This window comes from Pseudonocardia sp. Ae505_Ps2, assembly GCF_001932425.1.
Classification (GTDB): Bacteria; Actinomycetota; Actinomycetes; order Mycobacteriales; family Pseudonocardiaceae; genus Pseudonocardia.
Genome location: NZ_MCIP01000001.1, coordinates 3034834 through 3090327 on the forward strand (window position 1 = coordinate 3034834; position 55494 = coordinate 3090327).

At 75.0% G+C, this 55494-nt stretch carries 54 protein-coding genes and 2 pseudogenes (1 of these 56 only partly in view); 26 read left to right on the plus strand and 30 right to left on the minus strand.

Annotated features, from left to right (window positions below; all coding sequences use genetic code 11):
* Positions 1–273 (minus strand): annotated as a pseudogene (locus Ae505Ps2_RS32020) (IS5/IS1182 family transposase); the annotation flags it as partial.
* Positions 274–657: 384 nt separating this feature from the next.
* On the opposite strand from Ae505Ps2_RS32020, the gene Ae505Ps2_RS14555 reads away from it, so the two are divergent.
* Positions 658–1059 carry a zf-HC2 domain-containing protein gene (locus Ae505Ps2_RS14555; protein WP_075307503.1) on the plus strand — a complete coding sequence of 134 codons (402 nt, stop codon included), beginning with the start codon at positions 658–660 and terminating at the stop codon, positions 1057–1059.
* Between the two features lie 204 nt (positions 1060–1263).
* Complete coding sequence (locus Ae505Ps2_RS14560) at positions 1264–1779, plus strand: hypothetical protein (protein ID WP_075307501.1); 516 nt, start codon at positions 1264–1266, stop codon at positions 1777–1779.
* 10 nt (positions 1780–1789) lie between these two features.
* Here Ae505Ps2_RS14560 and Ae505Ps2_RS14565 read toward each other — a convergent pair whose 3' ends face one another.
* Positions 1790–3013 (minus strand): glycosyltransferase, encoded by a 1224-nt coding sequence (locus Ae505Ps2_RS14565; RefSeq protein WP_075553703.1) that lies wholly within the window; start codon positions 3011–3013, stop codon positions 1790–1792.
* A 39-nt stretch (positions 3014–3052) separates the two neighbouring features.
* Positions 3053–3495 (minus strand): annotated as a pseudogene (locus Ae505Ps2_RS14570) (Lrp/AsnC family transcriptional regulator).
* Positions 3496–3648: 153 nt separating this feature from the next.
* On the opposite strand from Ae505Ps2_RS14570, the gene Ae505Ps2_RS14575 reads away from it, so the two are divergent.
* Both Ae505Ps2_RS14575 and Ae505Ps2_RS14580 read left to right on the plus strand, forming a co-directional pair.
* Positions 3649–7107, plus strand: a complete 3459-nt coding sequence (locus tag Ae505Ps2_RS14575) for an indolepyruvate ferredoxin oxidoreductase family protein (RefSeq protein ID WP_075553704.1) — start codon at positions 3649–3651, stop codon at positions 7105–7107.
* Positions 7108–7171: 64 nt separating this feature from the next.
* Positions 7172–9358 carry a transglycosylase domain-containing protein gene (locus Ae505Ps2_RS14580; RefSeq protein ID WP_249265273.1) on the plus strand — a complete coding sequence of 729 codons (2187 nt, stop codon included), beginning with the start codon at positions 7172–7174 and terminating at the stop codon, positions 9356–9358.
* Between the two features lie 5 nt (positions 9359–9363).
* On the opposite strand, the gene Ae505Ps2_RS14585 is transcribed toward Ae505Ps2_RS14580, so the two are convergent.
* Both Ae505Ps2_RS14585 and Ae505Ps2_RS14590 read right to left on the minus strand, forming a co-directional pair.
* A complete protein-coding gene (locus Ae505Ps2_RS14585) occupies positions 9364–9885 on the minus strand; it encodes an isochorismatase family protein (protein WP_075553705.1) in 522 nt (173 codons plus the stop codon).
* A gap of 46 nt (positions 9886–9931) precedes the next feature.
* On the minus strand, positions 9932–10381 hold the full coding sequence (locus tag Ae505Ps2_RS14590; RefSeq protein ID WP_020625052.1) for a MarR family transcriptional regulator: 450 nt from the start codon (positions 10379–10381) through the stop codon (positions 9932–9934).
* 47 nt (positions 10382–10428) lie between these two features.
* Between Ae505Ps2_RS14590 and Ae505Ps2_RS14595 the strand changes: the two genes are divergently transcribed.
* A complete protein-coding gene (locus tag Ae505Ps2_RS14595; RefSeq protein ID WP_020625051.1) occupies positions 10429–10815 on the plus strand; it encodes a DUF5313 family protein in 387 nt (128 codons plus the stop codon).
* A gap of 27 nt (positions 10816–10842) precedes the next feature.
* Positions 10843–12072, plus strand: coding sequence for an aminotransferase class V-fold PLP-dependent enzyme (locus Ae505Ps2_RS14600; protein WP_233147610.1), 1230 nt, complete (start codon positions 10843–10845; stop codon positions 12070–12072).
* Positions 12073–12142: 70 nt separating this feature from the next.
* Here Ae505Ps2_RS14600 and Ae505Ps2_RS14605 read toward each other — a convergent pair whose 3' ends face one another.
* Genes Ae505Ps2_RS14605 through Ae505Ps2_RS14620 form a run of 4 tightly spaced genes read right to left on the minus strand, consistent with a single transcriptional unit; the run spans position 12143 to position 16642 of the window.
* Positions 12143–14419, minus strand: a complete 2277-nt coding sequence (locus Ae505Ps2_RS14605) for a bifunctional salicylyl-CoA 5-hydroxylase/oxidoreductase (RefSeq protein WP_084786283.1) — start codon at positions 14417–14419, stop codon at positions 12143–12145.
* Between the two features lie 29 nt (positions 14420–14448).
* Positions 14449–15339, minus strand: a complete 891-nt coding sequence (locus Ae505Ps2_RS14610; RefSeq protein ID WP_082375496.1) for an acyl-CoA thioesterase domain-containing protein — start codon at positions 15337–15339, stop codon at positions 14449–14451.
* Positions 15336–15791 (minus strand): cupin domain-containing protein, encoded by a 456-nt coding sequence (locus tag Ae505Ps2_RS14615; protein WP_075312102.1) that lies wholly within the window; start codon positions 15789–15791, stop codon positions 15336–15338. Before Ae505Ps2_RS14615 ends, Ae505Ps2_RS14610 begins: the two co-directional genes overlap by 4 nt.
* Positions 15788–16642: a fumarylacetoacetate hydrolase family protein gene (locus tag Ae505Ps2_RS14620; RefSeq protein ID WP_075307488.1), complete on the minus strand. Its 855-nt coding sequence runs from the start codon at positions 16640–16642 to the stop codon at positions 15788–15790. The genes Ae505Ps2_RS14615 and Ae505Ps2_RS14620 overlap by 4 nt, the downstream gene beginning before the upstream one ends.
* A 241-nt stretch (positions 16643–16883) precedes the next feature.
* Between Ae505Ps2_RS14620 and Ae505Ps2_RS14625 the strand changes: the two genes are divergently transcribed.
* From Ae505Ps2_RS14625 to Ae505Ps2_RS14645, 5 genes are all read left to right on the plus strand, one after another.
* Positions 16884–18212 carry an AMP-binding protein gene (locus tag Ae505Ps2_RS14625; RefSeq protein WP_083695731.1) on the plus strand — a complete coding sequence of 443 codons (1329 nt, stop codon included), beginning with the start codon at positions 16884–16886 and terminating at the stop codon, positions 18210–18212.
* Positions 18213–18250: 38 nt separating this feature from the next.
* Complete coding sequence (locus Ae505Ps2_RS14630) at positions 18251–18523, plus strand: hypothetical protein (protein WP_075333631.1); 273 nt, start codon at positions 18251–18253, stop codon at positions 18521–18523.
* 81 nt (positions 18524–18604) lie between these two features.
* Complete coding sequence (locus tag Ae505Ps2_RS14635; protein WP_212567635.1) at positions 18605–20836, plus strand: indolepyruvate ferredoxin oxidoreductase subunit alpha; 2232 nt, start codon at positions 18605–18607, stop codon at positions 20834–20836.
* A complete protein-coding gene (locus Ae505Ps2_RS14640; protein WP_198932204.1) occupies positions 20836–22527 on the plus strand; it encodes an indolepyruvate oxidoreductase subunit beta family protein in 1692 nt (563 codons plus the stop codon). The genes Ae505Ps2_RS14635 and Ae505Ps2_RS14640 overlap by 1 nt, the downstream gene beginning before the upstream one ends.
* Before the next feature lies 1 nt (position 22528).
* Entirely contained in the window at positions 22529–22942 is a 414-nt protein-coding gene (locus Ae505Ps2_RS14645) for a RidA family protein (RefSeq protein ID WP_020625041.1), read from the plus strand.
* A gap of 512 nt (positions 22943–23454) precedes the next feature.
* Here the strand turns inward: Ae505Ps2_RS14645 and Ae505Ps2_RS14650 are convergent.
* The 3 genes from Ae505Ps2_RS14650 to Ae505Ps2_RS14660 form a co-directional block, all read right to left on the minus strand.
* On the minus strand, positions 23455–24294 hold the full coding sequence (locus Ae505Ps2_RS14650) for a PaaX family transcriptional regulator C-terminal domain-containing protein (RefSeq protein WP_075553707.1): 840 nt from the start codon (positions 24292–24294) through the stop codon (positions 23455–23457).
* Positions 24295–24470: 176 nt separating this feature from the next.
* On the minus strand, positions 24471–25997 hold the full coding sequence (locus Ae505Ps2_RS14655; RefSeq protein WP_075312094.1) for an NAD(P)/FAD-dependent oxidoreductase: 1527 nt from the start codon (positions 25995–25997) through the stop codon (positions 24471–24473).
* A gap of 5 nt (positions 25998–26002) precedes the next feature.
* The gene (locus tag Ae505Ps2_RS14660; protein WP_020623151.1) at positions 26003–26794 is read right to left on the minus strand and encodes an SDR family oxidoreductase; all 792 of its coding nucleotides are present in this window, start codon (positions 26792–26794) and stop codon (positions 26003–26005) included.
* Between the two features lie 151 nt (positions 26795–26945).
* On the opposite strand from Ae505Ps2_RS14660, the gene Ae505Ps2_RS14665 reads away from it, so the two are divergent.
* From Ae505Ps2_RS14665 to Ae505Ps2_RS14675, 3 genes are all read left to right on the plus strand, one after another.
* Complete coding sequence (locus Ae505Ps2_RS14665; RefSeq protein WP_075307482.1) at positions 26946–27920, plus strand: AraC family transcriptional regulator; 975 nt, start codon at positions 26946–26948, stop codon at positions 27918–27920.
* 123 nt (positions 27921–28043) lie between these two features.
* The gene (locus Ae505Ps2_RS14670; protein ID WP_075307480.1) at positions 28044–28817 is read left to right on the plus strand and encodes a cyclase family protein; all 774 of its coding nucleotides are present in this window, start codon (positions 28044–28046) and stop codon (positions 28815–28817) included.
* Between the two features lie 3 nt (positions 28818–28820).
* Positions 28821–30428 carry an NAD(P)/FAD-dependent oxidoreductase gene (locus Ae505Ps2_RS14675; RefSeq protein ID WP_075307478.1) on the plus strand — a complete coding sequence of 536 codons (1608 nt, stop codon included), beginning with the start codon at positions 28821–28823 and terminating at the stop codon, positions 30426–30428.
* Between the two features lie 122 nt (positions 30429–30550).
* Here Ae505Ps2_RS14675 and Ae505Ps2_RS14680 read toward each other — a convergent pair whose 3' ends face one another.
* The 6 genes from Ae505Ps2_RS14680 to Ae505Ps2_RS32025 all read right to left on the minus strand — a co-directional run bounded on the left by Ae505Ps2_RS14680 (position 30551) and on the right by Ae505Ps2_RS32025 (position 34552).
* Complete coding sequence (locus Ae505Ps2_RS14680; RefSeq protein WP_075307476.1) at positions 30551–31840, minus strand: aromatic acid/H+ symport family MFS transporter; 1290 nt, start codon at positions 31838–31840, stop codon at positions 30551–30553.
* Between the two features lie 164 nt (positions 31841–32004).
* On the minus strand, positions 32005–32241 hold the full coding sequence (locus Ae505Ps2_RS14685; RefSeq protein WP_139318774.1) for a hypothetical protein: 237 nt from the start codon (positions 32239–32241) through the stop codon (positions 32005–32007).
* A 48-nt stretch (positions 32242–32289) separates the two neighbouring features.
* Positions 32290–32490, minus strand: a complete 201-nt coding sequence (locus Ae505Ps2_RS14690) for a hypothetical protein (protein WP_139318773.1) — start codon at positions 32488–32490, stop codon at positions 32290–32292.
* Positions 32491–32718: 228 nt separating this feature from the next.
* Entirely contained in the window at positions 32719–33423 is a 705-nt protein-coding gene (locus tag Ae505Ps2_RS14695) for a response regulator transcription factor (RefSeq protein ID WP_233147609.1), read from the minus strand.
* Positions 33420–34349: a histidine kinase gene (locus tag Ae505Ps2_RS14700; RefSeq protein WP_075553708.1), complete on the minus strand. Its 930-nt coding sequence runs from the start codon at positions 34347–34349 to the stop codon at positions 33420–33422. Before Ae505Ps2_RS14700 ends, Ae505Ps2_RS14695 begins: the two co-directional genes overlap by 4 nt.
* The gene (locus Ae505Ps2_RS32025) at positions 34346–34552 is read right to left on the minus strand and encodes a hypothetical protein (RefSeq protein WP_075553709.1); all 207 of its coding nucleotides are present in this window, start codon (positions 34550–34552) and stop codon (positions 34346–34348) included. The genes Ae505Ps2_RS14700 and Ae505Ps2_RS32025 overlap by 4 nt, the downstream gene beginning before the upstream one ends.
* A 104-nt stretch (positions 34553–34656) precedes the next feature.
* Here Ae505Ps2_RS32025 and Ae505Ps2_RS14710 point away from each other — a divergent pair, with 104 nt between their 5' ends.
* The 5 genes from Ae505Ps2_RS14710 to Ae505Ps2_RS14730 all read left to right on the plus strand — a co-directional run bounded on the left by Ae505Ps2_RS14710 (position 34657) and on the right by Ae505Ps2_RS14730 (position 39395).
* Positions 34657–35598 carry an ABC transporter ATP-binding protein gene (locus tag Ae505Ps2_RS14710; RefSeq protein WP_043277435.1) on the plus strand — a complete coding sequence of 314 codons (942 nt, stop codon included), beginning with the start codon at positions 34657–34659 and terminating at the stop codon, positions 35596–35598.
* Positions 35595–36368 (plus strand): ABC transporter permease, encoded by a 774-nt coding sequence (locus Ae505Ps2_RS14715; RefSeq protein WP_075307470.1) that lies wholly within the window; start codon positions 35595–35597, stop codon positions 36366–36368. The genes Ae505Ps2_RS14710 and Ae505Ps2_RS14715 overlap by 4 nt, the downstream gene beginning before the upstream one ends.
* Before the next feature lie 131 nt (positions 36369–36499).
* Positions 36500–37918, plus strand: a complete 1419-nt coding sequence (locus Ae505Ps2_RS14720; protein ID WP_075307468.1) for a fatty acid desaturase — start codon at positions 36500–36502, stop codon at positions 37916–37918.
* Positions 37918–38109 (plus strand): ferredoxin, encoded by a 192-nt coding sequence (locus tag Ae505Ps2_RS14725; protein WP_020622593.1) that lies wholly within the window; start codon positions 37918–37920, stop codon positions 38107–38109. Before Ae505Ps2_RS14720 ends, Ae505Ps2_RS14725 begins: the two co-directional genes overlap by 1 nt.
* A 71-nt stretch (positions 38110–38180) precedes the next feature.
* Positions 38181–39395, plus strand: coding sequence for a helix-turn-helix domain-containing protein (locus tag Ae505Ps2_RS14730; protein ID WP_075307466.1), 1215 nt, complete (start codon positions 38181–38183; stop codon positions 39393–39395).
* 262 nt (positions 39396–39657) lie between these two features.
* Here the strand turns inward: Ae505Ps2_RS14730 and Ae505Ps2_RS14735 are convergent, their stop codons facing one another.
* The 8 genes from Ae505Ps2_RS14735 to Ae505Ps2_RS14765 form a co-directional block, all read right to left on the minus strand.
* A complete protein-coding gene (locus tag Ae505Ps2_RS14735; RefSeq protein WP_075554241.1) occupies positions 39658–40563 on the minus strand; it encodes a hypothetical protein in 906 nt (301 codons plus the stop codon).
* 355 nt (positions 40564–40918) lie between these two features.
* Positions 40919–41101, minus strand: a complete 183-nt coding sequence (locus tag Ae505Ps2_RS31220; protein ID WP_139318772.1) for a hypothetical protein — start codon at positions 41099–41101, stop codon at positions 40919–40921.
* Positions 41102–41167: 66 nt separating this feature from the next.
* Positions 41168–42268, minus strand: coding sequence for an MSMEG_0565 family glycosyltransferase (locus tag Ae505Ps2_RS14740; protein ID WP_075307464.1), 1101 nt, complete (start codon positions 42266–42268; stop codon positions 41168–41170).
* A gap of 3 nt (positions 42269–42271) precedes the next feature.
* Positions 42272–43105 (minus strand): carbon-nitrogen hydrolase family protein, encoded by an 834-nt coding sequence (locus Ae505Ps2_RS14745; RefSeq protein WP_075312088.1) that lies wholly within the window; start codon positions 43103–43105, stop codon positions 42272–42274.
* Position 43106: 1 nt separating this feature from the next.
* A complete protein-coding gene (locus Ae505Ps2_RS14750; protein ID WP_020623658.1) occupies positions 43107–43973 on the minus strand; it encodes a carbon-nitrogen hydrolase family protein in 867 nt (288 codons plus the stop codon).
* Positions 43970–45496 (minus strand): MSMEG_0567/sll0787 family protein, encoded by a 1527-nt coding sequence (locus tag Ae505Ps2_RS14755; RefSeq protein ID WP_233147608.1) that lies wholly within the window; start codon positions 45494–45496, stop codon positions 43970–43972. Before Ae505Ps2_RS14755 ends, Ae505Ps2_RS14750 begins: the two co-directional genes overlap by 4 nt.
* A gap of 2 nt (positions 45497–45498) precedes the next feature.
* The gene (locus Ae505Ps2_RS14760; RefSeq protein ID WP_083695735.1) at positions 45499–46689 is read right to left on the minus strand and encodes an MSMEG_0568 family radical SAM protein; all 1191 of its coding nucleotides are present in this window, start codon (positions 46687–46689) and stop codon (positions 45499–45501) included.
* A 186-nt stretch (positions 46690–46875) separates the two neighbouring features.
* Positions 46876–47394 (minus strand): MSMEG_0572/Sll0783 family nitrogen starvation response protein, encoded by a 519-nt coding sequence (locus Ae505Ps2_RS14765; protein WP_020623507.1) that lies wholly within the window; start codon positions 47392–47394, stop codon positions 46876–46878.
* Between the two features lie 290 nt (positions 47395–47684).
* Between Ae505Ps2_RS14765 and Ae505Ps2_RS14770 the strand changes: the two genes are divergently transcribed.
* From Ae505Ps2_RS14770 to Ae505Ps2_RS14790, 5 genes are all read left to right on the plus strand, one after another.
* Positions 47685–49019, plus strand: a complete 1335-nt coding sequence (locus tag Ae505Ps2_RS14770; protein WP_170917041.1) for an MSMEG_0569 family flavin-dependent oxidoreductase — start codon at positions 47685–47687, stop codon at positions 49017–49019.
* On the plus strand, positions 49020–49751 hold the full coding sequence (locus tag Ae505Ps2_RS14775; protein ID WP_075307462.1) for an SH3-like domain-containing protein: 732 nt from the start codon (positions 49020–49022) through the stop codon (positions 49749–49751).
* Complete coding sequence (nthA, locus tag Ae505Ps2_RS14780) at positions 49748–50335, plus strand: nitrile hydratase subunit alpha (RefSeq protein WP_075307460.1); 588 nt, start codon at positions 49748–49750, stop codon at positions 50333–50335. The genes Ae505Ps2_RS14775 and nthA overlap by 4 nt, the downstream gene beginning before the upstream one ends.
* Complete coding sequence (locus tag Ae505Ps2_RS14785; protein ID WP_075553710.1) at positions 50332–50712, plus strand: nitrile hydratase accessory protein; 381 nt, start codon at positions 50332–50334, stop codon at positions 50710–50712. The genes nthA and Ae505Ps2_RS14785 overlap by 4 nt, the downstream gene beginning before the upstream one ends.
* A 183-nt stretch (positions 50713–50895) precedes the next feature.
* Entirely contained in the window at positions 50896–51456 is a 561-nt protein-coding gene (locus Ae505Ps2_RS14790) for a hypothetical protein (RefSeq protein WP_139318771.1), read from the plus strand.
* A gap of 97 nt (positions 51457–51553) precedes the next feature.
* Here the strand turns inward: Ae505Ps2_RS14790 and Ae505Ps2_RS14795 are convergent, their stop codons facing one another.
* Positions 51554–52078 carry a PaaI family thioesterase gene (locus Ae505Ps2_RS14795; RefSeq protein ID WP_075307454.1) on the minus strand — a complete coding sequence of 175 codons (525 nt, stop codon included), beginning with the start codon at positions 52076–52078 and terminating at the stop codon, positions 51554–51556.
* Entirely contained in the window at positions 52075–52569 is a 495-nt protein-coding gene (locus tag Ae505Ps2_RS14800) for a helix-turn-helix domain-containing protein (protein WP_075553711.1), read from the minus strand. The genes Ae505Ps2_RS14795 and Ae505Ps2_RS14800 overlap by 4 nt, the downstream gene beginning before the upstream one ends.
* 153 nt (positions 52570–52722) lie before the next feature.
* Here Ae505Ps2_RS14800 and Ae505Ps2_RS14805 point away from each other — a divergent pair, with 153 nt between their 5' ends.
* The gene (locus Ae505Ps2_RS14805) at positions 52723–53301 is read left to right on the plus strand and encodes a type 1 glutamine amidotransferase domain-containing protein (protein ID WP_020622524.1); all 579 of its coding nucleotides are present in this window, start codon (positions 52723–52725) and stop codon (positions 53299–53301) included.
* A 70-nt stretch (positions 53302–53371) separates the two neighbouring features.
* On the opposite strand, the gene Ae505Ps2_RS14810 is transcribed toward Ae505Ps2_RS14805, so the two are convergent.
* A complete protein-coding gene (locus Ae505Ps2_RS14810) occupies positions 53372–53731 on the minus strand; it encodes a TraR/DksA C4-type zinc finger protein (protein ID WP_020622523.1) in 360 nt (119 codons plus the stop codon).
* Between the two features lie 264 nt (positions 53732–53995).
* Between Ae505Ps2_RS14810 and Ae505Ps2_RS14815 the strand changes: the two genes are divergently transcribed.
* Positions 53996–54793, plus strand: a complete 798-nt coding sequence (locus Ae505Ps2_RS14815) for an SDR family oxidoreductase (RefSeq protein ID WP_075312080.1) — start codon at positions 53996–53998, stop codon at positions 54791–54793.
* 46 nt (positions 54794–54839) lie between these two features.
* Here the strand turns inward: Ae505Ps2_RS14815 and Ae505Ps2_RS14820 are convergent, their stop codons facing one another.
* Positions 54840–55494, minus strand: partial view of a sigma-70 family RNA polymerase sigma factor gene (locus Ae505Ps2_RS14820; protein WP_349289826.1) — the 3' portion only. The gene runs 263 nt beyond the window's last position; 655 of the gene's 918 nt are visible here — the last part of the coding sequence; its start codon lies off the right edge, out of view; it ends in the stop codon at positions 54840–54842.

Consider the following 55494-nt stretch of genomic DNA (forward strand, 5'->3'; position numbering starts at 1 on the left):
GTGCAGGCCGGGTGCGGCCGCGGCGAGGACGTCGATGCCTTCGTGCAGGTAACGGTAGGCCGTTGCAGTGCTGATCGCGTTGTCACCGGCCGAACATCGGACCCGGGTAGCATCACAGAACCAGCGGATCACCAGCACTGCCTGGGCGAACGGGGTCAACGCCCGCCGCCGGGTGCCACGTCGACGGCGTTGAAGGACCAGGAGCCGCGCCAGATAGGCCACGGTGCGCTCCCCGATCGGGAGGACAGCGGTGTAGGTGACAGGATCAGACATGCAGGACCTCGGTGACGGTGTCGATCTGTGCTGGACCGAACCGATCTACCGGGGTCCTGCCCCGTTCCCGCTCATCTCACCACCCTCGGCGTGTCGCCACGACCTGCCACCCCGCTACTGAGAACACCTCACTGCCTGATCGACGATGCTGCTCCACCAGACGACGCTGCTGTACCGGTGCGAGCGGCGGGAGCGGGGCGACGCACGCCGGTGGCGTCGTTCTGCTGCGCGTGGGAAGCGCAAGGGACGGGGTTCCCCGAGGGCCCGCGGAGCTGTCGGCACGAGGTCAGGTGCCGCGGTCACCGAGGAACGCGCCGTACGGACCGCGGAACACGGACGGGGGTCGGGTGGAACCGGACGGGCCTCGTGTACGACAGTGATGGTATGGACTGTCAGGGCTACCGCGAGGTGCTGTCCGCCCGGCTCGACGGCGAGGCGGCCGACGACGAGCGCGCGATGGCCGAGGACCACCTCGCCGGCTGCGCGTCCTGCCGTGCCTTCACCGACGGTGCCGACCGGCTCGGCCGGCTCGCCCGCGTCGGTCCGGCGGAACCGGTCCCCGATCTCACCGACCGGGTCCTCGCCGCGCTCGGCGTCGCCGTTCCGGCTCCGGCACCACCGCCCGCGGCCGTCCCCCGGCTGAGCTGCCTCGACGGCGGCTGCTGCGGCGGCTCGGCGGCACCGGCCCCGGTGGGCGCGGCGACCTCGGCGTGCGGATGCGCGAGTACCTGTGGCTGCGGCTGCCAGCAGGGCGCGCCCTGCCGCTGCGCCGTCCGCGCCGCCTAGGCGAGCGGTGCCGACCGCGGCGGCCGTTCCGGAACCGCCGCGACCGCCGAGCGGTGCGCACGGCGGGCTCGCCGACCGGCCCCCGGAGCCACCCCGTCGGCGGCGTCGCGACCGGTACCGGCGTGGTGCAATAGCCTTCCCGACATCCCGCTACCGCAGCGACTACATGCAGCGACGACACCGCAGTGACGACGAGGGAGCCGCATGAGTGCACCGCGCACGCCCGGCCCGGGCGCGCTGTCCCCGCAGGCGACACCCGAGCTCGCCGACGAGCTCACCCGCATCGCGTGGCGGGTCGACCGCTGGATCGACCCCGGTCCGGCGTCGGTCGTCGCGGGGGCGGGGGTCGCCGCCGTCGTCGCCGCCCTGCTCATGCCCTGGTCGACCCACGGCGCCGGGTGGGAGGTCCTCACCGGCCGGGCCGCCATGGGGCCGCTGCCGTGGCTGTTCACCGTGGTCGCCGTCGTCGCGGTGGGGGTGTCGGTGCTCGCCCTGCTGACCCGCTTCTGGCCGCTGGCCTGGACCGCGGCCACCGTCACCGGCGTCGGCGCGGTCACCGGGCTCTGGGCGGTGTGGTCGCGCCAGACCGCCGTCGCCGGCACCGACGACATCGGACCGGGGCTGGTCGTCACCGTGCTCGGGGTGCTCGTGCTGTTCGGCACCTGGGCACGCACCGTCGTCGCCTGCGGGCCCCGCGCCCCGCACGGCCCGCCCGCCTGACCCCTGCGGCTCAGGCCGCCAGCACGGCTACCCGGCGCGCGGCCAGGTCCTCCAGGACACCGACCGCGTCCTCCACCGGCGGCAGCGCCAGCATCGCGCGTTGGGCCGAGCGGATCCGCGCGCGGACGTCGTCGTCGGACAGGAGACGCGTGCAGGTCGCCGCGATCTCGGCGGCGTCGGGAGCGCAGTGCGAGCCCAGCCCGAGTTCGGCGACCCGCCCGGCGTTGTGCTCCTGGTCCCCGAACTGCGGCAGCACCGCCAGCGGGACGCCGTGCCGCACGGCCTCGCGGATGCCGTTGTAGCCGCCGTGGGTGAGGAACAGGTCCGAGACCTGGAGCAGCAGCGGCTGCGGCACCCACGAAGCAGGATGCACGTGCGGAGGCAGGTCCAGGTCGTCGACCGGCAGGCCGCCGGTGGACAGCACCACCTCGGCGTCGAGCCGGGACGCCGCCTCCGCCACGGTGCGCAGCGCCGCGTGCGGGTCGACGGGGGCGCGGCGCTGGGCACGTCCGGCCATCGCCGGCATCGCCGTCCCCAGTCCCGCGAGGACGAGCGGCCGGTTCCCGGGCAGCGCGGCGACCCAGCCGGGCACCGTCTCGCCGCGGGTGACCTGGTCGTCCTGGCGGAACGCCCGCGCCGGCGCCACCTGCGGCTCGGCCAGCGAGAACTGCTGCGGCATGCAGTCCAGCCGCCCCCACCGGTGCAGCGCAGCCGGGTCGTCCGGGACGGCGAAGCCGAGCTCCTCGCGACGCTCGGTCAGCGCGTCGGCGACGACGTGCGGGGCGAGGACGTTGCCCGCGCCCGACGGTGCCGCCACGCACGGCACCCCCAGGTGCTCGGCCACCAGGAACCCCGCGGTCTCGCCGCCGTCGCGCAGCACCAGGTCCGGGACCCCGTGGGCCCGCACGAGTGCGAGCAGCGCCCGCGCCGAGCCCGTCACCTGCGGACCCGCGAACAGGGTCGGCAGCAGCGCCGTCGTCGCCTCGGCCGGGGTCAGCGTCGCCAGCGCGGCGGGCCCGCCGAGCCGGGCGAGAACCGGGCCGAGGTGTCCGGCGGCGTCGGCCATCGTCGGGAGCACCGGCTCGACGACGACGGGCGCACCGTCGAACACCCCCGCGACGTCGGGCGGGCACGCCACCACGACCCGGTGGCCGGCATCGCCCAGCGCCCGGGCGAAGGGGAGCACGGCCCGGCCGTGCGAGGGCGAACCGGTGACACTGCAGAGAACGAGCACCCGGTCATGATCGGTCGGATCGTTGCGATAGGCAACTGATCACGTGCGGGTCCAGCGCCCCAGCACCATCAGCGTCCGGGTCCCGGTGACGGTGCCGTTGCGCCGCAGCCGGTCGATGACCTCCTGCAGGTGCGCGAGATCGCGCACCCGGACCTGGACCAGGGCGTCGAGGTCACCGGCGAGGTGTAGACCGCCTGCACCTCCGGCTGGCGCGACGCCGTGTCGACGATCTCCGAGACGCTGGCGGTGCCGGCGTAGCGGATCTCACTGAACGCCTCGACCGGCCAGCCCAGCTTGGCGTGGTCGACCTGCACGGTGAAGCCGGTGATCACCCCGGACTCACGCAGCCGGTCGACCCGGCGCTTGGTCGCGGCGGTGGACAGCCCGACCCGTGCGGCCATGTCGGCGTAGGTGCGGCGCGCGTCCTCGTGCAGCAACCGCAGGATCGCGTGGTCCAGCTCGTCGACCTCGGTCTCGGGCACAGCACCTCCGGCGCAACGGATTCACTCCTGTGTGGCCGCCACACGGTATCCGTTGCGTTCTCTCGGTCAGAGTCCCCTCGGCTGTTGCGTCGTGGCGCTCGTCACGCTGTCCTGAGCGGGCCGCGCCGCCCACCCGACGAGGAGCTGTCACCGATGACCGTGCTGGACGACAAGTACCTCGCCACCCACGGGCGGGCTCCGATGACCGGGATCCAGGCGCTGGTGCGGCTCGTGCTCGAACAGGCCCGCCTCGACACCGCGCGCGGCTTCGACACGGCCTCGTTCGTCTCGGGCTACCAGGGCTCCCCGCTCGGCACCTTCGACGCCGAGCTCGGCCGCGCCCGGACCCACCTCGACGCCGAGCGCGTGGTCTTCCGGCCCGGGCTCAACGAGGAGCTCGCCGCCACCGCCGTCGCCGGCACCCAGCTGCTCGACGCCGTCCCCGGTCGCCGCCACGACGGCGTCGTCGGCTGGTGGTACGGCAAGAACCCCGGCCTCGACCGGGCCGCCGACGCCATCCGGCACGGCAGCCTGGCCGGCACCGCCCGGCTCGGCGGCGCCGTCGCGATCATCGGCGACGACCCGTCCTGCAAGTCCTCCACCGTGCCCAGCTCCTGCGAGCCGATGGCGCAGTCCCTGACGATGCCGCTGCTCGCGCCCGGCTCGGTGGCCGAGGTGATCGAGCTGGGCCTGCACGCGGTCGCGCTGTCCCGGGCCACCGGGCTCTGGACCGGCCTGAAGATCATCGCCGACGTCGCCGACGCCTCCTGCACCGTCGACCTCGGCGCGCTGCGCCCGGAGCTGGTCGGCGTCCCGGCCCCGCCCGCCACCGACCGCGCGCAGGCCGGCCCGCTCGTCGGGCCCGCCGCCGTCGAGGCCGAGCACGACCAGCTCACCCGCAGGCTCGACCTGGCCCGCCAGTACGCCCGCGAGACCGGGCTCAACCGCGTCACCTTCACCTCCCGCGACCCGCACCTCGCCGTGCTCGCCTCCGGTACCGGGTACGCCACCGTGCTGCGGGCGTGCGAGGACCTGGGCCTGGGCGAGGCCGAGCTCGACGCACTCGGCGTGCGTCTGATCCGCCTCGCCATGCCGTTCCCGGTCGACGCCGACGCGCTCGCCGGACTCGTCGAGGGCTGCGCCGAGGTGCTCGTGGTCGAGGACAAGGTGCCGTTCCTGGAGGGCCACCTGCGCGACGCTCTCTACGGGCGCGACCACCGGCCGACGGTCACCGGCCGCCGCGACGACCGCGGCCGCCCGCTGCTGTCCGCCCGCGGCCAGCTCGGCGCCGAGGACGTGGCCCGCGCCCTGGCCGCCCGGCTCACCGCCGACGGACGGACGCTGCCCGCCGCGGCGAGCGTGCACCTGGAGCGCCTCGCCCCGCCGAAGCCGTCGCGGATCGGTCTGGACCTGCTCGGGAACCGGACGCCGTACTTCTGCTCCGGCTGCCCGCACAACACCTCCACCCGCACCGGCGACGACACGCTCGTCGGCGTCGGGATCGGCTGCCACGCGATGATCGCCCTCGACGGTGAGCACCGCGGCCGGCAGATCGGGCTGACCCAGATGGGCGGCGAGGGCGCCCAGTGGATCGGCCTGGCCCCGTTCACCGACGACCGCACCCTCGTGCAGAACCTCGGCGACGGCACCTTCCACCACTCCGGCTCGCTCGCGATCCGCGCCGCCGTCGCCGCCGGGGTCACCATGACCTACAAGCTGCTCTACAACGACGCCGTCGCCATGACCGGAGGGCAGCGCGCCGAGGGACGGATGAACGTCCCCGACATCACCCGCTCGCTCGCCCTGGAGGGCGTGCGCCGCATCGTCGTCACCACCGACGACCCGCGCGACTACCGCGGCATCGCCCTCGACCCGATCGCGAGCGTCCGCCACCGCGACGAGCTGGCCGCGGTCGAGCAGGAGCTCGTGGCCCTCGACGGCGTCACCGTCCTGATCCACGACGACCGCTGCGCCGCCGAGGAGCGCCGGCTGCGCAAGCGCGGGAAGCTGCCCGCCCCGGCGGAGAAGGTGCTGATCAACGAGCGGGTCTGCGAGGGTTGCGGCGACTGCGGTGACCAGTCGACCTGCCTGTCGGTGCTGCCGGTGGAGACCGAGTTCGGCCGCAAGACCACCATCCACCAGTCGTCCTGCAACACCGACTACTCCTGCCTCAAGGGCGACTGCCCGTCGTTCCTGACGGTGGTGCCCGGCACCCGGTCGCGCCGGGAGATCCCGCCGCTGCCGGTCACGCTCGTCGCCCCCGAGCCGCGGGTCGACCAGGACGCGACCCTGATCCGGATGCCCGGCATCGGCGGCACCGGCGTCGTCACCGCCTCGGCGATCCTGCAGATGGCCGCCCACCTCGACGGGCTGTTCGCCGCCGGGCTGGAGCAGGTCGGGCTCGCGCAGAAGGGCGGCCCGGTCGTCTCCGACGTCCGGATCGCCAAGCAGCCCCACCACGGGATCCTGCGCGCCTCCCGCGGCACCGCGGACGTGCTGATCGGGATGGACCTGGTCGGCACCGCCTCCGACGCGACGCTCGCGGTCGCCCGGCCCGGGCACACCGTCGCCGTCGTCAACACCTCGCTCGTGCCGACCGCGGCCATGGTCACCGGACGCGTCGTGCTGCCCGGCTCCACCGACGACGCAGTCGAGCGGATCGGCGCGGTCGCCCGCGACCTGCTCGCCGTCGACGCCCAGACGCTGTCCGAGGCGCTGTTCGACGACCACCTGCCCACCAACATGCTGCTGCTCGGTGCCGCCTACCAGCACGGGGTGCTCCCGGTGTCGGTCGAGGCGCTGGAGGAGGCGATCCGGGTCAACGGCGCGGCCGTGGAGACCACGCTGACCGCGTTCCGCTGGGGCCGGGCCGCCGCGATCGACGCCGCCGCCGTGCGCCGGGCGCTCCTCGCGCCGCAGCCGGCCCCGGTCGCCGTCGACGAGGTGTCCGCGGCGCTGGCCCGCTCGGTCGCCACGGGCTCCGAGCTCGCCGAGGCGCTGGCCACCCGCATCGCCGACCTCACCGGCTACCAGGACGCCGCCTACGCGCACCGCTATGCCGAGGAGGTCCGCCGGGTGGCGGCCATCGCCGCCGCCCGGGCCGGGGACGCGGCCGGCGAGCGCGTCGGCGCCGCCTACGCCCGCGGCCTGCACCGGCTCATGGCCTACAAGGACGAGTACGAGGTCGCCCGCCTGCACCTGGACCTGGTCGAGACCGCCCGCCGCGACGCCGCGTTCGGTCCCGACGCCCGGGTCTCGGTGATGCTGCACCCGCCGGTGCTGCGCGCGCTGGGGATGAACCGCAAGATCGCCCTCGACGGCCGGCTGGCCGGCCCCGCGTTCCGCGCGCTGCGCGCGGCCCGGCGGCTGCGCGGCACCCCGCTGGACGTGTTCGGCCGCGCCGGGGTCCGCCGGGTGGAGCGCGAGCTGGTGGGGGAGTACCAGACGCTGGTCCGCGCCGCGCTGGACCGGCTCACGCACGACACCGTCGACGGTGTGGTCGCCGTCGCCGAGACCGTGGACCTGGTGCGCGGCTACGAGGACGTCAAGCTCGGCAACGTCGAGCGGTTCCGGGAGCAGGCCCGGACCGCGCTCGCCGCCCTGACCGGCTGACTCTCAGCGACTCGCGCGGGCGCGCCTCAGGCATCCCTCAGCGTTGCGGCGCACAATCGCCCGCGTGGGGGAACGCCTGATCGCACAGCACTGGAACGACCGTCTCCGGGAGACCCGCACCGGGCGACGGTGGCGCCGCCCGGACCCGTCGGTGCTGCGGCGGCTCGGGATCGGGATCCTGGCCGGCGGGCTCGTCCTCGCCGGGTGCGCGGCCCCCGCCGCGGCGGGCGTCGCCGCCGTCGCCTCGGTCGTGCCGCCGGGGACGACCGGCGACCTGCCGAACGCGGCGTCGCTGCCCGCGGCGACGGTCCTCACCGACCGCGACGGCACCCCGATCGCCTACCTCGACGAGCAGTACCGGATCCCCGTCCCCTACGACCGGATCTCCCCGTCGATGGTCGCCGCGATCGTCGACGTCGAGGACCGCCGGTTCTTCGACGAGTCCGGGGTGGACCCCGTCGGCACCCTGCGCGCACTGGTCACCGACGCCGCGGGCGGCGCCGTGCAGGGCGGCTCCACCATCACCCAGCAGTACGTGAAGAACTGGCTGATCGACGTCGTCGACCGCGACGACCCCGCCGCCCAGCGGGCCGACCACGCCGACACCCCGACCCGCAAGATCCGCGAGGCGGTGCTCGCCCAGCGCCTGGCGCACAGCACGTCCAAGCAGGACGTGCTCGCCGGGTACCTCAACACCGTCGAGTTCACCGGCAACGTCTACGGCGTCGAGGCCGCCGCGCGCGCCTGGTTCGGCACCGACGCCGCGCACCTGACGGTCCCGCAGGCCGCGCTGCTCGCGGGCGCGGTCAACAACCCCACCCTGTTCGACCCGTTCCGCCACCCGCAGGCCGCGACCGACCGGCGCAACACCGTGATCGCGGCGATGCGCGACGCCGGGTCGCTCACCCCGGTCCAGGCTGCCGAGGCCACGGCCGCGCCGCTCGGGGTGCGCCCCGGCGGGCCGCAGGTCCCCGGGCACAACTGTTACGGCGCCACCGACGGCGCCGGGTTCCTCTGCGAGTACGCGGTGTCCGAGCTGGAGAAGGCGGGGTTCACCGAGCAGCAGCTCGACACCGGCGGCTACACGATCCGCACCACCCTCGACCCGGCCGTGACGGCGTCGGCGCAGCAGGCGGTCGACGCGAACGTGCCGCGCACCCAGGACGGCGTCGCCAACACCCTGGCGCTGATCCGGCCCGGCCACGGCGACGCCGCCACCGGCGACCACCAGATCCTCGCCATGGTCGCCAACCGCCGGCCCGGCACCGACGCCGCGGCCGGCGACACCACGCGCGACCTCGTCGCCGCGCCGTCGAACGTCTTCGGTGCCGGTTCCACCTTCAAGATCTTCACCACCGCCGCGGCACTGGAGGCGGGCACCGTCGGCTACGACAGCACGCTGCCCGACCCGGCCTCGGCGTGCTTCCCCGGCGCGGGGAGCAGCTGCTACCCCGTCAGCAACGACACCCCGAACTACCCGGACCCGATCCCGCTGCCCGTCGCGCTCGCGACCTCGCCGAACACCGCGTTCGTCGACCTCGAGGAACGCACCGGGATCCCCCGGGTGGTGGACATGGCGCGCCGGCTCGGGCTGCGCGACACCCTCGCGTCGAACGCGGTGGGCGGGACGCCGGACCCCTCGTCGCCGGACGCGCGGATCTCCCAGCCGCAGTCGCAGTTCTTCGCGGACCTCCCGTCGTTCACCCTCGGGGTCAGCCCGGTGTCCACGCTGGAGGAGGCGAACGTCGCGGCGACGATCCAGAGCGACGGCGTCTGGTGCGCCCCGGACGCGGTGCTGTCGGTGACCGGCCGCGACGGTGCGGCGGTGCCGGTGAACCGGCCCGCCTGCGAGCAGGCCGTCGCCCCCGGCGTCGCGCACACCCTGGCCGCCGGGCTCGGTGGCGACACCGTGACCGGCACCTCGGCGGCCGCGGCGCGGGCCGAGGGCTGGACGCGCCCCACGATCGGCAAGACCGGCACGACGAACTCCTCGGAGTCGGTCGCGTTCGTCGGGGCCACCGGCGGCATCGACGGCGTGGCGGGGTCCTCGATGGTGTTCGCCGACGGCCCGAACCCGTCGGAGATCTGCCCCGGCGACCCCGTGCACCTCGGCGACTGCGGGCACGGCGCGTTCGGCGGGACCGTCGCGGCGCCGCCGTTCTTCGCCGCTGTCGACCCGCTGGTCGCCGGGCGGGCCGACGTGCCGCTGCCCGACCCGGACCCGGCCTACCTGCAGCCCCGCAACGGGTGACGCGCCTACTTCAGCAGCTTCTGGACCTCGCGGAAGCGCGGATGCGCGGCGTCGCGCAGCCACTCGAACAGCACCATCTCCGAGGTGACGACCTCCGCCCCGGCCGAGCGCGCCCGCTCCAGCGCCAGCTGCTCGTCCTGCGGGAACCGGGACCCGACGGCGTCGGCGACGACCACCACCCGGCGGTCCTCGGCGCGCAGCTCCAGCACGGTCTGCAGCACGCAGACGTGCGCCTCCACCCCGGCGACGACGATCTCGGTGCGGCCGGGCGGGAACAGCACGCCGTCGTCGGCGGCGAAGCGGGTCTTGGGCATCACCAGGTGCGGCAGGCCGGCGAGCCGCTCGACGGTCGGGCCGAGCTTCTCCGGGACCTGCTCGGTGGCCAGCACCGGGACCTCCAGCAGGGTCGCGGCCTCGGCGAGCCGGGCGGCGCGCTCGACGACGCGATCGCCGTCGTGCATCGCGGGGACCAGGCGCTCCTGCAGGTCGACCAGGAGCAGGACGGCCTTGCCTGCGGTCGTCAGCACGGCGGAGACGGTACGGCCGGCGACCGGTCCCGCACCACCGCCCCGGTCAGCCGCGCGACGCGGCGATCACCCGGTCCAGCACCGTCCGCAGCTCCTCCAGCTCCGGCAGCGGCATCCCGAGCCGGTCCACGATCGCCGCCGGGATCGCCTCGGCCCGCGCCCGCAGCGCCCACCCGGCGTCGGTGAGCGACACCGCCATCGTCCGCTCGTCACCCGGGACCCGGCGCCGGTCGACCAGGCCCGCGGCCTCGAGCCGCTTGAGCAGCGGCGACAGCGTGCCGGGGTCGAGCGCGAGCTCCCGGGCCAGGTCGCCGAGCGAGCGCGGGGAGCGCTCCCACAGTGCGAGCAGCACCAGGTACTGCGGGTGGGTCAGCCCCATCGGCTCCAGCAGCGGCCGGTACAGCGCGATGACGTTGCGGGCCGCGACGGCGAGGGCGAAGCAGACCTGACGGTCGAGCCGGAGGAGGTCGTCGTCACCCGGGGATGCGCTCGGCATGGCACCCATCGTACATTGTTGGTGCACCAAGAATTGGGGGACCAACAATGGATCAGCGGCCGAACCCCGTCCAGTGGCTGGCCTACGCCTACGGCGCCGGGCTGCCCTCCCGGTTCCGGGGCTGGGTCCTGCACGACGTCACCACCCGGACCTGGCAGCTGCGTCACCTGGTGCGCACCACCGTGCAGCTGCTGCCGATCGGCGTGCTGCTCTACCTGCTGATCCCCGGCCCGGTGTACGTCCGGGCGCTGTCGGTGCTGGCCGGGGCGATCCTCGGCTACTTCTACTCGCTCGCCTACATGTACGAGTCCGCCGAGCACCGCGTCGCTAAGGCGGGGTACCCGGTGGGGCACGCCGCCGCGGTGCGCGAGAAGGCCGACGAGGGGACCCGCGAGGCCGCGCGGGAACGCTACGAGCGCCGCTGGCGCGGCTAGGGTCCGGAACCCGGCAGGATGGGCCCCGTGACCGTCCACCCCGGCCCGGCGTCCGTCGCCGCCCGCCTCGACGCCGAGGACCCGCTCGCCGCCCTCCGGGAGCGGTTCCTGCCCGCCGACGGCGTCGTCGCCTACCTCGACGGCAACTCCCTCGGCCGCCCGCTGCGCGCGGCTGCCGAGCGGATGGAGCGCTTCGTCCGCGCGGACTGGGGCACCCGGCTGATCCGCGGCTGGGACGAGGGCTGGATCGACCGTCCGCGCACCCTCGGCGACCGGATCGGCGCCGCCGCGCTGGGGGCGGGGCCGGGGCAGGTCGTCGTCGCCGACTCCACCACGGTGCTGCTCTACAAGCTGGCCCGCGCCGCCCTGGACGAGCGCGCGGCGCACGGCCGGGACGAGATCGTCGTCGACACCGACAACTTCCCGACCGACCGCTACGTGGTCGAGGGCATCGCCGCCGAGCGCGGCGCGTCGCTGCGCTGGATCGAGTCCGACCCGGCCGCCGGGGTGACCCCGGAGCAGGTCGCGGCGGCCGTCGGGCCGCGCACCGCGCTGGTGCTGCTGTCCCACGTCGCCTACCGGTCCGGGTTCCTCGCCGACGGCCCCGCGATCACCCGGGTCGCGCGCGACGCCGGCGCCCTGGTGCTCTGGGACCTGTCGCACTCGGTCGGCTCGGTCCCGGTCGAGCTCGACGCCTGGGGCGCCGACCTCGCGGTCGGCTGCGGCTACAAGTACCTGAACGGCGGGCCGGGCGCGCCCGCGTTCGGCTACCTCGCCGCCCGGCACACCGGCGCGCTGCGCCAGCCGATCACCGGCTGGTTCGGCCACCGCGCCCCGTTCGCGATGGGCCCCGGCCACGAGCCCGCGCCCGACGTGCGGGCGCTGTTGTCCGGCACCCCGCCGGTGCTGGCCTCGGTGCCGCTGGAGTGCGGCGTGGAGCTGCTCGCCGAGGCCGGGATCGACGCGGTCCGGGCGAAGTCGCTGCGGCTGACGGCGTTCGCACTCGACCTGGCCGACACCCTGCTCGCCCGGCACGGTGTACAGGTCGCCTCACCGCGCGACCCCGACCGCCGCGGCGGGCACGTCACATTGCGCCGGTCCGACTTCGCCGAGGTCAACGCCCGGCTGTGGGAGCGCGGCGTGATCGGCGACTTCCGCGCCCCGGACGGCATCCGGATCGGGCTCGCACCGCTGTCGACGTCGTTCGCCGAGGTCGCGGCGGGCATGACCGCGCTGGCCGAGGAGGTCGCGCGATGAGCCCGGAGCACCGACGCGCCCGGCCCGGCCCGTCGGCGTCCGCGCGGCACCCGCAGGGGCAGGACGCGGCTCACGGCTCCTGTGCGCGGCGCCGCGCCGAGAGCCCCGACCGGTACTGCTTCGGGATCGCGTGCCCGCGGAAGTCCTGGTCGAGGGCCGCGTTCAGCGTCCAGTACGGGTCCACCAGGTGCGGACGGGCGATGGCACACAGGTCCGCCCGGCCGGAGGCGATGATCGTGTTCGCATCCTCGACGCTGGACACCGCGCCGACGGTGATCGTCGGGACACCGGTCTCCTGCCGGATCCGGTCGGCGAACGGCGTCTGGTAGAGCCGCCCGTAGCGCGGCCTCGCCTCGGTGCTGGTCTGGCCGGTCGAGACGTCGACGATGTCCGCGCCGTGCGCGTGCAGCATCGGGGCCAGGGCCACCGCGTCGTCGCCGTCGAAACCGCCCTCGACCCAGTCGGTGGCGCTGATCCGGACGCTGATCGGCCGGTCGGCCGGCCACACCTCGCGCACGGCGTCGAGGATCCGCAGGCCCAGGCGGGCCCGGTTCGCCAGGCTGCCGCCGTAGGAGTCGGTCCGCCGGTTCGACACCGGGGACAGGAAGCTCGACACCAGGTACCCGTGCGCGAAGTGCAGCTCGATCATGTCGAACCCGGCGTCGGCGGCGCGGCGGGCCGCGGCGACGTGGTCGGCGACGACCCGGTCGAGGTCGGCCTCGGTCGCCTCGCGCGGGACCTGGCTGTCGGGCCGGTAGCGCACCGGCGACGGCGCCAGGATCTCCCAGTTGCCGTCGGGGAGGGGCTCGTCGATGCCCTCCCACATGACCTTCGTCGAGCCCTTGCGCCCGGCGTGGCCGATCTGGGCGGCGATCTTCGCGCCGGTGTTCTCGTGCACGAAGCGCACGACGCGTGCCCAGGCGTCCCGCTGGTCGTCGGTGTACAGGCCGGGGCAGCCGGGGGTGATCCGGCCGTCGGCGGAGGTGCAGATCATCTCCGTCATGACGAGCCCGGCGCCGCCCTGCGCCCGCCCGCCGAGGTGCACGAGGTGCCAGTCGGTCGGCACGCCGTCCACGGCGGAGTACTGTGCCATCGGCGAGACGACGATCCGGTTCGCCAGGGTCATGCCGCGCAGCCGGTAGGGGTGGAACATCGGCGGGGTCCCGGTCTCGACGTCGCAGCCCAGCTCGCGGGTGCGGTCGGCGAGCCAGGCGTCGACCCGGCCGACGTAGCCGGCGTCGCGCAGCTTGAGATTGTCGTAGGTGACCCGCTGCGAGCGGGTGAGCAGCTGGAACACGAACTGCTCGGGGGCCAGGCCACGGTAGCGGCGCACGCCCTCGAACCACTCCAGGCTGGTCTGCGCGGAGCGCTGCAGCGACTCGACGACCGGCTTGCGGTCCTCCTGGTAGGCCTTGAGCGCGGCCTCGACGGTCGGTTCCCGGTCCACCGCGCCGACCAGCCCGATCGCGTCCTCCAGCGCGAGCTTGGTGCCCGAGCCGATGGAGAAGTGCGCGGTGTGCGCGGCGTCGCCGACGAGCGCCACGTTCCCGGCGCGCCAGGACCCGCTGCGCAGCACGCCGAAGGACAGCCAGCCGGAGTTGTTGCCGATCAGGCCGTGGCCGTCGAGCAGGTCGGCGAAGACCTCCTCGCAGAAGCGCAGGGAGCGCTCGTCGTTCTCGCCGGGCCTGCGCTCGGCGGCGGCGAACTCCGCGAGCCCGGCCCGCTCCCAGGTGTCGGAGTCGGTCTCGACGATGAAGGTGGAGCGCTCGCCGTCGAACGGGTAGATGTGCGCCCAGAACAGCCCGAACCTGGTCTCGACGAACTGGAAGGTGAAGCAGTCGAACGGCCGGGTGGTGGCGAACCAGACGTACTGGGCGGTCCGCCGGTCCAGGGTGGGCCGGAACTCCTCGGCCAGCGCCTCGCGGATGCGGGAGTTCACGCCGTCGGCGGCGATGACCAGGTCGTGGTCGCGGCGCAGGGTGTCCAGGTCCGGCGCCTCGGTGGAGAAGCGCAGGTCGACCCCGAGCTCCGCGGCCCGCTCGCCGAGGATGCCGAGCAGCCGCTTGCGCTCCAGCGCGGCGAAGGCGTGCCCGTCGCTGCGCTCGCGGACCCCGAGGACGTCGACGTCGATCGCCGACCAGTGCCGGAACTCCGCGGCGATGCGGTCGAGCGACTCCGGGTCGGCGGCGCGGATGTTGTCCAGCGTCTCCTCGGAGAACACGACGCCGAAGCCGAAGGTGTCGTCGGCGCGGTTGCGCTCGTAGACCACCACCTCGCGTGACGGGTCGGACTTCTTGAGCAGGATCGCCGAGAACAGCCCACCGGGGCCGCCACCGACGGAGACGATCTTCTAGGCTGCGGCGCTCACGGGAGAGCTCACGGGAGACTCACCAGTCCTTCCTGGACGACCGAGGCCAGCAGCCGGCCGTCGGCGGAGTAGAGGCGGGCGGTGCCGAGCCCGGTGCCGCGGGTGGCGACCGGGGAGGTCTGGACCAGTGCGACCCAGGAGTCCATGCGGCCGTCGTGGTGCCACCACATGGCGTGGTCGAGGCTGGCGGTGACGACGCCGTCGTCGGCCCAGGCCGAGCCGTGGCGGCGCAGGATCGGCTCGAGCAGGGTGTAGTCGCAGACGTAGGCCAGGGCGCTGCGGTGGATCGCCGGGTCGTCGGGCAGCCGTTCCCAGGCCTTCAGCCACACGGTCTGCCGGGCGACGCGCTCGCCGCCGGCGTCGGTGTAGAGCGCCGAGGGGGAGTGCCGGATGTCGAAGCCGCGGTGGAAGCGCCAGTACTCGGCGTCGCGGGTGTCCGCGCCGACGAGCACGTCGGCGGTGCTCGGCAGCTCGCTCGGGTCACCCGCCTCGGGCGGCAGCGTGTCGGAGTGCTCGACGGCGCCCGCGGTGGGCACCGCGAACTGGGCCATCGCCCGGAAGATCTCCTTGCCGCCCTGCAGGCCGCGCACCGCGCGGTGGGAGAAGCCGCGGCCGTCGCGGACGCGCTCGACCTCCCAGCGGGTCTGCGTGTGCACGTCGCCGGCGCGCAGGAAGTAGCCGTGCAGGTTCGCGACGCGGCGGTCCTCGCCGACGGTGAGGGTCATGGCCCGCTCGGCCTGTGCGACGAGCTCGCCGCCGTAGGCGCGGCCCGACGGGATGACCTGGTGGCGGGCGAGGAACGCGTCGTCGCCGTCCTTCTGCAGGTCCAGGGCGGCGAGCAGCGGGGCGACCGACCGCTCGGTGTCCGCGGGCATGGGGGTGGTGTGCTCGGTGCTCATGCGCGGCGGTATCCCTCGAGGCTCGCGTCGTCGACCTCGGGGAGGTTGACGACGATGTTGTCCGGCGTCCGGCAGGTCAGCCACACCAGTTCCTCGGTGGTCGACATGTTGCCCTCGACGTGCGGCATGAACGGCGGGACGAACACGAAGTCGCCCTCGGTCATCTCGATCCACTGCTCGTAGTTCTCGCCGTACCAGATGCGGCCGGTGCCGGACAGCACGTAGCCGCCGGTCTCGGCCTCGCCGTGGTGGTGCGGCAGCGAGCGGTAGCCCGGCTCGTTGGAGACCCGGCCGAACCAGATCCGGGTGGCCGGGGTGTGCTGCGGCGACACGCCGGAGACACGGACGCAGCCACCGGACTGGCCGGTGCCGGTGTCCTCGGACCCGGCCCGGGTCACGACGGGGACGGCCGACCAGGCCAGCTCGGTGGCGTCCTTGCTCTGCTCACTCATGCGCACTCCCTGTGCTCGGTGCCGGTCTTCTCGATGCGGATCGGGGTGGTCAGGACGCCGACGCCGGCCAGCTCGACCTCGACGACGTCGCCGTCGGCCAGGGCGCGGGGCGGGGACATCCCGGCGCCGACCCCGGCGGGGGTGCCGGTGAGCACGACGTCGCCGGGGGACAGCCGGGTGAACGCCGAGACGTAGGCGAGCAGCGCGGGCGCGTCGAACACCAGGTCCGCGGTGTCGCCGGACTGCACGAGCTCGCCGCCGACCCGGCAGGTCAGCGCGAGGCCGGCGGCCGGGTCCAGCTCGTCGGGGGTGACGAGCACCGGGCCGAGCGGGGTGGTGGCGTCGAACGCCTTGCCCGGCAGCCACTGCCCGGTGTGGCGCTGCCAGGAGCGGACCGACAGGTCGTTCGCGGCGGTGTACCCGGCGATCGCGGCGGTCGCCTCGTCGCGGTCCGCGCGGTGCAGCGGTGCCCCGACGACGACGGCGAGCTCGGCCTCCCAGTCCAGGCCCTCGGCCCAGTCCGGCACCGTCACGGTGTCCGCGGGCCCGGTGAGGGTGTCGGCGAACTTGGTGAACAGCGTCGGGTGGGCGGGCAGCTCGCGGCCCATCTCGCGGATGTGTCCCGCGTAGTTGTGCCCGCAGCACACCACCTTCGCCGGGTGCGGGACGACCGCGGCGAGGTCCTCGCCCCCGGGGACCGCCCCCGGTGCGGCGACGGCGCGGGCCCGGCCGGGGCCGTCCGGGTCGGCCAGCAGCGCACCGACGTCGCGGTACCCCAGCGGCACCCACCGCCCGTCGGCGGCGACGGCGGCGACGGTGGTGTCCGCGCGGCGCAGGGTCGCCAGGCGCATCCCGACCTCCGGTTGTGTCGATTTCTTGACGAGAACCACTGAAACACGATGAACGGTGTCGCGGCAAGCGCGCCGCGATCATCTGCGTCAGGTGGACAGCGTCCGCGTTTCGCGGCCATGACGTGCTGATCTCGTCCCCCGGGTGCCTCGGTGACGGGGGTTGTCGGAAGTCGCCGTTCCGTGCTGTGATGACTGTCGTCACGTCAGCGACATACCGCTTGCGCCGGGAGAAGGGGACGTCGTGACCGACCAGCCGTTCTGGAACCCCAAGACCGAGCTCATGCCGCGCGCGGAGCTCGTCGAGCTGCAGCTCGCGAAGCTGCGCCGGGTGCTGGCCTGGGCGAAGGACCGCAGCCCGTACTACCGGCGCACCCTCGCCGGCGTCGACCCGGACCGGATCCGCACCCGCGACGACCTGGCGCGCATCCCGTTCCTCACCCGCGAGGAGTGGATGGCTTCCCAGGACACGCACCCGCCGTTCGGCGAGCTGCCGGTCACCGGGCCGGAGTCGGCGATCCGGCTGCACACCACGTCCGGCACCTCCGGACGCACCCCGCTGCGTGCCTTGGACTCCCGCAAGGACTGGTCGTGGTCGGCGGAGATGTGGTGCTACGCGCTGTGGGGCGCCCGGGTCCGCCCGCGCGACGTCGGCTACGTCGCGTTCGGCTACGGCTCGTTCATCGGGTTCTGGGGCCTGCACAACGGGCTGGAGAAGATCGGCGCGCTGACCATCCCCGGCGGCGCGCAGTCCACCGCCCAGCGGGTGCGCCAGATCCACGACTTCGGCGCGACCGTCGTCGCGTCCACCCCGACCTACGCGCTGCGCCTGGCCGCCGAGGCCGAGGAGCTGGGCATCGACCTGGTGAACGGCCCGGTCCGCCGGGTGATCCTCTCCGGCGAGCCCGCCGGGTCGATCCCGGAGACCACGGCGCTGATCGAGCGGAAGTGGGGCGCGCGGGCCTACGACACCGCGGGCATGACCGAGGTGTCGACGATCGTCATGTTCACCCCCGCCGAGCAGCCCGGCGGCTGCCACGTCATCGAGGACCACCTCCTGGAGGAGGTGATCGACCCCGAGACCGGGCGCGAGGTCGGCTACGGCGAGCGCGGCGAGCGCGTCTGCACCTCCTTCGGGCGCTCGACCACCCCGTTGCTGCGCTACCGCACCGCCGACCTGGTGGTGAAGGTCCCCGGCACGGCGACGACCTCCGGGCGCACCTGGGACCTGTACCAGGGCGGGATCATCGGCCGAGTCGACGACATGAAGCTCGTCCGCGGCACCAACGTCTACCCCGGCGCCGTCGAGGCGATCGTGCGCGGCTTCGACGGGATCGAGGAGTTCCAGATCCGCATCTCCCGCCCCGGCGACCGCGACGAGATCGAGCTGCTGCTCGAACCCGCGGCCACCGTCGACGGCACCGCCTGGGACCTGCTCTCCGGGCGGGTCGCGGCCGAGCTGGCCGACGCGCACGAGGGCCTGCGCTTCCACGTCCGCCGCGCCGCGACCGGGGAGCTGCCCCGCTTCGAGCTGAAGGCCAAGCGGCTCACCGACCTGCGTCCGGCCGTCTGACCGGGCCCGCCGCCGACCCGACCCGCGAGGAGCCCGCCATGAGCACGACCACCACCACGACCACCGCCACGACCACCGCGCCGTCCGCCCCGTGCGCCGCCGCCGACCGGGCGACGGACCTGCTCGGTGTCCCGCTCGACGACGCCGAGCAGGCCCTGCTCGACGTCTACGACCGGATCGTCGCCGCGCTGCGCCGCGACGACCTCTCGCCCTGCGTCGCCGCGAACCTGCGCGCCGCGCTCGCCTCGGTGGCCGTCGCCGTCACCGACCTCGGACTGCGCTTCGAGCACCTGACCGACGTGGGCGTCTGACCGCCGTACCCGCCCCCGTACCCGCCTCGCGGCGCCGATCGGACAGCGACCACGTCCACGGGATAGGCGCCACGCGATCCGGTGCCTAGCGTCGGTGCCGACGACCACACCCACCACCACGACCACCACGACGAGAGGACGGCCATGGCCGAACGGTCCTTCGCCGCCGAGGTGCAGAAGCTGCGCGCCGGTGCCGGCGAGACGCTGCACGTCGAAGGCATCCTGGCCGTGACGAAGGCGTTGCTGCAGTCCGGCGTCGCCTACGTCGGCGGCTACCAGGGCGCGCCGATCTCGCACCTCATGGACGTCCTCGGCGACGCCCGCGAGATCCTCGACGAGCTCGACGTCCGGTTCGAGAACTCCGCCTCCGAGGCGACGGCCGCGGCCATGCTGGCCGCGTCGGTGCACCACCCGCTGCGCGGCGCGATCACCTTCAAGTCCCCGGTCGGCACGAACGTCGCCTCCGACGCCCTGGCCAACCTCGCCTCGGGCGGGGTCACCGGTGGTGCGTTGGTGATCCTCGGCGAGGACTACGGCGAGGGCTCCTCGATCATGCAGGAGCGGGTGCACGCGTTCGCGATGAAGTCGCAGATGTGGCTGCTCGACCCGCGCGCCGACACGACCGCGATCGTGAACGCGGTGGAGTCCGGGTTCGCGCTGTCCGAGGCGTCGAACACCCCGGTCTTCCTGGAGCTGCGGCTGCGGTCCTGCCACCTGCACGGCGGGTTCGTCGCCAAGGACAACGTGCGGCCGCCGATGACCGTCGCCCAGGCCGCGGACGCCCCGCGGCGCAGCGTCGACCGGATCGTGCTGCCGCCCGCGTCGTTCGCCCACGAGCGGGAGAAGCTGGAGGACCGCTGGCCCCGGGCGGTCGAGTTCATCCGGGAGCACGGACTCAACGAGCTGTTCCCCGGCGACGGCACCGCCTCCGACGTGGGCATCATCGTCCAGGGTGGGCTGTACAACACCCTGAACCGGTCGATGGAGCTGCTCGGTGCCTCCGACACGCTCGGCCGCACCCGCGTCCCGACCTACGTCATGAACGTGACCTACCCGGTCGTCGACTCCGAGATCGTCGAGTTCTGCGCCGGCAAGCGCGCCGTGATCATGGTCGAGGAGGGGCAGCCCGACTACATCGAGCAGAACCTGCACGCGATCCTGCGCCGTGCCGACGTCCCGACCGTGCTGCACGGCAAGGACATGCTGGCCGCGGGCGGCGAGTACACCGCCCAGGTCATCACCCGCGGACTGGACCAGTTCCTCGGCAAGTACGCCCCCGACGTCGTCACCCACCGGCCGTCGCTGCTGCGCGACCCGGCCGACCCGGCGAGCCCGTTCGCGCCGCGGGTCGCCGCCGAGGTCGTGCGCCCGCGCCCGCCGGGCCTGTGCACCGGCTGCCCGGAGCGCCCGATCTTCTCCGGCCTCAAGCTCGCCGAGCGCGAGACCGGGCAGCACCAGATCTCCGCCGACATCGGCTGCCACCTGTTCGCCATCAACGCCCCGTTCGACCTGGGCGCGACGACGATGGGCTACGGCATGGGCGCCGCGGGCTCGTCCGCGCTGGCCGGCGGCGGCGCCGAGAAGCGGCCCGTGTCGATCATGGGCGACGGCGGCTTCTGGCACAACGGGCTCGTGTCCGGCGTCGGGAACGCGGTGTTCAACAAGTCCGACCAGGTCATGGTGGTCGTCGACAACGACTACGCCGCCGCCACCGGCGGGCAGGACGTGCTGTCCAGCCACGCCGACCTCGAGCGCCGCTCGACCAAGCACCCCATCGAGAAGGCCGCCCGGGGGCTCGGCATCACCAACGCCACCACGATCGACCACACCTACGACGTGGCCCGCGTCCGCGACACCTTCCTGAAGGCGTTCCGCCGCAGGGAGCCCGGCCCCGAGCTGCTGGTCATGCAGTCGGAGTGCCAGCTCAACCGGCAGCGCCGGGTCAAGGAGGACCGCGCGGCCAGGCTCAAGCGCGGCGAGCGCGTCGTGCGCGAACGATTCGGCGTCGACCCGGAGACCTGCACCGGCGACCACGCCTGCATCCGGATCTCCGGCTGTCCGTCGCTGACGATCACCGACAACCCGGACCCGCTGCGCACCGACCCGATCGCGACCGTGCTCGACTCCTGCGTCGGGTGCGGGGTCTGCGGCAACAACGCCCACGCGGCGGTGCTGTGCCCGTCGTTCTACCGCACCGACGTCGTCGACAACCCCACGGCCGGCGAGCGGGTCCGCGCCCGCGTCCGGTCCTGGTGGATCACCCTCGTCGGACGCGGCCTGGAGCGCCGCGCCGCCCGGATGGAGGCAGCCTGATGCCCACCGTGATGCCCGCACCGACCCGGACCGGCACCGCGTCCTGGTACGCCGGGAACCGCCCGATCACCCTCGCGATCCTCGCGATGGGCGGCGAGGGCGGCGGGGTGCTCGCCGACTGGGTCGTCGCCGTCGCCGAGGCCGCCGGCTACCACGCGCAGACCACCTCGGTCGCCGGCGTCGCCCAGCGGACCGGGGCGACCGTCTACTACGCCGAGCTGCACCCTCCGCTGCCCGAGAGCGACTCGGCCGACGGCGCGGGCCGGGCCGAGCCGGTGCTGTCGGTGTTCCCGACGCCCGGCGAGGTCGACGTCGTCGTCGCCTCGGAGCTGATGGAGTGCGGCCGCGCCGTGCAACGCGGCTTCGCCACCCCCGACCGCACCACGCTGATCACCTCGACGAACCGCGTCTACTCCATCGACGAGAAGATGCACCTCGGTGACGGCCGCGTCGACTCCGACGAGCTCGTCGCCGCGGCGGGCCGCGCCGCGCGGCACCTGGTCGCCGCGGACTTCGCCGCGATCGCCGAGGAACACCGCAGCGTGATCTCCGCGGCGCTGTTCGGGGCGCTCGCCGGGTCGGGGGCGCTGCCCTTCTCCCGGGACCGCTTCGAGCAGGCCATCCGCGACGCCGGCAAGGGCGTCGAGCCGAGCCTGGCCGCGTTCGCGGGCGGGTTCGACGCCGCCACCGCCGCGCTCGCCCCCGCCCCGCCCGCGCCCCGCGCGCCGGCGACGGTCGACATCGCGATCGGGCCCCGCCCCGTCTCCGCCGAGGAGCGCAAGGAGCGCGAGGAGGCGCGGCGCAACGACATCGCCGCCACCGACCCGGAGTCCCTGGTGGGGGAGGACCTGCGGCCGCTCGCCCGCACCGTCGCCGACCTGCCGGCCGCGGCGCGGTCCACGGTCCTGCACGGGCTCGTGCGGACCGGGGTCTACCAGGACCTCGACTACGCCGCCCGATACCTCGAACGGGTCCGCGCGTTCGCCGCCGTCGACCCCGACCGGGCCGGCGCCGCCCGCCTCACCACCGAGGCGGCCCGGCACCTGGCGCTGTGGATGTGTTACCAGGACACGATCCACGTCGCGCTGCAGAAGACCCGCAAGCGCCGTCTCGAACGGGTGCGTGAGGAGGCCCGGGTGACCTCGGCGCAGCTGTCCCAGGTGCGCGAGTACCTGCACCCGCAGGCCGAGGAGATCACCGACACGCTGCCGTACCGGCTCGGGAAGGTGCTGCGCCGGTCGCGGGCGTTCACCCGCACCGTCGACCGGGTCACCCGTGAGGGCATGGTCCTCGACACCACCTCGGTGACCGGCTACGCGATGCTCGCGACGATGGCGCGGATGCGTCCGCTGCGGCCGCGGTCGCTGCGGTTCGTCGAGGAGCAGAAGGCGATCGAGGCGTGGACGGCGCTCGCGCTCGGGATCGCCGCCGAGGACACCGATCTCGCCACCGAGGTCGTCGTCTGCCAGAAGGTCCTCAAGGGCTACGGAGCCACCTACGCCCACGGCAACGACAGCTTCGCCCTGCTCTGCCGGGCCGCCGGCGAGCTGCGCGGCCGTGCCGACGCCGCGGCGGTGCTCGCCCGGCTGCGGTCCGCCGCCCTGGCCGACGAGGACGGCGCCGCCCTGCGGGAGCAGCTGTCCGGGGCCGGGCTGCCCACCACCGTCCCGTCGAAGAAGGGGAAGCACTGACATGACCACCGGCACCGCATCCGACGTCGAGCTCATCAACCCGGACACCCTCGCGAGGCCGTCCGGTTTCACCCACGCCGTCCGCCACGGCGACACCGTCCACCTCTCCGGCCAGACCGCGATGGACGCGACCGGCACGATCGTCGACGGCGACATCGTCGACCAGTTCCGGCAGGCCCTGACCAACGTGATCACCGCCCTGCGCGCGGCGGGCTCCGAGCCCGCGGACCTGCTGTCGGTCCGGATCTACCTGCTCGACGTGCCGGGCTACCAGGCCCGCGGCAGGGAGATCGGCGCGATCTGGAAGGAGCTGTGCGGGCGGACCTACCCGGCCATGACCGGTGTCGGGGTCACCGCGCTGTGGCAGCCCGAGGCGCTGATCGAGATCGAGGCCGTCGCGGCGCGCCGGGTCTGAGCGCGGCCACCCGCCCGCGCGCGCCGGGTCCGGACCACCGGGCCCGGCGCTCCGGCGTGGGCTTCGGCGTGGACGGAGGTGTCCCGTGGCCGGGTGGAGCGTGCCGGACCAGGGGGTTCGGTGAATTCGCTTACCCGGTAAGCGAATTCACCGGAGGTGGTGTGCGGTGCCGGCGGATCCCGGGTGCCATCGGCCCTCGGCCTGACCCGGGGCAGGGTGCACTCGCGGTGCGGCGCGGTGCGGCGCGGTGCGGTGCGGCGCCGTCGCCCCGGCGCCCGACCCCGGCGAACTCGCTTACCGGGTAAGCGAATCGTTCGACCTCCTGCCCGCGTGGTCGCTCCGCCGGGCGGTTGCCCAGCCGGGCGGTCGCCCAGCCGGGCGGGCGCCTGCCCGTGATCGTCCTGCCGGGCGACGGCCCGTCCCTGCTCCGGCGACGCACGGGGCCCGTGGCCGGTGGGCACGACTGCGCTGCCCCCGCAGGCCACCGGTCGCACGGCGCGGTTCCCGGAGGCTCAGGCGTCCAGGACGCTGCTGACGTGCTCCCGTGCCGGGCCGGCCAGCCGGGCCCGCAGGTCGCCGAACAGGTCCTCGGCGCGGTCGCCGACCCAGTTCTCGGGCAGCGCCTCCAGCGGCAGGCCCGGGTCGAGGTAGGGGAGGCGTCGCCAGACGGTCACCAGCGTCACGTAGTCGGCGAAGGCCTGCTCGGCTGTGCCGTCGGCGTCGCGCCAGGCGCGCATCACCGGCTCGTGGCGGGCGACGAACGCCGAGTACTGCGCGGCGAGGGCGTCGAGGTCCCACCAGGACGCGACGGTCTCGCGCAGCGGGCGTCCGGCGACGTGCCGGCTGCGGAACAGCTCGGTGTACCCGCGCAGACCGGCGCGGTCCAGCGCGTGCGAGACCTCGGCCTCCAGGTGCGCCGGCGCGACCCACAGGCCCGGAGCCACGGTGCCCAGGCCGAGCCGGATCAGCAGGCTGCGCAGCTGATGACGCTGGTCACGGGCCGATTCGGGCACCGAGAAGGCCACCAGCAGCCAGCCCTCCCCGGCACCGGCGCGGCGCCGGGAGAAGATCCGCTCGTCGCCCTCGGCGAGCACGTCGGCCAGCGCGGCCGACAGCCGGTACCCGGCGGCGCCGCCGACCTTCTGCGGCTCCAGCAGACCACGCCGCTTCAGCCTCGACACCGCCGAGCGCACGGCCTGGCTGTCGACCCCGAGCCCGCCGAGCAGGCGCACCAGCGACGACACCGACAGGGCGCCGCCGTGTTCGCGGGCGTAGAGCCCGTACACCGACACGATCAGCCGTCGCGGCGGGACGGGCGCGAGGATCTCCTCCGGTTCGGCGACGGTCGTCACGTCGGCATCGTACGGCCGCGAGCGTCGGCCGGGCCGTGCGCCGGGCCGACGGCGGGGTGTCGGCGCGGTGGTCGGGTCGGTGGTTGGGGCGGTGGTCGGGTCGGCCCCCGCAACGCGGCGACGCGCCGCACCGTCCGGGAGGGACGGTGCGGCGCGTCGCGGGGGAGCGGTGCTCGTCACCCGGCGGCCCGCAACGGGGCCCCCGGCCGCCGGTCCGCCCCGGCCGCGGTGAGCGGGGCGTGCCGGGCGGTCAGCTCGGCGGTGATCCGGGCGTACACACCGGGGTCGACCGGCAGCAGCCACTCGGCCAGGCGGCGGCGCCGTCCGATGCCGGCGCCCAGGTCGGAGAGCATCTCGTCGATGTTGTGCAGCGAGAACGGGATGATGTTCGTACCGCGGGCGTGCTTGCCCTCGGTGCGCTCCTCCATCCACCGCAGCCGCTCCTGCACGAAGGCGCGCCGCTGCTCCACCGACGGCAGGTCGATCCCGCCCGCCAGGTGCACCCCGATCCACAGCGCCGCGACCTCGGCCGACAGCGGGGACAGGAACGAGGAGTTGTACCCGCAGAAGCTCAGGTCCGCCACGGTGTGCGGGTGGATCTGGCGGTAGAGCTCGAAGTTGCCGCGCTCGTCGACCAGCCGGTCCCGCACGTCCTGGGAGAGGAACGGCACCCGCTGGTGGAACCCCGTCGCCGCGACGACCACGTCGGCCGGGACCTCGGTGCCGTCGGACAGGATCGCGACGGGCCTGCCGTCGCGGGCACCGAGCGCGCTGATGAGCGTGTCGCGGTGGACGGTGATCGAGCCGTCGGCGACGGCCTCGTAGAAGCCCTCGGTGGCCAGCGACACCGTGGAGCGCGCGATGTCCTCCAGCGACCCGCCCGGCACCAGGCCCAGCTTCTGCAGCCCGAGCTGGCGCACGATCTGGCCCTGCAGGCTCGACATCATCCCGTTGCGCACGCCCTTGCCCGGGCCGTGCAGGAACTTCTCGAAGCCGGCGAGGTGGGCGTAGCGGAACAGCCCCTCGCCGAGTCGGGTGAGCAGCAGGTACTTGTAGTTCAGGGCACCGCCGATCCGGCGGGGCATCTTCCACAGCAGCTCGCGGGCCACCACGGTGGTCGTGCGCGACACGCTGTTCAGGGCCACCGCCACGTCGCAGCCGGACTTGCCGTAGCCGATCACGACGACGTCGCGGTCGCGGGCGTCGTCGATGTCGGTGAAGTCCGACGGCGCGCAGTACCGCCCGCCCGCGGCGCGGTACTCCTCGGTACCGGGCAGCGGCGGCAGGAACGGCTCGGAGAAGATCCCGTTCGCGACGACGAGGTGGTCGAACTCGCCCACCCCGGCGGACGCGCCCGCGGTGGTGACGGTCCAGCCGCCGCCCTCGCGCGGCTCGGCGGAGAGCACCTCGGTGTCGGTGCGCACCGCGTCGCGGATGCCGAAGTGGCGGGCGTAGGACTCCAGGTACTCCTGCACCTGCTGCCCGGACGGCCACTCCGGGTAGTGCTTCGGCATCGGGAAGTCCGACAGCGAGTAGGTGCCCTTGTCGTTCTGCGTGGTCAGGCCGGGATAGCGGCGGCTCGCGCTCCACACCCCGCCGACGTCCGGCGCCTTCTCGAACACGGTGACGTCGTGACCGAAACCGGTCAGGACCTTGGCGGAGGAGAGGCCGGCGAATCCGGCCCCGACGACGGCGATCTTCATGGTGGTCACTCCGAAGCGGTCGCGAGCTGGGGGATGGCGGGAACGGCCTGCTCCGGACCCATCGCCGAGTAGCCGCCGTCGACGGCCCAGTCGGCGCCGGTGACGGCGGAGGCGGCCGGGGAGAGCAGGAAGGCGACGACGGCGCCGACCTCGTCCGGGTCGCCGACGCGGCCCGTCAGATGGAACGGGGCGGCGACGCGGTCGGTGTGCGCACGGTCGCCGCCGGACAGGTCGTCCATGATCTTCGACCAGGTCCAGCCCGGGGAGACCGAGTTGACCCGGATGCCGTCGCCGGCGAGGTCCATCGCCATGGAGCGGGTGACCTGCACCAGCGCGGCCTTCGACGCCGGGTAGACCCAGCGCCCCGTCTGGGCGACCTTCGACGAGATCGAGGTCAGGTTGACCACCGCGCCGCGGGCCGCCGCGAGGTGGGGCCGCGCGGTCCGGGTGGCCTGCACCGCGCTGACCAGGTTGACCTCCAGCGCGCGCAGCCAGTCGGCCCGACCGGTGTCGGCGCCCTCGTCGAGGTAGCTGCACGCCAGGTTCACCAGGCCGTGCAGGCCGGACGGGGCGGCGACGGCGGCGACGGTGGCGGCCACCGCGTCGTCGTCGGTGATGTCGGTGCGGTGGAACGCGACGCGCCCGCCGAGCTCGTCGAGCAGCGGCTTCGCGCCGGCCTCGTCGATGTCGGCGATCGCGACGGACGCCCCGACGGCGTGCAGGGCACGGACGACACCGTGCCCGACCAGGGTCGATCCGCCGGTCACCAGCACCGTGCGGCCGTGCAGGTCAGTCATGGGAGCCTCCGAAACATGACGGTCATCTAGCGGACGCGTGATGGCAGTCATCATTTGGCTATATGGTGGGCGTGACTATCCCCACCACGCGGTCGCTGTCCGTGGGACGCGGCCGGGACGCACGAACCGGGGTCGAGCACGAGGAGGTGCCATGACCGAGGTGCTGAGCGGTTTCCGACGGGTGCACTCGCCGGACCTGGAGGAGGCCCGCGAGCGGGTCGGCGAGGTGTTCTGCCCGCACCGGCTGGAGCCGGTGGACCGGGCGACACCGGCGCCGGTCCGGTTCAACACGGCCGCGTTCGGGGCGGTCGGGCTGTCCTACCTGTCCTACGGGTCGGCGGTACGGATCAGGCCGCAGCCGCTGCGCTCGTTCGTCCTGGTCCAGATCCCGCTCTCCGGGCGCGCCCTGGTGCGCACCGGCGGCACCGAGGTCGTCTCCGACGCCCGCACGGCGTCGGTGCCCGACCCGGACGCCGGCCTCGACATGACCTGGGAGTCCGGGAACGAGCAGCTCATCGTGCGGGTCGAGCGCGAGGCGCTGACCGGGCAGCTGCACCGGCTGCTGGGCCGCCCGCCGTCGAAGCCGCTGCGGCTGGCGACCAGCGTCGACCTCACCACCCCGGCCGCGCGGTCCTGGCTGTCGACGGTGGACATGGTCCGCACCGACCTCGACGGCCCCGGCGGCCTCACCCACCCCGTGCTGCGTGCCCAGGCCGAGCAGCTGCTGATGAGCCAGCTGCTCGCCGCGGTGCCGCACTCGTCCAGCGACGAGCTGCTCGCCGCGGCCGACCCGCCGCCCGCGGTGCCGAAGGTGATCCGCCGCGCGGAGGCGCTGATCGAGGGGCACGCGCGCGAGCCACTGACCGTCGACGACGTCGCCGAGGCCGTCGGGCTCTCGGTCCGCAGCCTGCAGGAGGGCTTCCGCCGCCACCTCGACACCACGCCGACCGCGCGGCTGCGCGAGGCACGGCTGGCCGGTGTGCGGGCCGAGCTCACCGAGTCCGACCCGACCCGGCGCACGGTGTCCCAGGTCGCCGCGGACTGGGGCTTCGCGCACCTGGGCCGGTTCGCCGTCGCCTACCGGGAGCGGTTCGGGGAGTCGCCGTCGGAGACCCTGCGCGGCTGACCCCGGGCGGCCGACCCCTGGGCGGCTGACCCTGAGCGGACAGCCGCCGCGCGGAACGGATGGCCGGACACGCATCGGTGCGACGAAGCTGTCCGGCACGTCCCGACCGACCTGGAGGTCCCCGTGTCCGTCCTCTCCGCCCTGCTCGACGCCGCGCGTTCCGGCTCGGTCCGGGTCGTCGACCTGACGACCCCGCTGCAGGCCTCGACGCCGATCCTCGAGCTGCCCGAGCCGTTCGGCCAGACCGCGCGGTTCGAGCTGGAGGAGATCTCCCGCTACGACGACCGCGGCCCGGCCTGGTACTGGAACAACATCCGCACCGGCGAGCACACCGGCACCCACCTCGACGCGCCCAACCACTGGATCACCGGCAGGGACGGCCTCGACGTCTCGCAGGCGCCGCTGTCGACCCTCGTCGCGCCGGTCGCGGTGATCGACCGGACCGCCGAGGCCGAGAAGGACCCCGACTACCTGCTGCAGATCGCCGACGTCGCGGCGTGGGAGGCGGAGAACGGCCCGCTGCCCGCGGGCGGGTGGCTGCTGCTGCGCACCGGGTGGTCCGCCCGCGGCGAGGACGGGGCGGCCTTCGCCAACGCCGACGAGAACGGCCCGCACACCCCGGGCGTCGCCCCGGAGTGCGCGCGGTGGCTGGCGCGCGAGACCCCGATCACTGGCCTGGGCGTGGAGACCGTGGGCACCGACGCGGGGCAGGCGCCGAACCTGGAGCCGGCGTTCCCGTGCCACTCCGAGCTGATGGGCGCGGACAAGTGGGGGCTGACCAGCCTGCGCAACCTCGACCAGCTCCCGGCCACCGGCGCGGTGCTGGTGGTGTGCCCGCTGCCGATCGTCGGCGGCTCGGGCAGCCCGGCGCGCGTGCTCGCACTGGTCGAGGGCTGAGCCGTGCACGCCACGTACGACGCCGTCGTCGTCGGCGGCGGCATCAACGGTCTGGCCGCGGCCGCCCGACTCGCCCGCGGGGGCTGGTCGGTCGCGCTCGTCGACGACCACGACCGGGTCGGTGGGTTCGTCGCCGCCGAGGAGCACGACGGGTTCGTCCACGACACCTGGTCGAGCTGGCACCCGCTGTTCGTCACCGGCCCGGCCTACGCCGCCTTCGGCGACGACCTGCACCGGCACGGCCTCGCCTACGCCAACACCGACGGCCCGCTCACCGCGACGGTCGCGGGCGACGGCTCGGTCGCGCTCGCCCACCGGTCGGTCGAGGCGACCGTCGCCGGGTTCGCCGAGGCGGCCGACCGCGACGCCTACCGCGCCATGGTCGACCGGTTCGGCGCGCACGCCGCCGGGATCGGCGGGCTCCTCGGCGCCGAGCTGCACGCCCCCGGCACGCTCGGCCCGGTCGCGACGCTGGCCCGCGCCGCGGGCGTCGCCGGGATGGAGACCTACGCCCGCGACGCGCTGACCTCCGGCCGGTCCTGGATGCGCGCCCGGTTCACCGGTCCGGAGACCGACCGGCTCTGGGCGCCGTGGCTGCTGCACGCCGGCCTGGCCCCGGACTCCGCGTCCGGCGGGCTCATGGTCCCGATCTTCGCCGCGACCATGCACGGTGCCGGGCTGCCGGTCGTCACCGGCGGGGCGGGCCACTTCCTCACCGCCTGGGAGCGGTTGCTCGACGAGCTCGGCGTCGCGGTGCACACCGGCTGCCGGGTCGAGCGGGTCACGGTCGCCTCCGGGCGCGCGACGGGCGTCGCCGGTGACGGGTTCGCGTTCCGGGCGCGGCGCGCGGTGCTGGCCTCGGTGACCCCGCCGGCGCTCTACGGCTCGCTGCTCCCGCCCACCGTGGTGCCGCCGCCGGTGGCCGACGCCGCCGCCCGCTACCGCCCGGGTCGGGCCGCGATGCAGATCCACGTGACGCTGTCCGGGCCGGTCCCGTGGGCCGACACCCGGCTGCGCGAGGTCCCCCTGGTCCACGTCTGCGACGGGTCCGACTCGACCGCGATCGCCTGCGCCGAGGCGGAGGCGGGGCTGCTGCCGCGCCGGCCGACCGTCGTCGTGGGGCAGCAGCACGTGCTCGACCCGACCCGGGTCCCCGAGGGCGCCGCCGCGCTGTGGCTGCAGCTCCAGGAGCTGCCCTTCGCCCCGGTCGGCGACGCGGCGGGCGAGCTGGACACCGCCGACGGCTGGGACGCCACCCTCACCCAGGGCTACGCCGAGCGGGTCCTCGACCGGGTCGCCGCGCACGCGCCGGGCCTGCGCGAGCTCGTCGGCCGGGTCGACGTGCTCGACCCGACCGCGATCGCCGCGCACAACCCGAACGCGCTGCGCGGGGACCCCTACGCCGGGTCGGCCGAGCTGGACCAGAACTTCTGGTGGCGGCCGTTGCCGACCTCCGGCGGGCACGCGACGCCGGTGCCCGGGCTGTGGCAGATCGGCGCGTCCACCCACCCCGGTCCGGGGTTGGGCGGGGCGTCGGGGTTCCTGGTCGCCGACCGGCTCGCGACCCCCGGGCCGGTGGCGCGGCTGCGCTCGCGCCTGTCCGGGCGGTGACGCCGGGCCGTCGGTGATCGCCGGGAGTGGAGTGCACGGGGCGGCGCACTGCGCTGCGCGCTCCACTCCCGGCGATCATCCGGTGGTGTCGACGGTCGCGCGCGGCCTGCGCACGTGCCCCGTCACGGGTGCGTCGCGGCGCCCCGCGGCACCAGCACCATGACGATCGCGCCGAGCACGGCGGGGATCGCGAAGGCGAGGAAGTTCGCGGCGAACCCGGCCCCGGTCGCCATCACGACGCCGCCGTAGAGCGGACCCGCGATGGCCCCGATCCGGCCGATCCCCAGCGACCAGCCGAGCCCGGCGGCGCGCAGGTGCTCGGGGTAGAAGGTGGCGGTGTAGGAGTTCACGATGATCGTCGTGCCGATCGTGCAGGCCCCGGCGACGGCGATCAGGCCGAGCAGCACCGGCGTCGGGAAGCGGTTCATCAGCAGCAGGATCGACGCCGCCGCGGTGAGGAACATCCCGGTGACGACCGGGCGCGGCCCGATGCGGTCGGCGAGCGCCCCGAGCAGCGGCGCCCCGACGATCGCGCCCAGGTTGAGCGCCAGCAGGAACGCCAGTGCCCCGCCCAGCGGGTAGCCGGCCTGGCGCATGATCTGGGCGAGCCACGTGTTGAGGCCGTAGACCAGCAGCAGCCCGAACCCGGTGCCGACCCAGAACAGCAGCGTGCCGCGCAGGTGGTGGCGGTCGAGCAGCGCACGCAGCCCGGCGCGGCCGGCACCGGGCGGGGCGTCGTCGGGGACCGGCATCCCGTAGCGGGCGGCCAGCGCGGCCGCCTCGGCGCGGCGACCGCGCCCGACCAGGTAGGCCACCGACTCCGGCAGCGCCACGGCGACGACGAGGAGCAGCACCGCGCCGACCCCGGCGCCGATCCAGAACAGCGCCCGCCAGCCCAGCTGCTCCAGCAGCACGATCCCGGACAGCGCCGCGACGACGCCGCCGACGGAGTAGCCGGAGAACATCAGGGCGTTCGCCGCGTTGCGCCGCCCGGCCGGGGCGTACTCGACGGTCAGCGCGATCGCGGTCGGCACCACCCCGCCCAGCCCGATGCCCGCGACGAACCGCAGCAGGCCGAACACCTCCGGGGACGGCGCGAGGGCACAGAGCGCCATCGCGACCGAGAACCAGGCGATGCAGATGATCATCAGTCGGCGTCGGCCGATGTGGTCGGTGACGGTCCCGGCGAGCAGCGCGCCGACGAGCATGCCGACTAGTGCCAGTGACCCGATCCAGCCCGCGGTGCCCGCGTCGAGCGCCCACTCGCCGGAGATCAGGGTGGGCAGCACGGTGCCGTAGACGATGAGGTCGTAGCCGTCGACGACGATCGCCGTCCAGCACAGGGCGATGACCCAGGCGCGGGAACGGGTCCCGGTACCCGGTGGTGCGGAACGGTCGGACACGTCGGTCATTGGTACCTCCTGGGACGGCATCGTCGAGAAGGCACCTTATGTCGGTTGTGTTCCGTACGTCACCGTCGGGACATGACGCAGTGCGTCCGGGTCCGGTCGGGCTGCGTCCGGACCCGGACGACCGTGCCGGGGCCCGCGGGGAGCGCCCGATGGGCGGGACGGCCTCAGTCGGTGGGGGCGTCCACCCCGGTTCCGGCGTCGCCCGGCTCGCCGGCACCCTCGACGGGTTCCGGCTCGGCCGAGCCCTCCGACGTGGTGTCGTCCGAGGACTCCTCGCGGTCGGCCTCGGTGTCGCCGGCGTCGACCCGCTTGCCGAGCACGCGTTCCTCGAGTTCGTCGAGCGCACGTGCCGGGTCGATCGGGGGACTCGCGCGTCCGGTGTCGTTCTCGTCGTCGCTCATCGGGCGGGGGTACCCGGACGCCCGGCTCCCCATGCCGGAGCGGGCGGCTCAGAGGCCTGCGGTCGACTGCTCCAGGCGGGCCCTGGCCAGCCGCTCGACCAGCTCGGGCAGCGCACCCACCGGGCTGCCGCGCAGGTCGTCACAGGCCTGCGCGACGGCGGCGACCACGGCGTCCCGGCTGACGGCCGGACCGAGCTCGTCGATCAGCCTGCTGACGGCGTCGGTGGCCCGGGCGAGGTCCGGCGTCACCGGAGGCCGCCGGCGGATCGGCGGCAGGCGCCCGTCCGACGACGACACCGACGGAGTCCGGAACGGAGGACCCTCTGTGTGTCGGTCATGACGATCCTTCCGTCGATCCTCACCCGGCTGAGTGAGGGTTACCCGGGAACGGGCAGCTCAATCGCGTCGGAACGGGTGACACCCGTGACCACGGAGCGCGATCGTGACCCGCCGCCACGTCACCGTCGGACGGCCGGGTCAGGCCCCGTCCCGGCCCCGTGGCGGGTCGAGCAGGCCGTGGTGCAGGGCCCGCAGCACCGCGCGGGTCCGGTCCCGCGTGCCCAGTTTCAGCAGCACGCTGGACACGTGGTTCTTCACCGTGCCCTCCGCCAGCACGAGGACCTGCGCGATCTCACGGTTGCTGTGCCCGGCGGCGAGCAGCCGCAGCACCTCGACCTCGCGGGCCGACAGGTCCTGCGGGGCGACGCCGGAGCCGTCGTCGGCCGGGGGCGGGCCGTCGCGCACCGCGCGCAGCAACCGGTCGGTGACGGCCGGGCTGATCAGGGTGCCGCCGTCGGCGAGGGTCCGCACCGCGCCGACGAGCTGGTCGAGGGTCACGTCCTTGAGCAGGTATCCGCGGGCCCCGGCGCGCAGCGCGGACAGGACCAGCTCGTCGTCGTCGAAGGTGGTGAGGACGAGCACCGGCACGTCGAGCCCGCGCGAGCGCAGCTCGGCCAGCGCCCACAGCCCGTCGTGACGGGGCATGCGCAGGTCCAGCAGCAGCACGTCCGGGTCGTGCTCGACGACGGCGGCCACCCCCTCCGCGCCGTCCCCGGCCTCGGCGACGACCTCGACCCCGTCGGCCAGGCCGAGCAGCCCGCGGATGCCGTGCCGGACCAGGGTCTGGTCGTCGACGAGCACCACGCGCACCGGCCGGCCACCGGACGTCGTGGGCCCGGTCACGGCAGCACCGCCGTGACGACGAACCCGCGCGGTGCGGCGGGGCCCCAGTCGACCGACCCGCCGAACGCCTCGGCCCGTTCGGCCAGGCCGCGCAGCCCGTTCCCGGGGACCACGTCGGCGGCGGGGCCGCGGCCGTCGTCGCGGGCGGACAGCCGCAGGCCGCCGCCGGGGACGGGGGACAGGTCGATCCACACGGTGTCCGCGTCGCCGTGCCGGATGGCGTTGGTGAGGATCTCCTGCACGCAGCGGACCACCGCGAGGGTCCGTTCCTCGTCGGCGGCGACCCCGTCGGCGACGTACACGTGCACCACCGGGCGGGGCAGCTGCCCGGCGATCCTCTCCAGGGTGGCCGCCAGGTCCGGGGCGCGGCCGCGCAGCTGCCCGACGGTCGTGCGGACGTCGGTGAGCAGGTCACCGGCCAGCGTGCGGGCCCGCGCGACGTGCCCGCCCGGGTCGGCGCCGGTGTGCGTGGCGATCTCCAGCTCCAGGGCGAGGGCGGTGAGCTGGTGCCCGACGAGGTCGTGCAGCTCGCGGGAGATCCGCAGCCGTTCCTGTGTCCGGCTGGTCTCGGCGAGCGCGGCGCCCGCGGCCGCGAGCTCGGCGTGCGCGGCGGCCAGCCGCCGTCGTGACGCCTCCTCGCGGTGCAGCGTCACGAGGAGCAGCACCGAGGCGCTCTGCAGCAGCAGGTAGATCGCGCCGGTCACCGCCGCGACCTGCACCGAATCCCCCGCGATCAGCGTCGCCACCGCGGCCACCCCGACGTTGACCACGACGATCGCCGCGGTGACCCGGCCCGGCAGGTGGTAGGTGGAGATGGCCGCGGTCACGACCAGGAAGATCGGCAGCCAGCCGAACGGCGCGCCGATCAGGACCAGCGCCGCCGCGGCGACCACCATCAGCGCGAGCAGCGCCCGGGTCGCGGTCACGCCGACGACCTCGTCCAGCCAGCCCCCACCACCAGCGCGACGAGGAACGCGGCGTAGGCGACCCACCACAGCCACGGCGGGCCGAGCGGGCTCGCGGCGCCGGCGGCCTGCTCCAGCGCCACCGGGACGGCGAGGACCCCGCACAGCACACTCATGATGAGTCCGGCCACGACGTTCGGGTCGATCCGGCGCACGTCGGACACGGTAGGGCACGGTGCGGCGGGGTCCCCAGTGCCGGAAGTCATGGCCCGGGTTCACGACGTCCGGCACTGACCCCGGCCCCGGTCCGGCCGCCACTGTGACCGGCATGGATGCGATCGAGGTGCACCGGCTGCACAAGCGCTACGGCGAGACGGTGGCCGCCGACGGGGTCGACCTGTCGGTGCCCGCGGGGTCGGTCGTCGGGCTGCTCGGACCCAACGGGGCCGGCAAGACGACGACCGTCGAGTGCGTCGCGGGGCTGCGCGCCCCCGACTCCGGCACGGTACGGGTGCTCGGGCTGGACCCGCGCCGGGACCGACGCGCCGTCCGCGCGGTCCTGGGGGTGCAGCTGCAGGAGGCCGCCCTGCACGACATGCTCACCGCCGCCGAGCTGGTGCACCTGCACCGGTCCCTGCACCGCACCGGGCGCGACCCGGTGGAGCTGCTCGAGGCGGTCGGGCTGTCCGCGCAGGCCGGGACCCGGTTCGACCGGCTCTCCGGCGGCCAGGCCCAGCGCCTGTCGGTGGCGCTCGCGCTGGTCGGGGCACCCCGGGTGGTGATCCTCGACGAGCTGACCACCGGTCTGGACCCGGCCTCCCGGGAGACCGTGCTCGACCTGGTGCGCGACCTCACCGCCGACGGGGTCGCGGTGCTGCTGGTCAGCCACCGGATGGACGAGGTCGAGCGGCTCTGCGACCGGGTCCTGCTGCTCGACGCCGGCCGGGTCGTCGCCGACGCCGCCCCGGCCGGGCTCGTCGCGGCGGCCGGGCTCGCGGACCGCGTCCGGTTCCGGACCGACGCCGCCTTCGACCGGGCCGCGCTGCTCGCCCTGCCCGGCGTCGCGGAGGTCTGCCGGGTCGGGCACGACGTCACCGTGACCGGCGAGGGCGAGCTGCTCGGCCCGGTCGGCGCGGAGCTCGTCCGGCAGGGTGTCGTCGCCACCGGGCTGCGTGCCGAGCGCCCCGGCCTCGACGAGGCGTTCCTGGCGCTGACCGGGCACCGGGTCCGCGCCGACCGCCCGGCGACGGCGGGGGAGGTGGCGGCGTGAGCGCCCCGGTCCGGTCCGGGCTGCCGCTCGCCGGGTGGCGGGCACTCGTCGCCGCGGAGTCCAGAATGGTCGCCCGGGACACCGCGGGACTGGTGGTCCCGCTGGTACTGCCGCTGCTGATCCTGGTGATGGTCGGCGCGACGGTGCCGGAGCTGCCCCCCGACGTGCTCGGTGGCCGTTCGGTGGTGGAGGTCGTCGGGCTCCCGATCGCGGTCGCCACGGTGCTCGCACTGGTCGGCATGGTGAACGTGCCGAGCTTCGTCGCGTCCTACCGCCGCGGCGGGGTCCTGCGCCGGCTCGGGGTCACCCCCGCGGGCCCGGCCCCGGTGCTGGTCGCGCAGGCGGTCGTCGGGGTCGGGCAGGTCGCGGCCGGTGTCGGCGTCGCGCTGGCGGTCGCGGTGCCGGTGTTCGGCGCGCGGATGCCCGCCGCGCCGTGGGCGGCGCTGGGCGGGCTCGTCCTGGGCACGGCGGCGTTCTTCGCGGTGGGGGCGCTGGTCGCGGCGCTGGCGCCGACGGCGAACGCGGCCGTCGCGGGCGGGGTGCTGCTGTTCTTCGCCACGGGGCTCCTGGGCGGCATGTTCGGCGACCCGCGGACGCTGCCCGGCCCGCTCGCCGAGATCGGCCGGACCCTGCCCTACGGCGCGACGTCGGAGCTGCTCGGCACGGCGTGGCGCGGGGTCCCGCCGGACACCGGCGCCGTCGTCGGGCTGGTCGTCGCGGTGTTGGTCGGTGCGGTGGGCGCGGTCCAGCTGTTCCGCTGGGACCGCTGAACAGGGCCCCGTTCGGTCCGCGGGACCGAACGGGGCGCCGATCTTCGGTCCCGACGACCGAGGAATCGCGGACCGATCTCCCTAACGTCTGCTCGCGACGTTCCGTCAGAGCCGACGCGAGGAGGAACCCGATGCGGACCTATGCACTGTCCGAACCGGTGAACGGTGAACACACCTGGCAGGACGGCAAGCGCTACGCCTGGCTGCTCGGCCTGCTGGTGCCGGTGCTCCCGTTCCTCGCGATCGGGCTGCACCTGGCCACCGGCTGGTCGGTGGCGCTGTGGCTGGGCCCGATCGTCGTCCTCGTGATCGTCCCGGTGATCGACCTGTTCGCGGGCAAGGACCCGACGAACCCGCCGGACGAGATCATGGAGGAGCTGGAGGAGGACCGCTACTACCGCTGGGTCACCTACGCCTACCTCCCGCTGCAGTACGCGGGCCTGTTCGCGGGAATGTGGTACATCGCCACCGCGGGCGCCCCGGTGGTCGGCAACATCGGCCTCGCGATCACGCTCGGCACCGTCGCCGGCGTCGCGATCAACACCGCCCACGAGCTGGGCCACAAGCGCGAGGACGTCGAGCGCTGGGCCGCGAAGATCGCGCTCGCCCCGAGCTTCTACGGCCACTTCTACGTCGAGCACAACCGTGGCCACCACGTGCGCGTCTCCACCCCGGAGGACCCGGCCTCGGCCCGGATGGGCGAGAGCTTCTACCGCTTCTGGCCGCGCACCGTGCTGGGCTCGCTGACCAGCGCCTGGCGCCTGGAGCGCAAGCGCTACGCCCGCCGCGACCGGCACCCGTTCCGGATCGGCAACGACGTGCTGAACGCCTGGCTGATGTCGGTGGTGCTCTGGGGCGCGATCATCGCGCTGTTCGGCTGGGGCGTGCTGCCCTACCTGCTGATCCAGGCCGTCTTCGGGTTCACCCTGCTCGAGCTGGTGAACTACATGGAGCACTACGGGATGCTGCGCCAGAAGGTCGGCCCGCCGGACCGCCGCCGCTACGAGCGCGTGCTGCCCGAGCACTCCTGGAACTCCAACAACATCGCCACCAACGTGCTGCTCTACCACCTGCAGCGCCACTCCGACCACCACGCGAACCCGGTCCGCCGGTTCCAGACGCTGCGCGACTTCCCGGAGGCCCCGGTCCTGCCGACCGGCTACACCGGGATGATGCTGGCCGCGACCGTCCCGCCGGTGTTCCGCCGGCTGATGGACCCGCTGGTGGTGGCCCACTACGACGGCGACCTGCGTTACGCCAACCTGCAGCCCGGCAAGCGCGAGAAGCTGCTCGCCGCGTACCCGCCGCCCGCCGACCCGGCCCCGGCCGCGGAGACCGCGGCCGACGTCACCCGGCGGGCCCAGAGCGACGCCGTCACCGCCGCCCGCTGCCCCGGCTGCGGCTACACCTACGAGGTCGCCGTGGGCAACGAGGCCGAGGGCTTCCCGGCGGGCACCCCGTGGTCGCAGATCCCCGACGACTGGTGCTGCCCGGACTGCGGGGTCCGCGAGAAGGTCGACTTCGTCGCGCTCACCACCGAGGAGGTCTGATGCGCATCGTCGCCGACCTCGACGCCTGCCAGGGCATCGGGATGTGTGAGGCGATGGCCGACGGCTGGTTCGAGGTGGGGGAGGACGACGTGGTCGTCGTCCGCGACGAGCACCCGCCCGAGTCCGAGCGGTCGCACGTGGACGCCGCCGTCCGCGCCTGCCCCGCCCGCGCGCTGGCCCTGGAGAGCTGAGCACCTCCGCGCGACGCCCGCCCCGCACCGGATCCCCGGAGCCGGGCGGGCGTCGCGCTACGGTCGGTCCCGTGTCGACGGTGACCGACCTGCTCGCCCGCCTCGCGACCGAGGTCCGCGACGACGTCGAGGCGCTCGGCGCCCGGGTGCTCGCCGAGATCGACGCCGGGTTGCCCGAGCTCGGCCGCGACCCCCGCGTGCGCGAGCTGCTGGTCGCCACCGTGCAGGGGTCGCTGGAGGGGGCGCTGGCCGTGCTGACCGGCCGGGCGCCGGACGAGGTGCCGCTGCCCCCGGTCGCCGGGGAGATCGCCCGCCGCCTCGCCCAGCAGGGGGTTCCGGTCACGGTCGTCCTGCGGGCCTACCGGCTGGGGCAGTCGGTGTTCCAGCAGGAGCTCATCGGCCGCATCGCCGGGTCCGGGCTGGGGACCGCCGAGGTCGGCGACGCCGTCGGCGCGCTCACGGCGGTCGCCTTCGGCTACGTCGACCGGGTCTCCGAGGAGATGGTCGCGGTCCACCAGGCCGAACGCGACGGCTGGGTCCGCCGCCGCGACGCCGCCCGGCTCGCGATGGTCGACGCCGTGCTCGCCGGGCGCGGCGGGACCGTCACCGAGGTCGAGGCGGCGCTCGGTCACCCGGTCGCGGGGGAGCACGCGGCCGCGGTGCTCTGGGTCGACCCGGACGCCCCCGATCCCGGCCGGGCCCTGGAACGCGCCGTCGCCGACCTCGGCGTCGCCCTGGGCTGCTCGCGGGCCCCGCTGGTCGTCGCCCCGGACGCGGTCACCTCCTGGGCCTGGTACCAGGGCGGGGGTGGCCCGGTCACCCTGCCGCCCGGCCCGGTGTGGGTCGCGCTCGGCGGACCCGGCCGCGGCCTCGACGGGTTCCGCGGCGCGCACCGCCGGGCCCGCCGGGTGCAGGAGGTCGTCACCGCCGCCGTTCCCGCCGCCCGACTGCCGGTCACCACCGCCGACGACCTCGGTCCGCTGCTGCTGCTCGACGCGGGCACCGACCTGCTCGCCGACCGGGTCGCCGAGATCCTCGGCGACCTCGCGATCGACGACGAGCAGCACGCCCGGCTCCGCGACACCCTCGCGGCCTACCTGCGCGGCGGCGGCAGCCTCGCCGCCGCGGCGGGCGAGCTGCACCTGCACAAGAACACCGTGCAGTACCGGCTGCGCCGCGCCGAGGAGGTGCGGGGCCGGCCCCTCGGCGACGACCGGCTCGACGTCGAGGTGGCGCTGCTCGCCTGCCGCGTACTCGGGTCGACGGTCCTGCGCCCGCCCGACTGACCGGGGTCCCGAGGCCGGTCCGCGGCGCTGATCCGCCGCGCTGATCCGCTGCGCTGATCCGCCGCAGCGCCGACCTGCCGGCGCACCGATCTGCCGGCGTCGCGAGGATCTGCCGGCTTCGCATCGATCTGCCGCCGCTGCGCGGACCTGCCGCCGCTGCGTCGATCCGCCGGCCGCGCGGTGATCCGACCGCCGCGCGGTGATCCGCTCCGCGCGCGCGTCCGGGCACGCGCGGACAGCGGATCACCGCGCGGGGTGCGGATCATGCTGCGCGGGGGAGACGGTGCGCGACGGCGGCGAAGTCGTCCAGGTCGTCCCAGGTCCAGCGCACGACCGTGCGCACCTCGGGGCGGGCCCGCAGGGCGTCCTCGCGTCGCTTCTCCCGGACGACGGCGTCCGCCGCGCCCTCTCCCGGACGCACCGACCGCCCGTACTTGCCCAGGCCGTCGAACTCCCCGATCACCCCGTGGTCCGGCCACCAGAAGTCGACGACGCCGATCCGGTGACCGCGGTCGTCGAGCACGGGGTGCTGCAGTACGGGGGTCGCCACGTGCAGGCGCGCCATCCGGACGCGGCTGCGCGACTCGCCCGGCCCGTCCGCGCGGGCGTCGGCGAACGCGACGACGGCCCGGGCCCGGCCGATCCCGTGGCGTCCGCAGGCGGCGAGCACCGCGTCGCGCAGACGGTCGGGCGTGACCAGATGCCGGTGCAGTGCCGCGTCGGCGACGGCCACGGCGGTCTCGAACGGCGCGGTGCGGGCCACGTCGACGACGGTGCGGGCCACCGACGTCGTCGGGATGCCGTCGACGTCGACGACCTCGCCGTCGGCCAGGGGTGAGGCGTGCACGCGCAGCCGCGGCCCGCCGCGCCCGCCGGACGGGCGGTCCCGGGTGACGTGCACCGTGGTCAGGGGGACGCCCCAGACCGGCAGGCCGTGCCGCACGGCGGCGGAGGGACCGCTGACCACGGCCCCGGGGGCGAGGGTGGGGAACGTCGCCTCCACCAGGGTCGCGTGCCGTGTGGAGGCGAACCGCAGACGCTCGTCGCCGGTCTCCAGGTACACGCCCGGACGCAGACCGGTCCAGCGACCGGTGCGCAGGGCGGTGCGGATCTCGGCCTCGGTCGTCCTGAGTCTCAGCAGGTCGCGGCGCAGCAGCGGTTCGTCCACGGTCCCGACCCTGCCCGGATCCGGCCACCACACCGGGACGGGTTCGCCTCCTGTGGAGCAATCCCACGATTGTGGACGGGCACCGGTACCGGTGATCCCCGGTGCGCGCGCTGATCCGCTCGGTGCGCGCATCCGGGCACGCGCGTGCAGCGGATCACCGTGCGTGCAGCGGATCACCGTGCGCACGGCGGATCACCGCGCGCCCGGCGCATCACGGCGCGAACAAGGGATCACCGCGCGAACGAGGATGCCCGCGCGGCGGCGGACCAGCGCAGGTACAGGGCGATCGGCGCGGGTACAGGCGGGTCACCACCGCGGGGGGCGGAGCGGTGCGCGACCGATGTGCGACCGGTGGTCAGAGCTCGCCGGCGAGCACCTCGTGGCCGCGCAGGCGGGGCAGCGGCAGCACGACGGCGTCGCGGTCGTCGCGGGTGGGGCGGGCGCAGTGCGGGCAGCGGGCCCCGGCGGCGTCGCCGTGGCGGGCGGCGCGGCACAGGGGCACGACGGTGGCCGCAGCGGGTGCCTCGTGAGCAGGCATCGGCGTACCCCCCGGACGTCGACGTCGTGTCGTCGCCCCAGGCTAGCGCAGTCGGTGTGTCCGCCGTCACCCCACGGTGGCGAGACGGGCGCGGTAGAGGTCCGCATGCCGCTCGGCCGCCGCCGACCAGGTGTGTGCGGCGGCCAGTGCCCGCCCGGCGGCCGCGCGCCGCGGGTCGGGGGCGGCCAGCGCGTCGGCGAGCGCCGCGGCGAAACCGGCCGGGTCGTGGGCGAACCGTGCCGCGTCGCCGAAGACCTCGCGCAGCACCGGCAGGTCCCGGGTCACCAGCGGGACCCCGGCGGCGAGTGCCTCCATCGCGGCCAGGCCGAAGCCCTCCTTGGCCGACGGGAACGCGAACGCCGCCGCGCCGGCCATGAGACCGGGGAGCGCGTCGTCGTCGACGGGGCCGAGGATCTCCGGGACGACGCCCAGCTCCTCGGCCCGGGCGAGCACCCGGGACCGGTAGTCGCGGTAGTCGAACAGCGTCTCGCCGCCGCCGATCACCAGGCGGGCCCCCGGGCCGAGCAGCGCCATCGCCTCCACCAGGTCAGCGGTGCCCTTGCGCGGCTCGATCCCGCCGACCGAGAGCACGTAGCGACCGAACCGGTCCCGCCACGGCGAGCCGGCGCCGGTGTCGGCGGCCCGGGCGAAGCGGGCGGCGTCGACGCCGTTGCCGATCACGGTCGCCTCCCGGCCCCAGCCGGCGCGCACCTCGGCGGCGACGGCCCGGGAGACGCACACCAGCGCCGCCGGTCCGACCAGGGCGCGTTCGTGGCAGGCGGCCAGCTCGGGGGTGCTGAACTCGTCGAGGTGGTGCACGGTGCGCAGCAGCGAGCCGTAGCCGTGCGCGCGACCCTCGGCGTTGGCGGACAGGCAGTCCTGGGCGTGCCGCACGTCGACGGGCGGGGCCTCGGCCAACCCGGCGGCCAGGAGGTCGATCGAGCGGAGGATGCGGGCGCCGACGGTCTCGCCGTCGATCTCGGGCACCTCGACCAGGTGCACCGCGACGCGGGGGTCGACGGCCCGGAAGAAGCCGGCGTCCCCGCCTCGGGCCAGTGAGAACACCGCGACGTCGTGCCCGGCGGCGGCGAGCGCCTCGGCCAGCGCGAGGGTGTGCACGACCCCGCCGCGCGGCTTGGTGGAGTAGGTGGACAGCCGGATCCGCACCGCTCAGCCCCGGTAGAGGTCGGGTCGGCGTTCCTTGAGGTGGTGCAGCACCGCGCGGGCGGAGCCGATCATCTCGGCGGGTTCGACGTCGGCGACGGCGAGCCCGCCCTTGGACCAGGTGCGGGCCAGGATGTCCCCGCCCGGCCCGACGACCTTCGCCCGGCCCAGGAAGTGCAGCGAGCCGTTGCGCCCGCTCTGGTTCGCCGAGAGCAGCAGCACCTGGTTCTCCGCGGCGCGGGACTGGTCGTACAGGTCGAACAGCCGGGCCTGGCGGTCCTGCGCCATCCGGGGAGCCCGGTTGGTCAGCGAGGTCGGCCAGGCCGACAGGCAGGCCAGCAGCTGCGCGCCGTCGAGCGCCAGGGAGCGGGCCGACTCGGGGAAGGTCTTGTCGTGGTCGATGAGCATCCCCATCCGGCCGGCGGGGGTGTCGAACGCGGTGAACCCGTCCCCGGCGGCGAACAGCCCGGCCACACCCGCGGGCTGGTGCACCTTCCGGTGCCTGCCGAGCACGCCGTCGCCGGTCAGGCAGACCGCGGAGTTCCAGCGGACCCCCGGCTCGGGTCCGGCCTCGCAGAACCCGACGCACACCACCATCTCCCTGGCGAGCGCGGCGACCGCGCGCACCTCGGGGCCGTCCGGGTCGAGCTCGGGCGGCAGCACCGCGTCGTCGGCCGGGTCGGGGCTGCGCAGGTCGTGCACGTAGCCGCCGAGCGCGCCGTCGGGCAGCACCAGCACGCTCACGCCCTGCTCCCGGGCGTGCGCGACGATCACGCCGATCCGCTCCAGGTCGAACGCGACGTCCCGGGTGAAGTTCGCGGCCGCCGCGGCGACACGCACCTCACACCCCCGCGCGGACCGGACCCGGTCCGTAGGCCGCCGGACGGCGGTCACGCAGGTGCCCCATCACGCGGCGGGCGGCGTCCACGGACTGGTCGACGTCGACGGTCGCGACGGCCAGACCGGCCTCGCTGCCGGTCGTCGCCAGCACCTCGCCTCCCGGGTCGACGATCTTCGCGCTCGCCACCAGCTGCATGTCGCCGAAGGTACCGGCCTGGTTCGCCGAGACCCAGACGATCTGGTTCTCCAGCGCCCGGGAGCGGTCGTGCAGGTCGAAGCGGCGGGCCCACCGGTCGTCGGCGAGCACCGGGGCCCGGTTGGTCCGCGACGCCGGCCACGCCGACAGGCACAGCACGGTCCGGGCGCCGTCGTCGGCCAGCGCGCGGGCCGCCTCGGGGAACGCCTTGTCGTAGCAGATCATCATGCCGGTGCGGCCGTACGGCGTGTCGAACGCGGCGAACCGGTCACCGGCGGCGTAGCTGGAGTTCTCGTTGATCGGCTGGTGCACCTTGCGGTGCCGGCCGAGCACCCCGTCACCGGTGACGGCGACGCAGGAGTTGTAGGGCAGCCCGCCGGACGCGTCGTCCCCGATCTCGCAGTACCCGGCCGCGACGACCATGTCCCCGGCCAGCGCGGCAAGCCGCCGGATCTCCGGTCCGTCCGGGTCCAGCTGCGGGGGCCGGTCGGCCGGGGTGCCGGGCACGTCGTGCAGCGACGACAGGTAGCCGCCCATCGCGGCCTCGGGCAGCGCGAGCACCTGCACCCCGGCCGCGCGGGCGCGGGCGATCGTGGCGGCGATCCGGTCGAAGTCCTCGTCGAGGTCACGGACGAAGCCCTGCGCGGCGGCACCGAAGGTCGTGGGCGTCATCGGGTCTCCTCAGGGTGGGGGGCGGGGGTGCCGGCGCGGCCCATGCCGGTGACGCCCGCGGCGACGGCCTCGGTCTCCTCGCCGTCCGGCCAGCGCAGCCGGACCCCGGCACCGGGGACGAGCTCGCCGCACTCGGCGGAGACCGCGGGACCGGCGTCGGGGGCGGGGGCGCCGGGGTCGTCCGCGGTGAGCAGACCGAACCCGGGGAAGCAGGTGAACCAGTCGCCCGCGGTGGCACCGTCGGGGCGGGGGACGGCGGCGACGTCGAGCACGGCGCCGACCCCGGAGGCCTCGGCGAGCATGCCGAGGGTTCCGGCGAGCCCGGCCATCGACACGTCCTTCGCGGCGGCCGGGCGGTGCGGTGCGTCCGGGCCGATGGCGCCGACGGTCGCGGCGAGCTCAGCGCGGGTGCGGGAGGTGGTCGAGTCCCACTGGCGTCCGGCGTAGCCGGGTCGCCAGCCGCCGCCGAGGTCGGTGGTGAGCCGCACCCGGTGCCCGGCTCGCCCGCCACCGGCGGGGACGGGCCGGTCGGTGCGCCCGAGCGCGGTCAGCGACAGCGACGCGGGCACGTCGAGCTGGGTGTGCCCGCCGAGCAGCGGGACGCCGTAGGCGGCGGCCGCGTCGCGCACGCCGCTCAGCACGCGGTGGGCGAAGGAGGCGTCCCGGGCGCCGACGGCGTCGAGCAGTCCGACGGGGGCGGCGCCCATCGCCGCGAGGTCGTTGACGTTGACCAGCACCCCGGCCCAGCCCGCCCATTCCGGGTCGCGCTCGACCATGGCGGGCACGATCGCGTCGCAGCAGGCGATCAGGTCGCTGCCCGGGACGGGGGCGCCGTCGTCGCCGACGAACCCGGCCGGGCCGAGCCCGCCGACCAGCGCCCCCAACGGGGCCTTGGTGGCGACGACGAGATCCTGGACGCGGGTCACCGGCCACCGCATCGTGACGTGCGGGGCCCCGGCGACCACGCTGTCGCGCACCCGGGTCCAGCCGAGCCGCTCGAACAGGACCGCGCCCGCGGCCTGCACGTCGGCGTCGAAGCGCAGGGCACCCGCGGCCTCGGCGCGCGCGCACGCGGCGCGGACCAGCGCGGCGCCGACCCCGACACCGGCGCGGCGGCGTGCGGCGGGGGCCACCACCAGCCTGCTGCCGGTCCACCACCCGATGTCGGGGTGGGCCGCCCTGGCCGGGCCGAGGCGTACCCCGCCGAGCAGGGTCCCGTCGGCGTCGTGGGCGAGCAGGACGACGACGCGGCCGTCGGCGTCGTGGTCGTCGAGGTCGGCGGTGGGTCGGTCGGGGAACAGGCCCTGCTCGACGCAGAACACCGCGCGGCGCAGCGCCCGGTACGCGGCGACGCCGGGGTCGCGCGCATCGTCGGCGCGGGCCTCACGGATCGTGATCGCGGGCGGGTCGCCCGCGCCGGTCGGGCGGCCGCCGAGCAGCTCGTCGGCGATCCAGCGCGGTGCCGGGGTCAGGTGCCGGGGTTTCCCGGTCACGAAGCGGGGGCGCGGGTCGGTGGTGCTCACGCTCAGCCCCCCGCCGCCGACAGGGCGCTGCACGCCCCGCAGGCCGCACAGCCCGCGGCCTGGTCGGCGCCGCGCATCCCGGCGGCGCGGAGCACCGCGGCGACCCGCTCGGTGACGTCGGCGAGCAGGTCCGGGGCGGGTGCGGGCACCCCGTCGGCGAACGCGAGGGTGCCGGGCAGCGGCCGGTAGGGGACGACGAACGGGTACACCCCGGCCGCGACCAGCTCCGCCGCGCCGGCGACGAGCTCGTCGGGGTCCTCACCGAGACCGACGATCAGGTAGGTCGACACCGAGTTCGGGCCGAACACCCGCACGGCCTCGTCCCAGGCCGCCCAGTACTGGGACAGCGGAACCGTGGCCTTGCCGGGCATCCAGCGGCGGCGGACGTCGTCGTCGAGGGACTCGACGTGGATGCCGATCGCGTCGGCACCCGCGGCGGCCAGCTCGGCGACCACGCCGAGGTCGTCGGGGGCGGGCGGCTCGCACTGGACCTGGATCGGCAGCGCGGGGACGCGCTCGCGGATCGCGCGCACGCAGCGCAGCAGGTGTCGGGCGCCGCGGTCGCGGCCGTTCGAGGTGCCGGTGGTCAGCACCATCTGACGCACCCCGTCCAGGCGGACCGCGGCCTCGGCGACCTCGGCGAGCTGGTCGGGGGTCTTCACCGCCGTCGTCGCGCCGGAGGCCAGGGACTGCTCGATCGCGCAGAACCGGCAGCGGTCGGCCTCGCCGTAGCGCACGCAGGTCTGCACCACCGTCGAGGCGAGCACGTCGTTGCCGTGCAGGCGGGCGATCTTCTCGTAGGACACGCCGTCGGCGGTGGTGAGGTCGTAGAACGCCGGCCGGGCGACGGTGTCGACGGCGACGCCCATGTCGGTCACGCCGCCGCCGGGCTCGCGGCGCAGCAGCCGTCCGTCCCGCAGCCGGTACGGGGAGTCGGCGACGATCGGGACCGTGGTCGCCAGCCCGTCGACGAGCACGTGCCCGTCCGCGGACGGTCCCGCCCCGCCGGGGCGGCGCAGCGGGATGACCGAGCCGAGGTCGGTCACGCCGGAGGGTCGGTCCGGCCGGGTGCCGGTGTCAGCGCCGGTGCCGGAACCGGTGTCGGAGTCGGTGTCGGGGTCGAGCCCCACGCCGCGGACGGCGAGCTCGGCGCGGGCCCGCAGACCGGGCTCGGTACGGGACGGTGCGGACATGCGGCGGACCTCCGTGGATGCGACGGCCGGGTGCGACGGGCCGGATGCGACGGGCCGGGTGCGGCGGGGCGACCGGTGCGCCCGGCCGCACCGAGACGCAGCCCACGGCGGGCGTGGCGGGCGACGGGGCGCCCTGTGCTGCATCTCGGTGCGGGATCCGGTACGCGACGGCGTCCCGCCGTCTCCTCAGAGCTGGTAGGTCGAGTTGATGATCGCGCCCTTGCGGGCGTAGTAGATGAGGGCGTCCTGGACGTCGAGCGGGTGCGTCGGGATGACGCCCTCGATCAGGTCCTCCTCGCGGGCACCGTGCAGCGACAGCCCGAAGCGACAGCAGTAGACCTTGCCGCCCTCGCCGATGAAGGTCTTGAGCTGGTCGTTGATGTTGTGCTCGCCGGGGAACGCGGACGTGCCGGTGGTCGGGAAGCCGCGGGTGGCCAGGCAGTTCAGCGAGCCGGGGCCGTAGAAGTACATGGCCGACTCGAAGCCCTTGCGCAGGGCACGGGTCGCCTGCAGCACGGCCACGAAGCTGACCGAGGACTCGTGGGCGATGCCGTGCACCAGGGTGAAGTAGGTCTCGCCGTCCTCGGCCTGCAGGTCGGGGAAGACCTTCGTCCCGCCGTAGATGCTTGAACCCTCGGGCAGCGAGGGGTGCGGGATCTCCTCGAGGCTCTTCTTCTCGACGTCGGACAGCTCGGCGCTGGTCATGGGGATGCTCCTCGTGGTGTGACGGATCCACGCCGGGAAACGTGTGCGTGGGAGCGCCGGAGAGGGAGAATGCGATGGGATCGGGTCCCACCGTTTCCGGCGATCACTACGACACCAGTGTTCTGTTGCCGGAACGTTGAGAGCGGACTACGACAACAATTCCGGATCGGCCCTGTGTGACCGTCGTGTTGCGTAACACGGGGCAATACTCCCGTCGTCCGAACGACACGATTCGGTAATGCGACGGGTCGACGGTGGGTCCGTTCCCCGACCACCCACGAGGAGGCCCCATGACCGCGATGATCCGACGCGAGGACCGGCGTCCCCCGCCCGCCGAGCTGGACGGTGAGCACCGGACGGTCGTCGTCGTCGGCGGCGGGCAGGCGGGTCTGTCGATGAGCCGGTGCCTGGACGTGCGCGGCATCGACCACCTCGTCCTCGAACGCGACGTCGTCGCCTCGTCCTGGAAGCGGCACCGCTGGGACACGTTCAGCCTGGTCACGCCGAACTGGCAGTGCGACCTGCCGGACTTCCCCTACGCCGGGCCGGACCCGCACGGGTTCATGGTCCGCAGCGAGATCGTCGACTACCTGGAGGCCTACCGGGCGTTCGTCGACCCGCCGCTGATCGAGGGCGTCGAGGTGAGACGCGTGCACCAGGACGAGCGGGGGACCTTCGTCGTCGAGACCTCCGCCGGGAGGTGCACCGCGGACCAGGTCGTCGTCGCCACCGGCGGGTACCACACACCGCTCACCCCGCCGCTGTCCGAGCCGCTGCCGGCCGGCATCACGCAGATCGGGTCCCAGGACTACCGCAACCCCGGGCAGCTGCCGCCGGGGGAGGTGCTGGTGGTCGGGTCCGGGCAGTCCGGCGCCCAGATCGCCGAGGACCTGCACCTGGAGGGACGGACGGTGCACCTCGTCGTCGGGCACGCGCCGCGAGTGGCCCGCTTCTACCGGGGCCGCGACGTCACCGACTGGCTCGACGAGATGGGCTACTACCGGATGCCGGTCACCCGGCACCCGCGTCGCGAGGCCGTGCGCGCGCAGGCCAACCACTACGTGACCGGCCGCGACGGCGGTCGCGACATCGACCTGCGCCGCTTCGCCACCGAGGGCATGCAGCTCTACGGCGCGCTCACCGACCACGCCGCGGGGCGGCTCACCTTCGCCCCCGACCTGGAGTCCTCCCTGGACCACGCCGACGAGGTCAGCGAGTCCATCAAGGACACCATCGACGGCTGGATCGCCGACAAGGGGATCGACGCCCCGGTCGAGGAGCGCTACACCCCGGTGTGGCGCCCGGAGCGCGAGATCACCGAGCTGGCGCTGGCCGACACCGGGATCACCTCGGTGGTCTGGTGCATCGGGTTCCGGCAGGACTTCTCCTGGGTCGACCTCGGTGTGTTCACCGGCCGCGGCTCGCCGGTGCACAGCCGCGGCGTGACGAGCGTTCCCGGGTTGTTCTTCCTCGGTCTGCCCTGGCAGTGGACCTGGGGGTCCGGACGGTTCTCCGGGGTGGGCGCCGACGCGGCGTTCCTCGCCGAGCGGATCCGCTCCCAGCGCGGCCTGACCTCGACCGGCGGCCGCGGCGACGTCTGCAACGTCCTGGCCCTGGGGTCCTGAGTGGACGGGTCCGTCGACCCTGACGACCCGGCCGACCTGGGCGGGACGACGGGCTGGGGCCGGGTCGTCGCCCCGGGCGACGTCGAGCCCGAGCCGCCGTTCGCCCGGGCATGGGAGGGGCGGGCGTTTGCACTGACCGCGCTGACCATGGGCCGGATCTCCGGACGCAACCTGGACGCGTTCCGGCACGCGCTGTCCCGGTTGGACCGCACCCGCTACCTCGACGACGGTTACTACGGCCGCTGGCTGCATGCCGCCGAGCTGATGCTGGTCGACTCGGGCGTGCTGGCTCCCGGCGCGGTGGAGGCCCGTGCCCGGCACACCCGCGGCGAGGACGTGCCCGAGCCGGCCGACCCGCCCCTGGCGAAGCCCGACTACGCACCCACCGCGCCCGGGTCGCTGCGCACCGTCGACGCCGCGCCGCGCTTCGCCCCCGGCGACCCGGTCCGCGCCCGCCGGGAGCCCCCGGACGTCGCGCCGCCCGCGCCGTCGGCGGGGCCGGTCGGGCGGGGACCGTGCAAGCTGCCCCGCTATCTGCGCGGAGCGCCCGGTGCCGTGACCGCGGTCCGGCCCGCGCACGTGCTGCCCGACACCCACGCGGTGTTCGCCGGGGAGCACCCCGAGCACGTGTACACCGTGGCCTTCGCCGCCCCCGACGTGTGGGGCCCCGGCGCGCACCCGGACGTGATCGTGCACGCCGACCTGTTCGAGTCCTACCTGGAGCCACGATGACCGACGACGATCCCGGTCCGGCGCTGCGCACCGCGGCGCTGGAGGAGCTGCTGGTCGAACGGGGGCTGGTGGACCCGGCCGTCGTCGACGGGGTCGTGCGCACCTACGAACGCGACGTCGGTCCCCTGAACGGGGCGACGGTCGTCGCCCGCGCCTGGACCGACCCGGAGTACCGGGAGTGGCTGCTGCGCGACGGCACGGCGGCGATCGCCGCGCTCGGGTTCAGCGGACCGCAGGGCGAGCACATGGTGGTGCTGGAGCAGACCGACCAGGTGCACCACGTCGTGGTCTGCACGCTGTGCTCCTGCTATCCGTGGCCGGTCCTCGGCCTGCCCCCGAGCTGGTACAAGGACCCCGCCTACCGGGCCCGGGTCGTGCGCGAGCCGCGCACCGTGCTCGCCGAGATGGGGCTCGACGTGCCCCCGGAGCGCCGGATCGAGGTGTGGGACTCCTCGGCCGAGGTCCGCTACCTCGTGCTGCCGCGCCGACCCGCCGGCACCGACGGGTTCACCGTCGAGCAGCTCGCCGGGCTGGTCGGGCGGGACGCGATGGTCGGGGTCGCCGACGTGGCCGGGCCGTCGTGAGCGGGCCGGTGCTCGACACCACGGGTCCCGCGGCCCCGCCGCGCAGCAACGGGGAGCTGGTGTTCGCCGCGCCCTGGGAGGGGCGCGCGTTCGGGCTGGCCGTCGCGCTCGCCGAGGCGGGGGTGTTCACCTGGGACGGGTTCCGCGACCGGCTGGTCGCGCGGATCGCCGCCGATCCCGCCGCCCCCTACTACGGTTGCTGGCTCGCCGCCTGTGAGGACGCGCTCGTCGCCGCGGGCCGTCTCGACGGGGCGGAGGTGCTCACCCGGGCCGCCGACCTCGCCGCCCGCCCGGCCGGGCACGACCACGACCACGCCGACCACGACCACGCCGACCACGACCACGCCGACCACGACCACGCCGACCACGCTCGGTAGGAGAACGTGCACCGATCGTCACAGAATGGTTCGGTGGTCGCATTCCGCGCATTACCCCGCGCGAATGGGGAAGGGAACTGCGCCGACCCGATCGGGGCGGTGAACGACCCGGCCGGTGTCACCGCTCGGTAACCGATCATGTTTCGCGGGGCCGATGTCCCGGTGCGCGGATAGATTGTGGTCATGAGCGGATCGCGGCCGATGGTCCTGCGGACCGTCGCCTGGTGCGCGGGCGTCCTGCTGGTGGGCGCCGGCGTGCTGGCCGCCGTCGTCGTCGGTGTCGGGACGCTCGTCGCACCGGGGGAGGCGCGCGCGTCCCGCGAGATCGACCCGGCCACCGAGTTCGCCCGGCTCGCCGTCGACGACCCGGCCGCCGCGCTGCGCTCGTGCACCCCCGCGCAGGGGACCCTCCTCGACGCCCTCTCCGGTGCGCTCCCGGCCGGTGCGGTGCCCGGCGCGGCCCGGTTCACCGCGACCGACGGGGACCTCACGTTCGTCTCGGCGCCGATCACCGGCACGGTGCGCGGCGCCGGGGACCGCGCCGTGTGGGTGTGGGGGCGCCAGGGCTTCGCCGCCGTCACCGACGACGCGCGCGCCCTCACCCCCGAGCTCCCCGGGCCCGCGCGCTACGCCACCGGCCCGGACGCGGCGGGCGCGGTCCGCGCCGCGACCTGCGTCGAGGCCGCGCAGCGCGCCGAACGCTCCGGCGTCGCGCCGACCCAGGGCCCGATCGTCCCGCGCTGAGCCGGGCTCGCCCCCCGGGCACGATCAGCCCGGCCCCCGGGCAGGGTCAGCTCGGCCCCCCGGGCGGGGGCAGCTCAGTCCCGCGGGCGGGATCAGCTCAGTCCCCGGGCAGGATCAGGCAGCTCGACGTGGCCTCGCCCAGCAGCCTCCCCCGGGCGTCGGTCAGCTCGGCCCGGGCCAGCGCGGTGCGGCGCCCGGCCTGCACGACGTGGCCGGTGCACGTCACGGTGCCGGTGTCGACGGTGATCCGGCGCAGGAAGCGCACCGACAGGTCCAGGCTGGTGTAGCCGGTCCCGGCGGGGAGCGTGGAGTGCACCGCGCACCCGCAGGCGGAGTCGAGCAGCGTGGCGTACACCCCGCCGTGCACCGAGCCGATCGGGTTGTACTGGTGCTCGCCGGGTTCGAAGGCGAACGCGACGCGCCCGTGCTCGGCGGAGACGGCGCGGAAGCCGACGAGACTCGCGACGGGCGCGCCGGGGAGACGGCCGTCGACGATCCGGCGCAGGTACTCCAGTCCGTCCAGACCGGACGCGGCGGCGGCGAGCGCCATCGGGTCGGTCCACTCGTGCTCGCGGCGGCGCGTGGCGGCCGGCCCGGTGGCGGGCCCTGCTGCGGAGGTCATCGTGGCTCCTGGTCGGTGTCGGTGTCGGTGTCGGGGGCTCCGGGCCCCGGTTCGAGGTGGACCTCGTCGGTACGGCCCAGACGGTGTCCGGCACCGCACACGCTCACCAGGCGCACCGGGGCGCCGCAGCCGGTGTGCACGCGGACCACGGGAGGTCCGGCGTCGCCGGCGAGGTGCCGGTCACCGAAGTCCATGAGTGCGGCCAGGACGACGCCCAGATCGCGGCCGCGCCGGGTCAGGCGGTACTCGGCACGGGTCCGCGCCCCGGGTTCGCGGTAGTCCACCCGTTCGACGACGCCGTCGTCGACCAGCTCGGACAGGCGCCGGCTCTGCACGGTGCGCGCGACACCCAGGCCGCGCGCCAGCTGGTCGAAGCGGGTGATCCCGCGGCCGAGGTCGCGCACCAGCAGCACCGTCCAGGGGTCGGCCAGCAGCGCCGCGGTGCGGGCCACCGAGCACACCTGGGACGCCGCCGCCGTCCGTGCGTCCATCCCGCCCCCTGGGTATCGCTGAGCTACCCAGGCAGCTTAGCCCGGCGGGGAGGACGGCGACAGATGCCGGTCCCTCGTGCGCGATTGACCGCGCCCACAGCGGGAAGGCGGGACGGGACACCGCACGAGCACGAGACCGAGGAGGAACCCACGGTGGCGAACGAACTGCAGGGCCGGACCGTCGCGATCCTGGCCACGGACGGCGTCGAGAAGGTCGAGCTGGTCCAGCCCCGCGACGAGCTGCGCAAGGCCGGCGCGCGGGTCGAGGTGGTCTCGCTGTCCACGGACCCGATCCAGTCGATGTCGGCCGACATCAACCCGGACGAAAAGCTCGACGTCGACCGTGCCGTCGCGGACGTGTCCGCCGACGACTACGACGCCCTGGTGCTGCCCGGCGGCACCGTGAACCCGGACAACCTCCGGGCCGACGCCACCGCGGTGGCGTTCGTGAAGGCGTTCTTCACGGCGGGCAAGCCGGTCGGCGCGATCTGCCACGGGCCGTGGACGCTGGTCGAGGCCGACGTCGTGAAGGGCCGCACCCTCACCTCGTTCCCGAGCATCCGGACCGACCTGCGCAATGCCGGCGCGACCGTCGTCGACGAGCAGGTCGTGACCGACGAGGGGCTGGTCACCAGCCGCAACCCCGACGACCTCGACGCGTTCTGCGCGAAGCTGGTCGAGGAGTTCGCCGAGGGCAGGCACCCGGTGCACCCGGAGGGTGCGACCGCCTGAGCTCCCCACGTACGACGGACGGGGCCGTCCTCCCAGGTGGGAGGGCCGGCCCCGTCGGCGTCGGTCCGGGTCAGCCCTCGACCGGGCCGGGCATCTGCGCGTCGTCCTCGGGGTGCTCGCGACAGCGGTCGGTGTCGGGGCGCACCTCGAGCCGCTCGTCGTCGATCCGTCCGCCGCACACGTCGCAGCGGCCGTACTCGCCCTTGTCGAGGCGGGTCAGCGCCGCGCGCACCCGCCGTGTGCGGGCGCGGCGGGTGTTCTCGTCCAGGTCGTGGGCCATCGTCTCGTAGGCCCGAGCGCCCTCGTCGCCGAAGTCGAGACCGTCGCCGACGCGGTCCTGGCCCGGGGCCGGCCGCTCGGTCGCGACCGTACCGCCCTCCAGCCGGTCCAGCTCCTCGGTCAGCAGGGACCGTGCCCGCTGCGCGTCCATCGGGGTCTCCTCTCCTTGTCGTGGCGACCGTGCCGGCCGCACGCGGACCGGACTACCCCGCCCGCCGTCCGGCACACGCGCACCGTTTCGCTGCCGGAGCCACGGGTAGCCGCGGTCCGGTCGTCGGGCGCGGCCGTCGACCCCCTCGGTCGTGCCCGTCGGTCTCCCGCCCGCCGTCGCATCGACGCGGGACGACCGTGAGGAGCCCCCGTGCCCGACAGCCCGCCCGCTCAGCAGCAGACCCCGCCCGGTGACACCGCGGCGATGACCCCCGAGCCCCGCGACGAGATGCGCGGCTACCGGGGCCGTGACCTGCTCGCCGGCACCGTCGCACTGGTCACCGGCGGCGACTCCGGCATCGGGCGCGCCGTCTGCGTCGCCTTCGCCAAGGAGGGCGCCGACGTCGCCCTGGCCCATCTCGACGAGGACACCGACGCCGAGCACACCGCGCGGCTCGTTCGCGACGAGGGCCGCCGCTGCCTGACCCTGCCCGGTGACCTCGGCGACGCCGGGCACTGCGCCGAGGTCGTGCGCCGCACCGTCGACGAGCTCGGCCGCCTGGACACCGTGGTCAACAACATCGCCACCCAGGACCCCGTCGACGATCTCACCGACATCGACGACGATGCCTGGCTGCGCACCTTCGAGGTGAACATCCACAGCTACTTCCGCGTGACCAAGGCGGCCCTCGCGCACCTGCCCGACGGCGGCGCGATCGTCAACACCGGGTCGATCAACGGGTTGCGCGGCAACAAGAGCCTCATCGACTACTCCGCCACCAAGGGCGCGGTGCAGTCGCTGACGTCCTCGCTCGCCCAGTCGCTGACCCCGCGCGGCATCCGGGTCAACTGCGTCGCACCCGGCCCGGTGTGGACCCCGCTGATCCCGGCGACCATGCCGGAGGAGAAGGTCGAGGGCTTCGGGGAGCAGACCCCGATGGGGCGGCCCGCGTCCCCGGACGAGATCGCCCCGTCCTTCGTGTTCTTCGCCGCGCCGCGGCTGTCCTCGTACTACACCGGGGAGGTGCTCGCCCCGGTCGGTGGTGAGACCCTGCCCGGCTGACACCGGGAGGTCGCGGGGAGGCCCCCGCCGGGGAGGCCCGCACGGGTCAGTCGCCGGTGAGCCGCTCGCGCAGCCGCGACAGCGTGCGGGACAGCAGCCGGGACACGTGCATCTGGGAGATGCCCAGGTCGGCGGCGATCTGGGACTGGGTCCGGTCGCCGTAGAAGCGCAGCACCAGGATGCGGCGCTCGCGCTCGGGCAGCTCGGCCAGCGCCGCCCGCATGCCCGGGCCGTGGGCCGCCAGGTCCAGCGCCGGGTCCTCTCCGCCCAACCGCTCGACGAGCGGCAGGGTCTGACCGGGGCCGTCGCCGTCGCCGACGGGGGCGTCGAGGGACCTGGCGTGGTGCGACTCCAGCGCGCCGAGCGCGTCGACGACCTCGTCGACCGACACGCCGGCCTGCTCGGCGATCTCCGACGGCCGCGGCGGGCGCCCGAGGCGCTGGCCCATCTCGTCGGCGATCCGGCCGACCGCGACGGCCAACTCCTTGAGGTCGCGCGGTACCCGCACCGACCACGAGTGGTCGCGCAGGTGACGCTTCATCTCGCCGCGGATGCTCGGCACCAGGTAGCCCAGCGGGCCCCCGGTCGCCGACCCCGGGTCGTACCTCGACCGCCTTGACCAGGCCGAGCATGCCGGCCTGCTCGATGTCCTCGGCGCCCCGGCCGGGAGCGGCGAAGCGCCGGGACAGGTTGCGCACCAG

What these genes read in the sequence shown, in the direction of transcription:
- Ae505Ps2_RS14815 (WP_075312080.1), top strand. Translation starts at nt 53,996, where the DNA reads ATGACCCCCGAGCCCCGCGACGAGATGCGCGGCTACCGGGGCCGTGAC.
- Ae505Ps2_RS14655 (WP_075312094.1), bottom strand. Translation starts at nt 25,997, where the DNA reads ATGAAGATCGCCGTCGTCGGGGCCGGATTCGCCGGCCTCTCCTCCGCC.
- Ae505Ps2_RS14795 (WP_075307454.1), bottom strand. Translation starts at nt 52,078, where the DNA reads ATGACCTCCGCAGCAGGGCCCGCCACCGGGCCGGCCGCCACGCGCCGC.
- Ae505Ps2_RS14645 (WP_020625041.1), top strand. Translation starts at nt 22,529, where the DNA reads ATGACCACCGGCACCGCATCCGACGTCGAGCTCATCAACCCGGACACC.
- Ae505Ps2_RS14665 (WP_075307482.1), top strand. Translation starts at nt 26,946, where the DNA reads ATGACCGAGGTGCTGAGCGGTTTCCGACGGGTGCACTCGCCGGACCTG.
- Ae505Ps2_RS14710 (WP_043277435.1), top strand. Translation starts at nt 34,657, where the DNA reads ATGGATGCGATCGAGGTGCACCGGCTGCACAAGCGCTACGGCGAGACG.
- Ae505Ps2_RS14790 (WP_139318771.1), top strand. Translation starts at nt 50,896, where the DNA reads ATGAGCGGATCGCGGCCGATGGTCCTGCGGACCGTCGCCTGGTGCGCG.
- Ae505Ps2_RS14685 (WP_139318774.1), bottom strand. Translation starts at nt 32,241, where the DNA reads ATGAGCGACGACGAGAACGACACCGGACGCGCGAGTCCCCCGATCGAC.
- Ae505Ps2_RS14800 (WP_075553711.1), bottom strand. Translation starts at nt 52,569, where the DNA reads ATGGACGCACGGACGGCGGCGGCGTCCCAGGTGTGCTCGGTGGCCCGC.
- Ae505Ps2_RS14770 (WP_170917041.1), top strand. Translation starts at nt 47,685, where the DNA reads ATGACCGCGATGATCCGACGCGAGGACCGGCGTCCCCCGCCCGCCGAG.
- Ae505Ps2_RS14810 (WP_020622523.1), bottom strand. Translation starts at nt 53,731, where the DNA reads ATGGACGCGCAGCGGGCACGGTCCCTGCTGACCGAGGAGCTGGACCGG.
- Ae505Ps2_RS14620 (WP_075307488.1), bottom strand. Translation starts at nt 16,642, where the DNA reads ATGCGCCTGGCGACCCTGCGCCGCGCGGACACCACCGTCGCCGCCGTC.
- Ae505Ps2_RS14610 (WP_082375496.1), bottom strand. Translation starts at nt 15,339, where the DNA reads ATGAGCACCGAGCACACCACCCCCATGCCCGCGGACACCGAGCGGTCG.
- Ae505Ps2_RS14725 (WP_020622593.1), top strand. Translation starts at nt 37,918, where the DNA reads ATGCGCATCGTCGCCGACCTCGACGCCTGCCAGGGCATCGGGATGTGT.
- Ae505Ps2_RS14765 (WP_020623507.1), bottom strand. Translation starts at nt 47,394, where the DNA reads ATGACCAGCGCCGAGCTGTCCGACGTCGAGAAGAAGAGCCTCGAGGAG.
- Ae505Ps2_RS14720 (WP_075307468.1), top strand. Translation starts at nt 36,500, where the DNA reads ATGCGGACCTATGCACTGTCCGAACCGGTGAACGGTGAACACACCTGG.
- Ae505Ps2_RS31220 (WP_139318772.1), bottom strand. Translation starts at nt 41,101, where the DNA reads ATGCCTGCTCACGAGGCACCCGCTGCGGCCACCGTCGTGCCCCTGTGC.
- nthA (WP_075307460.1), top strand. Translation starts at nt 49,748, where the DNA reads ATGACCGACGACGATCCCGGTCCGGCGCTGCGCACCGCGGCGCTGGAG.
- Ae505Ps2_RS14760 (WP_083695735.1), bottom strand. Translation starts at nt 46,689, where the DNA reads ATGTCCGCACCGTCCCGTACCGAGCCCGGTCTGCGGGCCCGCGCCGAG.
- Ae505Ps2_RS14750 (WP_020623658.1), bottom strand. Translation starts at nt 43,973, where the DNA reads ATGACGCCCACGACCTTCGGTGCCGCCGCGCAGGGCTTCGTCCGTGAC.
- Ae505Ps2_RS14680 (WP_075307476.1), bottom strand. Translation starts at nt 31,840, where the DNA reads ATGACCGACGTGTCCGACCGTTCCGCACCACCGGGTACCGGGACCCGT.
- Ae505Ps2_RS14615 (WP_075312102.1), bottom strand. Translation starts at nt 15,791, where the DNA reads ATGAGTGAGCAGAGCAAGGACGCCACCGAGCTGGCCTGGTCGGCCGTC.
- Ae505Ps2_RS14590 (WP_020625052.1), bottom strand. Translation starts at nt 10,381, where the DNA reads ATGCCGAGCGCATCCCCGGGTGACGACGACCTCCTCCGGCTCGACCGT.
- Ae505Ps2_RS14555 (WP_075307503.1), top strand. Translation starts at nt 658, where the DNA reads ATGGACTGTCAGGGCTACCGCGAGGTGCTGTCCGCCCGGCTCGACGGC.
- Ae505Ps2_RS14630 (WP_075333631.1), top strand. Translation starts at nt 18,251, where the DNA reads ATGAGCACGACCACCACCACGACCACCGCCACGACCACCGCGCCGTCC.
- Ae505Ps2_RS14595 (WP_020625051.1), top strand. Translation starts at nt 10,429, where the DNA reads ATGGATCAGCGGCCGAACCCCGTCCAGTGGCTGGCCTACGCCTACGGC.
- Ae505Ps2_RS14640 (WP_198932204.1), top strand. Translation starts at nt 20,836, where the DNA reads ATGCCCACCGTGATGCCCGCACCGACCCGGACCGGCACCGCGTCCTGG.
- Ae505Ps2_RS14560 (WP_075307501.1), top strand. Translation starts at nt 1,264, where the DNA reads ATGAGTGCACCGCGCACGCCCGGCCCGGGCGCGCTGTCCCCGCAGGCG.
- Ae505Ps2_RS14660 (WP_020623151.1), bottom strand. Translation starts at nt 26,794, where the DNA reads ATGACTGACCTGCACGGCCGCACGGTGCTGGTGACCGGCGGATCGACC.
- Ae505Ps2_RS14575 (WP_075553704.1), top strand. Translation starts at nt 3,649, where the DNA reads ATGACCGTGCTGGACGACAAGTACCTCGCCACCCACGGGCGGGCTCCG.